General features: G+C 71.2%; 48 protein-coding genes and 2 riboswitches (1 of these 50 running past the window's edge). Of the genes, 32 read left to right on the top strand and 16 right to left on the bottom strand.

Annotated elements, in window-relative coordinates; genetic code table 11:
* Positions 1-238: 238 nt before the first annotated feature.
* On the top strand, positions 239-2,824 hold the full coding sequence (gene glgP / locus ABT342_RS24520; protein WP_351577733.1) for an alpha-glucan family phosphorylase: 2,586 nt from the start codon (positions 239-241) through the stop codon (positions 2,822-2,824).
* A 71-nt stretch (positions 2,825-2,895) separates the two neighbouring features.
* Here the strand turns inward: glgP and ABT342_RS24525 are convergent, their stop codons facing one another.
* On the bottom strand, positions 2,896-3,486 hold the full coding sequence (locus ABT342_RS24525; protein WP_351577736.1) for a TetR/AcrR family transcriptional regulator: 591 nt from the start codon (positions 3,484-3,486) through the stop codon (positions 2,896-2,898).
* A 180-nt stretch (positions 3,487-3,666) separates the two neighbouring features.
* Between ABT342_RS24525 and ABT342_RS24530 the strand changes: the two genes are divergently transcribed.
* Positions 3,667-4,092: a DUF6463 family protein gene (locus tag ABT342_RS24530; RefSeq protein WP_351577739.1), complete on the top strand. Its 426-nt coding sequence runs from the start codon at positions 3,667-3,669 to the stop codon at positions 4,090-4,092.
* 87 nt (positions 4,093-4,179) lie between these two features.
* Here ABT342_RS24530 and ABT342_RS24535 read toward each other — a convergent pair whose 3' ends face one another.
* Complete coding sequence (locus ABT342_RS24535; RefSeq protein ID WP_351577742.1) at positions 4,180-5,724, bottom strand: sensor histidine kinase; 1,545 nt, start codon at positions 5,722-5,724, stop codon at positions 4,180-4,182.
* 109 nt (positions 5,725-5,833) lie between these two features.
* Between ABT342_RS24535 and ABT342_RS24540 the strand changes: the two genes are divergently transcribed.
* Both ABT342_RS24540 and ABT342_RS24545 read left to right on the top strand, forming a co-directional pair.
* Positions 5,834-6,751: an ABC transporter ATP-binding protein gene (locus ABT342_RS24540; protein ID WP_351577745.1), complete on the top strand. Its 918-nt coding sequence runs from the start codon at positions 5,834-5,836 to the stop codon at positions 6,749-6,751.
* Entirely contained in the window at positions 6,748-7,509 is a 762-nt protein-coding gene (locus tag ABT342_RS24545; protein ID WP_351577748.1) for an ABC-2 transporter permease, read from the top strand. Before ABT342_RS24540 ends, ABT342_RS24545 begins: the two co-directional genes overlap by 4 nt.
* 68 nt (positions 7,510-7,577) lie before the next feature.
* On the opposite strand, the gene ABT342_RS24550 is transcribed toward ABT342_RS24545, so the two are convergent.
* The 3 genes from ABT342_RS24550 to ABT342_RS24560 all read right to left on the bottom strand — a co-directional run bounded on the left by ABT342_RS24550 (position 7,578) and on the right by ABT342_RS24560 (position 11,476).
* Positions 7,578-8,255, bottom strand: a complete 678-nt coding sequence (locus tag ABT342_RS24550) for a response regulator (protein WP_351577751.1) — start codon at positions 8,253-8,255, stop codon at positions 7,578-7,580.
* Positions 8,256-8,327: 72 nt separating this feature from the next.
* Complete coding sequence (locus ABT342_RS24555; protein WP_351577753.1) at positions 8,328-10,355, bottom strand: M4 family metallopeptidase; 2,028 nt, start codon at positions 10,353-10,355, stop codon at positions 8,328-8,330.
* Between the two features lie 398 nt (positions 10,356-10,753).
* A complete protein-coding gene (locus ABT342_RS24560) occupies positions 10,754-11,476 on the bottom strand; it encodes a PaaI family thioesterase (RefSeq protein WP_351577754.1) in 723 nt (240 codons plus the stop codon).
* A 67-nt stretch (positions 11,477-11,543) separates the two neighbouring features.
* A riboswitch (cobalamin riboswitch) is annotated at positions 11,544-11,713 on the top strand.
* Between the two features lie 257 nt (positions 11,714-11,970).
* Here ABT342_RS24560 and ABT342_RS24565 point away from each other — a divergent pair.
* From ABT342_RS24565 to ABT342_RS24585, 5 genes are read left to right on the top strand one after another with little or no spacing between them, the layout of a single operon-like run.
* A complete protein-coding gene (locus ABT342_RS24565) occupies positions 11,971-13,212 on the top strand; it encodes an ABC transporter substrate-binding protein (RefSeq protein ID WP_351577758.1) in 1,242 nt (413 codons plus the stop codon).
* Positions 13,209-14,330: a FecCD family ABC transporter permease gene (locus ABT342_RS24570; RefSeq protein WP_351577760.1), complete on the top strand. Its 1,122-nt coding sequence runs from the start codon at positions 13,209-13,211 to the stop codon at positions 14,328-14,330. Before ABT342_RS24565 ends, ABT342_RS24570 begins: the two co-directional genes overlap by 4 nt.
* Entirely contained in the window at positions 14,327-15,397 is a 1,071-nt protein-coding gene (locus ABT342_RS24575; RefSeq protein WP_351577763.1) for an ABC transporter ATP-binding protein, read from the top strand. Before ABT342_RS24570 ends, ABT342_RS24575 begins: the two co-directional genes overlap by 4 nt.
* Entirely contained in the window at positions 15,391-16,113 is a 723-nt protein-coding gene (locus tag ABT342_RS24580; protein ID WP_351577766.1) for a (2Fe-2S)-binding protein, read from the top strand. Before ABT342_RS24575 ends, ABT342_RS24580 begins: the two co-directional genes overlap by 7 nt.
* On the top strand, positions 16,110-16,667 hold the full coding sequence (locus ABT342_RS24585; RefSeq protein WP_351577769.1) for a DUF7676 family protein: 558 nt from the start codon (positions 16,110-16,112) through the stop codon (positions 16,665-16,667). The genes ABT342_RS24580 and ABT342_RS24585 overlap by 4 nt, the downstream gene beginning before the upstream one ends.
* A 53-nt stretch (positions 16,668-16,720) precedes the next feature.
* On the opposite strand, the gene ABT342_RS24590 is transcribed toward ABT342_RS24585, so the two are convergent.
* From ABT342_RS24590 to glgX, 3 genes are all read right to left on the bottom strand, one after another.
* Positions 16,721-18,685 carry an ABC transporter ATP-binding protein gene (locus tag ABT342_RS24590; RefSeq protein ID WP_351577772.1) on the bottom strand — a complete coding sequence of 655 codons (1,965 nt, stop codon included), beginning with the start codon at positions 18,683-18,685 and terminating at the stop codon, positions 16,721-16,723.
* Positions 18,682-20,466: an ABC transporter ATP-binding protein gene (locus ABT342_RS24595; RefSeq protein ID WP_351577775.1), complete on the bottom strand. Its 1,785-nt coding sequence runs from the start codon at positions 20,464-20,466 to the stop codon at positions 18,682-18,684. Before ABT342_RS24595 ends, ABT342_RS24590 begins: the two co-directional genes overlap by 4 nt.
* Before the next feature lie 87 nt (positions 20,467-20,553).
* Complete coding sequence (gene glgX, locus ABT342_RS24600; RefSeq protein ID WP_502965604.1) at positions 20,554-22,860, bottom strand: glycogen debranching protein GlgX; 2,307 nt, start codon at positions 22,858-22,860, stop codon at positions 20,554-20,556.
* Between the two features lie 259 nt (positions 22,861-23,119).
* On the opposite strand from glgX, the gene ABT342_RS24605 reads away from it, so the two are divergent.
* The 4 genes from ABT342_RS24605 to ABT342_RS24620 all read left to right on the top strand — a co-directional run bounded on the left by ABT342_RS24605 (position 23,120) and on the right by ABT342_RS24620 (position 27,473).
* Positions 23,120-24,361, top strand: coding sequence for a L,D-transpeptidase (locus ABT342_RS24605; RefSeq protein WP_351577778.1), 1,242 nt, complete (start codon positions 23,120-23,122; stop codon positions 24,359-24,361).
* 185 nt (positions 24,362-24,546) lie between these two features.
* Positions 24,547-25,803: a L,D-transpeptidase gene (locus tag ABT342_RS24610; protein WP_351577781.1), complete on the top strand. Its 1,257-nt coding sequence runs from the start codon at positions 24,547-24,549 to the stop codon at positions 25,801-25,803.
* A gap of 136 nt (positions 25,804-25,939) precedes the next feature.
* Entirely contained in the window at positions 25,940-26,707 is a 768-nt protein-coding gene (locus tag ABT342_RS24615; protein WP_351577784.1) for an enoyl-CoA hydratase/isomerase family protein, read from the top strand.
* Between the two features lie 262 nt (positions 26,708-26,969).
* Complete coding sequence (locus ABT342_RS24620) at positions 26,970-27,473, top strand: ATP-binding protein (protein WP_502965605.1); 504 nt, start codon at positions 26,970-26,972, stop codon at positions 27,471-27,473.
* A 444-nt stretch (positions 27,474-27,917) separates the two neighbouring features.
* On the opposite strand, the gene ABT342_RS24625 is transcribed toward ABT342_RS24620, so the two are convergent.
* Both ABT342_RS24625 and ABT342_RS24630 read right to left on the bottom strand, forming a co-directional pair.
* Positions 27,918-29,111, bottom strand: coding sequence for a cytochrome P450 (locus ABT342_RS24625; RefSeq protein WP_351577789.1), 1,194 nt, complete (start codon positions 29,109-29,111; stop codon positions 27,918-27,920).
* Positions 29,112-29,340: 229 nt separating this feature from the next.
* Positions 29,341-29,979: a GNAT family N-acetyltransferase gene (locus tag ABT342_RS24630; protein WP_351577933.1), complete on the bottom strand. Its 639-nt coding sequence runs from the start codon at positions 29,977-29,979 to the stop codon at positions 29,341-29,343.
* Between the two features lie 95 nt (positions 29,980-30,074).
* Here ABT342_RS24630 and ABT342_RS24635 point away from each other — a divergent pair, with 95 nt between their 5' ends.
* A complete protein-coding gene (locus ABT342_RS24635) occupies positions 30,075-30,290 on the top strand; it encodes an EF-hand domain-containing protein (RefSeq protein WP_351577792.1) in 216 nt (71 codons plus the stop codon).
* A 150-nt stretch (positions 30,291-30,440) separates the two neighbouring features.
* The gene (locus ABT342_RS24640; RefSeq protein WP_502965606.1) at positions 30,441-31,415 is read left to right on the top strand and encodes a CopD family protein; all 975 of its coding nucleotides are present in this window, start codon (positions 30,441-30,443) and stop codon (positions 31,413-31,415) included.
* A gap of 31 nt (positions 31,416-31,446) precedes the next feature.
* Here the strand turns inward: ABT342_RS24640 and ABT342_RS24645 are convergent, their stop codons facing one another.
* The 4 genes from ABT342_RS24645 to gcvT form a co-directional block, all read right to left on the bottom strand.
* Complete coding sequence (locus ABT342_RS24645) at positions 31,447-32,814, bottom strand: L-serine ammonia-lyase (RefSeq protein ID WP_351577795.1); 1,368 nt, start codon at positions 32,812-32,814, stop codon at positions 31,447-31,449.
* 178 nt (positions 32,815-32,992) lie between these two features.
* Positions 32,993-34,252, bottom strand: coding sequence for a serine hydroxymethyltransferase (gene glyA / locus ABT342_RS24650; protein WP_351577798.1), 1,260 nt, complete (start codon positions 34,250-34,252; stop codon positions 32,993-32,995).
* Positions 34,253-34,265: 13 nt separating this feature from the next.
* Complete coding sequence (gcvH, locus tag ABT342_RS24655; protein ID WP_351577801.1) at positions 34,266-34,643, bottom strand: glycine cleavage system protein GcvH; 378 nt, start codon at positions 34,641-34,643, stop codon at positions 34,266-34,268.
* Between the two features lie 76 nt (positions 34,644-34,719).
* A complete protein-coding gene (gene gcvT, locus ABT342_RS24660) occupies positions 34,720-35,835 on the bottom strand; it encodes a glycine cleavage system aminomethyltransferase GcvT (protein WP_351577804.1) in 1,116 nt (371 codons plus the stop codon).
* 165 nt (positions 35,836-36,000) lie between these two features.
* Positions 36,001-36,123, bottom strand: a riboswitch (glycine riboswitch).
* Between the two features lie 128 nt (positions 36,124-36,251).
* On the opposite strand from gcvT, the gene ABT342_RS24665 reads away from it, so the two are divergent.
* The 11 genes from ABT342_RS24665 to ABT342_RS24715 all read left to right on the top strand — a co-directional run bounded on the left by ABT342_RS24665 (position 36,252) and on the right by ABT342_RS24715 (position 49,007).
* Positions 36,252-36,911, top strand: a complete 660-nt coding sequence (locus ABT342_RS24665; protein ID WP_351577807.1) for an AAA family ATPase — start codon at positions 36,252-36,254, stop codon at positions 36,909-36,911.
* A gap of 444 nt (positions 36,912-37,355) precedes the next feature.
* Complete coding sequence (locus ABT342_RS24670; RefSeq protein WP_351577810.1) at positions 37,356-38,105, top strand: enhanced serine sensitivity protein SseB; 750 nt, start codon at positions 37,356-37,358, stop codon at positions 38,103-38,105.
* A 164-nt stretch (positions 38,106-38,269) separates the two neighbouring features.
* Entirely contained in the window at positions 38,270-39,064 is a 795-nt protein-coding gene (locus ABT342_RS24675) for an enhanced serine sensitivity protein SseB C-terminal domain-containing protein (protein WP_351577813.1), read from the top strand.
* 551 nt (positions 39,065-39,615) lie between these two features.
* Positions 39,616-40,614, top strand: coding sequence for an ABC transporter permease (locus ABT342_RS24680; protein ID WP_351577816.1), 999 nt, complete (start codon positions 39,616-39,618; stop codon positions 40,612-40,614).
* Between the two features lie 68 nt (positions 40,615-40,682).
* Positions 40,683-42,434, top strand: a complete 1,752-nt coding sequence (locus ABT342_RS24685) for an ABC transporter substrate-binding protein (RefSeq protein ID WP_351577819.1) — start codon at positions 40,683-40,685, stop codon at positions 42,432-42,434.
* 69 nt (positions 42,435-42,503) lie between these two features.
* A complete protein-coding gene (locus ABT342_RS24690) occupies positions 42,504-43,511 on the top strand; it encodes an ABC transporter permease (RefSeq protein ID WP_351577822.1) in 1,008 nt (335 codons plus the stop codon).
* On the top strand, positions 43,508-44,623 hold the full coding sequence (locus tag ABT342_RS24695) for an ABC transporter ATP-binding protein (protein ID WP_351577825.1): 1,116 nt from the start codon (positions 43,508-43,510) through the stop codon (positions 44,621-44,623). Before ABT342_RS24690 ends, ABT342_RS24695 begins: the two co-directional genes overlap by 4 nt.
* Entirely contained in the window at positions 44,620-45,918 is a 1,299-nt protein-coding gene (locus ABT342_RS24700) for an ABC transporter ATP-binding protein (RefSeq protein ID WP_351577827.1), read from the top strand. The genes ABT342_RS24695 and ABT342_RS24700 overlap by 4 nt, the downstream gene beginning before the upstream one ends.
* 106 nt (positions 45,919-46,024) lie before the next feature.
* A complete protein-coding gene (locus tag ABT342_RS24705; protein WP_351577832.1) occupies positions 46,025-46,684 on the top strand; it encodes a trimeric intracellular cation channel family protein in 660 nt (219 codons plus the stop codon).
* Positions 46,685-46,743: 59 nt separating this feature from the next.
* Positions 46,744-47,604 (top strand): thioesterase family protein, encoded by an 861-nt coding sequence (locus ABT342_RS24710; RefSeq protein ID WP_351577835.1) that lies wholly within the window; start codon positions 46,744-46,746, stop codon positions 47,602-47,604.
* 239 nt (positions 47,605-47,843) lie between these two features.
* Positions 47,844-49,007 carry a cysteine desulfurase family protein gene (locus ABT342_RS24715; protein WP_351577837.1) on the top strand — a complete coding sequence of 388 codons (1,164 nt, stop codon included), beginning with the start codon at positions 47,844-47,846 and terminating at the stop codon, positions 49,005-49,007.
* Here ABT342_RS24715 and ABT342_RS24720 read toward each other — a convergent pair.
* On the bottom strand, positions 49,000-49,698 hold the full coding sequence (locus ABT342_RS24720; RefSeq protein ID WP_351577841.1) for an N-acetylmuramoyl-L-alanine amidase: 699 nt from the start codon (positions 49,696-49,698) through the stop codon (positions 49,000-49,002). The genes ABT342_RS24715 and ABT342_RS24720 overlap by 8 nt on opposite strands.
* A gap of 61 nt (positions 49,699-49,759) precedes the next feature.
* Between ABT342_RS24720 and mnmA the strand changes: the two genes are divergently transcribed.
* The gene (gene mnmA, locus ABT342_RS24725) at positions 49,760-50,887 is read left to right on the top strand and encodes a tRNA 2-thiouridine(34) synthase MnmA (protein WP_351577843.1); all 1,128 of its coding nucleotides are present in this window, start codon (positions 49,760-49,762) and stop codon (positions 50,885-50,887) included.
* 84 nt (positions 50,888-50,971) lie between these two features.
* On the opposite strand, the gene ABT342_RS24730 is transcribed toward mnmA, so the two are convergent.
* Complete coding sequence (locus tag ABT342_RS24730) at positions 50,972-51,778, bottom strand: alpha/beta fold hydrolase (RefSeq protein WP_351577845.1); 807 nt, start codon at positions 51,776-51,778, stop codon at positions 50,972-50,974.
* A 271-nt stretch (positions 51,779-52,049) separates the two neighbouring features.
* On the opposite strand from ABT342_RS24730, the gene ABT342_RS24735 reads away from it, so the two are divergent.
* The 5 genes from ABT342_RS24735 to ABT342_RS24755 all read left to right on the top strand — a co-directional run.
* Entirely contained in the window at positions 52,050-52,610 is a 561-nt protein-coding gene (locus tag ABT342_RS24735; RefSeq protein ID WP_351577847.1) for an LOG family protein, read from the top strand.
* Positions 52,611-52,626: 16 nt separating this feature from the next.
* On the top strand, positions 52,627-53,316 hold the full coding sequence (locus tag ABT342_RS24740; RefSeq protein WP_351577849.1) for an SDR family oxidoreductase: 690 nt from the start codon (positions 52,627-52,629) through the stop codon (positions 53,314-53,316).
* The gene (locus tag ABT342_RS24745) at positions 53,313-54,308 is read left to right on the top strand and encodes a methionine synthase (RefSeq protein ID WP_351577851.1); all 996 of its coding nucleotides are present in this window, start codon (positions 53,313-53,315) and stop codon (positions 54,306-54,308) included. Before ABT342_RS24740 ends, ABT342_RS24745 begins: the two co-directional genes overlap by 4 nt.
* A gap of 12 nt (positions 54,309-54,320) precedes the next feature.
* Positions 54,321-56,504, top strand: coding sequence for an NAD-dependent DNA ligase LigA (ligA, locus tag ABT342_RS24750; RefSeq protein ID WP_351577853.1), 2,184 nt, complete (start codon positions 54,321-54,323; stop codon positions 56,502-56,504).
* Between the two features lie 240 nt (positions 56,505-56,744).
* A protein-coding gene (locus ABT342_RS24755) for a putative bifunctional diguanylate cyclase/phosphodiesterase (RefSeq protein WP_351577855.1) crosses the window boundary here: on the top strand, positions 56,745-57,671 show its start. It continues 1,197 nt past the right edge of the window; 927 of the gene's 2,124 nt are visible here — the first part of the coding sequence; it begins with the start codon at positions 56,745-56,747; its stop codon lies off the right edge, out of view.

Raw genomic sequence — 57,671 nt, forward strand, 5'->3', positions numbered from 1 at the left:
CGAGCCGACGTCCTCTTCGCCATGCTCCGCGACGGCACCTTCTACGACCCCCAACCCGCCCCCACGGGTTGACCAAACCCATAGGGGCACCCCCCCGGCAGGGGCAGCGTGCCGCCAGTCGGGCGGGGGGATCAGTGCGCCCTCCTCGCGCCGTGGCCGCGACGGCCACCACCCCCTTACGGTCGAACCGTTGCGTCGCGCCCCGGATGACCGAACCTCCGCTGCGAAGGTGGGACCTGTGAAGGCCATTCGTCGTTTCACCGTCCGCCCCGTCCTCCCCGACCCCCTCGCCCCGCTCAACCCGCTCGCCCGCAATCTGCGCTGGTCCTGGCATCACGACACCCGTGAACTGTTCCGTGCCGTCGACCCCCACGGGTGGCGGGCCGCCGGGGGTGACCCGGTGCGGCTGCTCGGGGCCGTACCCGCGCGGCGGCTCCGCGAGCTCGCGCGGGACCAGGACTTCCTGCGCCGGATCGCGGACGCCGACCGCGACCTCGGCGACTATCTGAGCGGCCCCCGCTGGTACCAGGACCAGGACCAGGAGCGGGAGACCGACGGCAGCGAACCGCTGCCCGCCGCCATCGCCTACTTCTCGCCCGAGTTCGGCATCACCGCCGCACTGCCCCAGTACTCCGGCGGTCTCGGCATACTCGCCGGGGACCACCTCAAGGCCGCCAGCGACCTCGGCGTCCCGCTGATCGGCGTCGGACTGCTCTACCGGCACGGCTACTTCCGCCAGTCCCTCTCCCGCGACGGCTGGCAGCAGGAGCACTACCCCGTCCTCGACCCGGACGAGCTGCCGCTCACCCTCCTCCGCGAGGCCGACGGCGCCCCGGCCCTGGTCGCGCTCGACCTGCCCGGCGGCCGTTCGTTGCGCGCCCGCGTCTGGCAGGCCCAGGTGGGCCGCGTACCGCTCCTGCTGCTCGACTCGGACGTAGAGGAGAACGCCCCGCGCGAGCGGGACGTCACCGACCGGCTGTACGGCGGCGGCAGCGAGCACCGGCTGCTCCAGGAGATCCTCCTCGGCATCGGCGGCGTACGCGCGGTGCGTACGTACTGCCGTCTCACCGGCCATCCGGAGCCCGAGGTGTTCCACACCAACGAGGGTCACGCCGGATTCCAGGGCCTGGAGCGCATCCGCGAACTCGACGCGTCCGGGCTGGACTTCGACGCCGCGCTGGAGGCGGTCAGGGCGGGGACCGTGTTCACCACGCACACCCCCGTCCCGGCCGGGATCGACCGCTTCGACCGCGAGCTGGTCGCCCGTCACTTCGATGACGACGGGCGGGTGCTGAGGCTCGGCACGGAGAGCCATCCCGGCGGCGATCCGCGGGTCTTCAACATGGCGGTGATGGGCCTGCGTCTGGCCCAGCGGGCCAACGGCGTGTCGACCCTCCACGGCGCGGTCAGCCGCGAGATGTTCGCCGGGCTGTGGCCGGGTCTCGACACGTCGGAGGTGCCGATCACCTCGGTCACCAACGGTGTGCACGCCCCGACCTGGGTGGCCCCCGAGGTGTCCCGGCTCGGCGAGGTCACCGACCGCGCCGGCGCCGACCTCTGGCAGCTCCGCCGCGATCTGCGGGAACAGCTCGTGCAGGAGGTCCGCGAGCGGCTCTACACCTCCTGGCGCCAGCGTGGCGCGAACACCGCGGAACTCGGCTGGATCGACGGCGTACTGGACCCCGACGTCCTCACCATCGGCTTCGCCCGCCGCGTCCCCGCGTACAAACGCCTCACCCTCATGCTCCGCGACCGCGACCGGCTCACCGAGCTGCTGCTGCACCCCACCCGGCCGGTGCAGATCATCGTCGCGGGCAAGGCGCACCCCGCCGACGACGGTGGAAAGCGGCTGATCCAGGAGCTGGTGCGGTTCGCGGACGATCCACGGGTGCGGCACCGCATCGTCTTCCTCCCCGACTACGGGATGGCGATGGCGCGCACGTTGTACCCGGGCTGCGACGTCTGGCTCAACAACCCGCTGCGCCCGCTGGAGGCCTGCGGCACGTCCGGCATGAAGGCGGCGCTCAACGGCTGTCTCAACCTGTCCGTCCTGGACGGCTGGTGGGACGAGTGGTACGAGCCCGACTTCGGCTGGGCCGTCCCCACCGCCGACGGCTCCGCCGCCCATGACGACGACCGCCGTGACGCGCTGGAGGCCGCCGCCCTGTACGGCCTGATCGAGGAGCGGATCGCGCCCCTCTTCTACGACCGCGATCACGAGGGCCTGCCGGGCCGCTGGATCGAGATGGTCCGCCGCACGCTCACCGGGCTCGGCCCGAAGGTCCTGGCGGACCGGATGGTGCGCGAGTACGTCGACCGGCTGTACGCCCCCGCCGCCCGCGCCCACCGCGCCCTCGCCCTGGACGGGGACGCGGCCCGCGAACTGGCCGTCTGGAAGGCCCGTGTCCGTGCGGCGTGGCCGGGCGTGGCCGTGGAGCACGTCGAGGCGGGGGCGCCCGACGGCACCGCGTCCGTGTCGACGGAACTGGGCGCCACGCTCGTGCTGCGGGTCCGCGTCACGCTGGGCGAACTGACACCGGACGATGTGGAGGTGCAGGCGGTCGCGGGCCGGGTCGACTCCGACGACGCGATCGCCGACGCCCAGGTCTTCCCGCTGAAGCCGGTCGGGCCGGCCGGGCAGGGCGGGCAGGGCGACGGCGGCCGGATCTACGAGGGTCCGCTCGCCCTCGACCGCACCGGCCCCTTCGGCTACACCGTGCGCGTGCTGCCCGCCCATCGGCTGCTGCCCTCCGGGGCGGACCTGGGGCTCGTCGTCCTGCCGACGGAGGCGACGGGCGAGGGAGCGGGGGTGCTGATGCGCTGACGCGTTGATGTGCCGACGCGTCGGCACATCGGCGCCTGGCCGGCCGTCCACAACCGCCGCGGACTGCACACCTAGCCGGCCGGCGGGTCCGTGGGGTCGGCCTTGCCGGGTGAGCGGTCGAGGATGAACTCGGCGGCGCGGGCGCGCACCTGGTCGCTGCTGCGGCCGGGGTGGTCGGCGGCGAGGAAGTGGCTGCCGATGGCCATGCAGAAGGCGAGCAGGCTGCGGGCCTCGACCTCGTCGGGGTCCGTGCAGACAGTGCTGAGTGCGTCGCGTAGCAGCTGCATGCGACGGTTGTCCACGCGGCGCAGGCGGTCGGCGACCGCCTGGTCGCGGCGGGCCCAGCTGCGGATGGCCAGGTCCATGGGCAGCAGGCGGTCGCTGGAGAAGGTGAGTTGCCCGGCCAGCCGGATCTTGTCCAGAGCGTCGCCGCTCTCGTGCTCGATCCGGTCGAGGACGTCGTCGACGCTCTCTCGCTCCCAGGCGTCGAGCATCTCCGTCAGCAGCGCGTCACGGTTGGCGAAGTAGCCGTAGAACCCGCCCCTGGTGACGCCCAGCGTCTTGGCCAGGGCATCGACGCGCACCGCATCCACGCCGCCCGTGGCCAGCGCCCGCAGTCCCTCTTCGACCCACTTCTCGCGCGGTGTGCGCAGCCTGCCCATCGTGTGATCCACCTCGCATGTCCGCTGGTTGTACATGGCTGTATAACCGGTTTAGCCTCGCCTTGTACATAACTGTATAACCGGAGGGGGTCATGGCTGCGGCTGTACATGGCGGGGACCCTCCGTTCCGGTACCTGATCGTCCGCCCGGCCGACTTCGAAGTGGGAACGGAGAAATCAGATGGTCAAGTGGGCAGGTTGGATCATCGCCCTCGCCGGAATGGGGCACACGCTGGGCAGTCTCGTCGAAGCAGCCCCGGACCACGCGGGAACATGGTTCGACGGGACCTGGGACTTGGGGGACTACCCCCAGATGAGCGACGCCACCGTCGCGTGGTGGTATACGGTGCTCAGCTTCGGACCGCCGCTTCTCCTGATCGGCCTGACCGTGCTGTGGCTGGACCGCCGAGGTATGACGCCGCCACTGTTCATCCCGTGGGCCATGGCGGCGTGGGTCGTCGTCGGCTTCGTGGCCGACGGGCCCTCGCCCTTGCTGGTCTTCCTGGTCGCGGCCGGCCTGTTGCTGGCCGGAGCCTGGCGCGCCAGGCGCCGCGAGAACGCGTCGCCACAGGCCGGCACGGCTGCTGGGGCGCGCATCGAGTCGTGATCGATGTGTGGTTTGCGGGACTCGCCCTCGCGGTGAGGTTGGGAGCGGTAGATCTGCTGCCTGCCCTCCCTGGCCCTGGCCCTGGCCCTAGCCCTCGTCCTCGGCCACCACGTCCTTCGACGCCAGGCGCTCCCCGACGAAGCACAGCCGGTAGACCGGCGTCAGCTCGTAGTCCGTCGTCCGGTAGTACACGCACTCGTCCATCCCCGCCGGCTCCGGCGGCGCCGCGTCCGGCGAGCCGTCCAGTTGGTAGCGCGGCAGCCGGGTCGTCACATCGGCCCGGCTGTCGCCCACGTGCAGGAGGTCGTAGTCGGTGCGGTCGAGCGTCGAGTGGGTCTGGCTGTAGAGGGCGAACGCGCCGATCAGCACGGCCAGTACGCCGAGCAGGGCCGCCGGGATCCAGATCGCCTGGGCGAGACCGCGCCGCACCCGGCTGCGGGCGAGGCTCAGTTCCCGGGCGGAGGTGGGGGCCTCGGCCGGCTCGATCCGTACGGCCGTACCGCTGAGGGGAAGCGAGGCGGTCACCGCGAAGCCGCCGTCCGCCGAAGGCCCGTGGCGCAGGGTCCCGCCCGCGAGGCGGACGCGCTCGTCGAGGCCGACCAGGCCGGTGCCGCCGGATGTGGCCGGCGGACCGGCCGGGGACGCGGCCGGGGGGTTGGTGACCTGGACGGTCACGGAGTCGTCGTCGGTTGCCACGGTGATCGTCACCGGGGCCTTCGGGGCGTGCTTGGCGGCGTTGGTCAGCGCCTCCTGGACGACGCGGTGCACGGCGCGGTCCACCATCGGCGGCACGGCGGCGTCCGGCAGCGCGCCCTCGAGGAGGACCGTCATCCCCGACGCCCGCGCCCGTTCCACCACGTGCGCGACCGTCTCGCCCGCCGGGGCCGTCGGCGCGGGCTCGCCGTCCGCGCGCAGCACGCCGATGATGTCGCGCAGCCGGGCCGTGGCGTCGGCCGCCGCACGGCGCAGCTCACCGGCCGCCCGCTGCTGGGCCGGGCCGAGCTCCCGGTCGATTTCCAGGGCGGCGGCGCGCACGGCTATCAGGGCGAGTTCGTGGCCGAGCGAGTCGTGCATGTCCCCGGCGATACGGGACCGCTCCCGCAGCCGCTCCCGGTCCGCGACCGCCCGCTGTTCGCGTTCCATCCGGTCGGCGAGTTCCCAGCCGGTGCGGACGAGTTGCGCGTACTGCCGTACGTACCGGCCGATCAGCCACGGCGCCACGATCGCCAGCGCCACCGTGATGAGTACCGAGAACCACTCCCACAGGCTCGCCCCGGAGAGGAGCACCAGCAGCAGACCGGCCGCCGCGACGGCCGTGAACGACCACAGTGCCGACCGGGTCGACTCGCCGCGCCACCCGGTCAGAAAGCCGAAGGCCACCAGCGCCAGGCTGTACGCCGCCGTGTACAGCTCGACCGACGCCGCCATGCTCGCGCCCACGGTGATGCCGAGCGCCGCCAGCGGCCAGGACCTGCACAGCGCGACACAGACCCCCAGGACCAGCACACCGGCGGCGACCTGCCACCACGAGCCGCCGTCGGCCGGGTCGAGCTTCAGCAGGACGGGTGTGCTGAGCAGCCCCCACAGGGCGAGGTCGTAGAAGTACTCGCGGGTTCTGTCTCTGCGCAGCATCCCCCCACTCTGCCGGACGCCCCGGGGCGAGGCCCCCGACGAAAGTAGGGGGCCGGTGCTGCCGTTCGTGCGATGAGCCGGTACGGCCGCGCTCCGTAGCGTCCCCGGCATGATCTCGTTGCAGTCACTGACCAAGCGGTACGGCGACCGGACCGCCGTCGACCGGCTCACCGTCGACCTCGCCCCCGGCCTGGTCACCGGCTTCCTCGGCCCCAACGGCGCGGGCAAGTCCACCACCATGCGCATGATCCTCGGCCTGGACCGCCCCACCTCCGGGCGCGCCCTGATCGCCGGGAAGCCCTACGCCGCCCACCGTCATCCGCTGCGCCGCATCGGCGCACTGCTCGACGCCAAGGCCGTCCACCCGCGCCGCAGCGCCCGCAACCACCTGCTCGCCATGGCGGCGAGTCACTCGCTCCCGGCCCACCGGGTCGACGAGGTCCTGGAACAGGTCGGTCTCACGGACGTCGCCCACCGGCGGGCCGGCACCTTCTCCCTCGGCATGGGCCAGCGCCTGGGCATCGCGGGAGCGCTGCTCGGCGACCCCGAAGTGCTGATGCTCGACGAGCCGGTGAACGGCCTCGACCCGGACGGCGTGCGCTGGATCCGTACGCTCCTGCGCTCCCTCGCCGACGAGGGCCGGACCGTGTTCGTCTCGTCCCATCTGATGAGCGAGATGGAGCAGACGGCCGACCGGGTCGTCGTCATCGGCAAGGGCCGGCTGATCGAGGACACCGAGATGAGCACCCTGCTCCGGGCCGGTGGCGGCGGACCCGTCCGGGTCCGCGGCCCGCACCTCGGCCCCCTCGCACAGGCGCTGACGGGCCACGCCCTGCACTGGAACGGGCCGCACGAGATGACCGTGCGCGGCATGGACGCGGCACTGATCGGCGATCTCGCGTACGAGCACGGCGTACGGCTGCACGAACTGCACGCCCTCGAAACGTCCCTGGAGGACGTCTACATGCAACTGACCGCGGAAAGCGTCGAGTACGGCGCCGAGGACAAGGAAGGCGCCCGCGCGTGAACACCGCCGCCGCTGAATGGATCAAGCTCCGTACGCTGCGCTCCACCTGGTGGGCGCTGGGCGGCGGGTTCCTCGTGATGGCCACGTTCGCCCCGGTCACCGCCATGACCTCGGCCAACAACTACGAGGCGCAAGGGGCCCCGCTCGCGTCCGTCCCGTACGCCGTGACCGCGATCGACGTCATGGGGTACTTCGTCGTGTTCCTGCTGATCGCCCCCGCCGTGCTCGCCGTCACCGGCGAGTACGCCACCGGCACCATCGTGCCCACGCTCCAGTGCGTGCCCGAGCGCGGCGGACTGCTGCTGGCCAAGGCGGGCGTGGTCGCGGGTCTGGGCTTCGCCGCCGGGGTGCCGGCGGGCATCCTCGGCACGTTCACGGGCGGGCCGATGCTGGGGGAGTACGGGGTCCTCGACGGCGGGCCGACGGCGGGGAAGATCCTGGCCATGGGCGTCTTCGCGGCGCTGGTGAGCGTCTTCGCGATGGCGGTGGGCGTGGTGCTGCGCAGCGCGGCCGGGACGGTCATCGCGCTGTTCACCGTGATGCTGGTCCTGCCGATGGTGCTGCTCGGCTTCGGGGAGGTGCTCAGGTGGGACTGGCTCGCCGAGCTGAGCGAGTACTTCCCGAGCACGGCCGGAGTCGGCTTCATGAGCGGCGACGACCAGCCGTTCGGCCCCGGCGTGGCCCTGCTGATCCTGGCCACATGGGCGGGCGGGGCCCTCGCCGCGGCGCACCGGGTCCTGACGCGACGCGACGCGTAGGCCCGGCCCGGTGGTCCGGGCGCGCGGGCCCGCCCGCCGGGCGCACGACGCCACGTCGAAGCCACTGTCTAGGCGCCGGCCTCGCGCTCGTCGTCGCCCACCACCCCGGCCTCGTACGCCAGAATCGCCAGCTGCACCCGGTTCTTCAGCCCGAGCCGGGCCAGCACCGCGCTGACGTGCGCCTTGACGGTGCCCTCCACGACGTACAGCCGCTCGGCGATCTCCCCGTTGGACAGTCCGGACCCGACGAGCGCGACGACCTCGCGCTCGCGGCCGGTCAGCGGCTCCAGCCGGGCGCGGGCCTCGGCCGCCTTCGACAGCCGGCCGCCCGTCCCGAGCTGCGCGATCACCCGCCGCGCCACCTCGGGCGAGAGGTACGCGGCACCCTCCGAGACCGCCTGGATCCCGGCGAGCAGCTCGCGCGGATCCCCGGACTTGAGCAGGAAGCCGCTCACGCCCGAGCCGAGCGCCCGCGCGATGTACTCGTCCTCCGAGAACGTGGTCAGCATGATCAGCGCGGTCTCCGGGGCCACGCGCCGCAGCTCCTCCGCCGCCCCGAGCCCGTCGAGCCGCGGCATCCGGATGTCGAGCAGCGCCACGTCCGGCCGGTGCTTCAGGGCGAGTTCGACGGCCTCACGTCCGTCACCCGCCTCGGCGACGATCTCGATTCCGGGATCGGAGGAGAGGATCGCCTTCACACCGGCGCGCATCATCGTCTCGTCGTCGGCCAGCAGCACCTTGATCATGTGTTCACGATACGGCGAAGCGCCCTGGGGGAACGGGAGTTCCCCCAGGGCGCTCGCTTCACTTCCTGTCCGCTACGGGAAGGTCAGCTTGAAGCTGTTGATGTAGCCGGTGTCGATCGCGGCCTTGTCCTGGACGCGCAGCTTCCAGACGCCGTTGGCGACCTCGCTGGAGGCGTTCACGGTGTAGGTCTGGTTGATGTTGTCGGCGCTGCCGCCGGAGCGGTTGTGCAGGTTGTAGACCGAGCCGTCGGGGGCGATCAGGTCGACGACGAGGTCACCCTTGTAGGTGTGGACGATGTCCACGCCGACGGCGAGGTTGCTCGGGGCGTTGCCCGTGACGCCGGAGACGGTCACGGAGGAGGTCACCGCGGCGGCGGGGGAGTCCGGGATGGACACGTCGGCGGTGTTCTCGAAGACCTTGCCGCCGGGGTTGCCGCCGCCGGGGCGGGAACCGACGTTGACGCCGGCCCAGGCGTGCTCGACCGCGAGGACCTCGGGGCTGCCCGCCCCGTACAGCTCGGTGGCCACCGCGACGGTGCCCGTGCGGGCCCCGGCGTAGTTGGTGGACGAGTTGAACTTCGTGGTCAGCGCCTTGAACCAGATCAGCGACGCCTTGTCGCGGCCGATGCCGGTGACCGGCAGGCCGTCCGAGGTCGGCGAGTCGTAGTTCACGCCGTTGATGGTCTTGGCGCCGCTGCCCTCGGAGAGCAGGTAGTACCAGTGGTTCGCCGGGCCCGAGGAGTAGTGGACGTCGATGTTGCCGATGCCCGAGTACCAGGCGTCCTTGGACGAGCCGTCCTTGCTGGGCTTGTCCATGTAGCGCAGCGGGGTGCCGTTCCCGCGGATGTCGATCTTCTCGCCGACCAGGTAGTCGCCCTTGTCCGAGGCGTTGTTGGCGTAGAACTCCACGGCCGCCGCGAAGATGTCGGAGGTGGCCTCGTTCAGTCCGCCGGACTCACCGCTGTAGACCAGGCCGGCGGTGTTGGAGGTGACGCCGTGCGTCATCTCGTGCGCGGCCACGTCGATGGAGGTGAGCGGCTTGGCGTTGGCCGCGCCGTCGCCGTACGTCATGCAGAAGCAGGAGTCCTGCCAGAAGGCGTTGACGTACGCGTTGCCGTAGTGGACCCGGGAGTACGCGCCGACGCCGTCACCGCGGATCCCGGAACGGCCGTGCACGTTCTTGTAGTAGTCCCAGGTGACCCCGGCGCCGAAGTGCGCGTCCGCGCCCGCGGTCTCCAGGTTCTGCGGGGTGCCGTCGCCCCAGACGTCGTCGCTGCCGGAGAACAGCGTGCCCGTGCCCGACGTACCGCGGTTGAGGTTGTTCGTCTTGTGGTTGCCGCGGCCGGTGTCGGTCAGCGTGTACGAGGGCGCCGTGCCGAGGGTGACCTGGCCGCTGTACTGGGTGTTGCCGGTGCCGGTGTGGACGGCCTGCCATTCGTACAGCTTCTTGCCGGTCGACGCGTCGGTGACGACGTGCAGCTCGTTCGGCGTGCCGTCGTGCTGGAGGCCGCCGACGACGGTCTCGTACGCGAGCGTCGGCTTGCCCTGGACGAGCCAGACCACCTTGCGCGGCGCGCGGTCGGCCTCGGTCTTCTTCGAGCCCTCGGCCTTCGCGGCGGCAAGGGCCTGCTTCTCGGCGGTGGCCGGGGCGACCTCGGCGCTGGTGTCGACGTTCTTCAGCGTGGCCGCGGACGCCTTGGTGACCGACTCGGTCTTCCCGGCCTTCGTCTCGGCGACCACCAGGTCGCCGCCGAGGACGGGGAGCCCCGCGTAGGTGCGCTCGTAGCGGGTGTGCGTGGTGCCGTCCCGGTCCTGGACGACGTCGCGGACGACGAGCTTCTCCTGGGCGGTGAGGCCCAGTTCCTTCGCGGTGGCCGCCTTCGTGGCGTTGGCCTCGCGTATCAGCTCGGCGCGCTGGGCGGGAGTGAGCGACTTGGGCAGGGCGCCGGGGTCGGCGGCCTTCGCGGCGGGCGCCGCGGTGTCCCGTGCGGTGTTGGCCGCGGTGGCGGAACCGGACTGGACGCCGACGGCGAGCAGGGCCGCGGCTGCGAGCAGAGCACCGGTCGCTGTGGCGCGACGACGGTTGTGCGTGGGTCTCACGCGAACTCCTTCTGCGAGGGGGGTTACGGGCGGCTGGGTGGGCTGCCCGGGCAGAGCTGGCGGAGCGGTACGACTGCGTGGAACGGGGGAAGAGTGGCACCAGAAGTGCCCTGCTGTCAGGGGCGCGTCAACAAGTTGGCCAGAAATCGTCCGTTGGGTGAATGGTCATGTTCGTTAAGCGGACGTTTCGGCGTGCGTCGCCTCGATGCCTTTGAGCACCCTCGATGAACCGCCGTGAACCGGTGTGAACGGGATGTTGAGGGGGGAATGTGCCCCGCTCACCCGGGACTTCGTCGAACTGTGGCTCGTTCCCGCCGGGCAGGCAGAAGGTGGCCGGGACGCAGGTGGGACGCGGACAGGACGCGTCCGGGGCGCGGAAGGGACTTCGTAGCCGCGGCCTACGTGCGCGGGTCCAGCCACAGCGCCTCGGCGTGGGCGCAGAGGGTGCCGTCCGCGGTGGCCAGGGCCACGCCCATCGTGTGCTTGCGGCCCGACTCGCCGAGCAGCCAGGCGTACGAGATGTACGGCTCGCCCGCCCGGACCGGGCGCAGCAGCGTCCCCGTCAGGGACGCCGTGACCGCACCCGGGCGCTGCGTACCCAGCAGGCACCCGGCCCAGTTGCCGGGGCAGTCGAGGGCGCCCCAGACGAGCTCGGGCGGAAACTCCCCGCCGGCGTCCGCGAGGGCCGGGGACGGCACCCACGCGGCGGCGACCACATCGCGTCCCGGGACCACGGTGCAGTGCTGGCGCAGGCCGCGGTCCGGCGTACGGTCCGGGCCGCAGCCGAAGCAGTCCACGACTCCTGGCGGCGGGTCGGCCCGGAACGCCTCGGCCGCGGCCAGGGCCTCTGCCAGGGACGGCGCGTCGGGCACGTCGGCCGACAGCTCCCCCGGGGACGCCGTCGCCAGCGGCCGCCCGCTCTCGCCCAACTGCCAGCCGCCCCCCGGTGTTTCGGCGATCGGCACGGGAACCTCCACCGGCACCGGCCCGCGGAAGTCCACCCGCACGGGCTTCGCGTCGTCGGACCGCCGCGCGAGCACGCCCGCGACGTATCCGCCGAAGGCCACCGTCGGATAGCCGACGTACAGTTCGGGCACCACGATCGCTTCAGTCGTCGTCATGATCCCACCTCATCATGCCGCCCGACGGCTTCAGGGGGGCTGGCGCAATCACGCGCGGGCTGGGATGCTCCCTGCGACAAGCGACGGCGGAACGAGGAAGCCGGTGAGATTCCGGCACGGTACCGCCACTGTGTAGGGGGAGCGACTCCGCCGAAGCCACCGCCCCGTCGGGGGTGGGAAGGCCGGGGAAGCGTCGATCCCGAGTCAGGAGACTCACGCCGTCGCACCTCGACTTACCGGGGCGGATTTCCCCGAGAGAGGACGGTGGCGCCGTGTGCCCACGTACCTGTGCCGACCCTGCTTTTCCGGCAGACCGTGAAGAACGGACCCGACCGCGCCCCGCGGCCCACTGAGTCCGCGGCGGCCGACCCTCCGATCCCCGGCCCCTCCCCGTACCGAGGAACCACCCGCGCGCCCGGATCACGACCGGATCCACAGCGGATCACGACCGGATCCCCGGCGGCGCGCGCTTCACGCATGCCAGGAGCACCCCCATGCCCGTACGACCCGTCCTGTCCCTCCGCTGTCCAGCCGCCGCCGTAGCCCTGCTCGGTGCCCTGGGGCTGACGCTCAGCGCGTGCGGCGACGGTGGCCGGCCGACGGCGGACCCCCGCGCCTCCGGATCCGCCGCCGATGGCTGCATCTCCGGATTCGACCCCGCCAAGGACTACTTCCCCGTCAAATCGACGGTGGAGCACGCGAAGAACTTCACCCTGCGCTACGAGAAGAGCTACCAGGTCCTCACGGTCAAGGAGCCGTACCCCAAGGGCAAGCCCGAGTCGTACGTCCTGGTCAAGTGCGGCGCCCCGAAACCGAAGCTGACGGGCGATCTGGCCGGCGCCCCGACGATCACCACGCCGGTCAAGAGCCTGTACTCCGCCTCGACGACCCATCTGCCGCTGCTGACCGAGACCGGCACCCTCGACGTGCTGACCGGTGTGGCGAACGGGGCGTTCGTCAGCTCGCCCGAGGTCCGTCAGCGGATCGCGTCGGGCAAGGTGACGGAGTACGCCAAGGACAACACGCTCGACGCGGAGAAGGTCATCGGGGCCGGACCGGACGTCCTGATGACCCAGGGCACCGACGACCCGCAGTACCCGAAGCTGCGACAGGCGGGCATCGCCGTCGTCGCCAACGCCGAGTGGCTGGAGCCCAGTCCGCTGGGCCGCGCCGAATGGGTCAAGGCGATGGCCGCGCTCACCGGGGCCGAGAAGCGCGCGGGCGAGGTGTTCGACACCGTCGAGAGCGACTACGCGAAGGTCGCCGCCAAGGCCGCCAAGGCCGCCACGGCGGGCAAGCCGGTCAAGGTGCTGCCGGGCACGATGTACCAGGGCACGTGGAGCATGGCCGCCGGAGGCAGCTACGCCGGAAGGCTGATCAAGGACGCGGGCGGCACCTACCCGTGGGCGGACGACACGGGCAGCGGCAATCTCCAGCTGACCTTCGAGGCCGTGTACGCCAAGGGCGGCGACGCGCCCGTCTGGCTGGTCGACCAGCCGTGGAAGTCGACCGCGGACGCGACCAAGGCGGACCGCCGCTACGGCGAACTGAACGCCATGAAGGCCGGGAAGGTCTGGACGAACACGAAGGCGCAGGGCCCGGGAGGCGGCAACGACTTCTACGAACGGGGCGTGCTGCGGCCCGATCTCGTCCTCGCGGACCTGTTCGCCATCCTCCACCCCGACCGGGCCGAGGGGCACACCTTCACCTTCTACGCCCAGGTCCCCCGGGCGTGAGCACACGGACCGCCGAACCGGCCGCCCCGGCCCCGGCACCGGCCCCGCCACCGGTCGCGACACCACCGGCCGCGGGGCGGCACCGGCGGCTCCTCGTCGTCGGCACGCTGGCGGCCGGGACGGCGGCGCTGTTCGTGCTGACGATCGCCGTCGGCTCGTACCAGGTGCCGGTCGGCGAGGTGGTGCGCGTCCTGTCCGGCGGCGCCGGGGCCGATCCCCGGTGGGCGGTGATCGTCGAGGAGGTACGGCTGCCCCGGGCGCTGACCGCGACCGCCGTGGGCGCGGCGCTCGCCGTGGCCGGGGTGCAGATGCAGACGCTGTTCCGCAACGCGCTGGCCGACCCGTTCTCGCTCGGGGTGAGTTCGGGGGCGAGCATGGGCGTCGCGGCCGTGGTGGTCAGCACGGGAGGCGTGGCCGGGAGCTTCACCGGCGACCTCGCCGGGCTGGGCCGCGTCGGCGTCGTGCTGGCCGCGTCGCTGGGCGCGGGCTGTGTGCTGGCGCTCGTGCTGCTGCTGTCGCGCTGGGTGCGCTCGGCGGTCACCCTGCTGGTCATCGGAGTGATGATCGGCTCCGCCGCGACGGCCGTGGTCAGTGTGATGCTGGTGTACGCCAGGCCCGAACGCGCCCAGCAGTTCGTGATGTGGGGGCTGGGCAGCTTCTCCGCCACCACCTGGCCCGACCTGACGGTGATGCTTCCGGTGATCGGCGCCGGCCTCACGGCCGCCCTGCTGACCACCAAACGCCTGAACGCGCTGCTGCTCGGCGAGGACTACGCCCGCACGATGGGACTGAACGTCCGGCGCAGCCGCGACCTCGCACTGCTCGGCACATCACTCCTGGCGGGCGCCGCGACCGCGTTCTGCGGCCCGGTCGCCTTCCTCGGCCTGGCCGTACCGCATCTGACCCGCGTCGCGCTCGGCACCTCCGACCACCGGGTGCTGGTGCCCGCGTCGATGCTCGCGGGCGCGTTCCTCGCCCTGGCCTGCGCGCTGCTCAGCCAGCCGCCCGGGATGGACGCGGTGCTCCCGCTGAACGCGATCACCTCGCTGTTCGGAGCCCCGGTCGTCATCACGTTCCTGATCCGCAGCCGACGCGGCCTGCAAGGGGTGACCCCATGACCGGGACGACCGTACGCGTGACGCCGACCGCCCCGCCCGAGACCGCGGCACCCCCCGGCGGACTCGCCACCTACGGCCTCACCGTCGGCCACCGGACCCGGACCGCCTGGGGACGCGGCACCCGGCGCGCGGTCCTCGCGGGCCTGGATCTTGAGGCCCGCGCCGGTGAACTGACCGTACTGCTCGGCCCCAACGGCGCCGGCAAGTCCACCCTGCTGCGCACCCTGTGCGGCCTGCTGCCCCCGCTCGCCGGGAGCGTACGCGTCGCCGGCCGGCCCATCGCCGGGGAATCCCCCGCCGCCCTCGCCCGGCGGCTCGCCGTCGTCCTCACCGACCGCGTCGACGCGGGCCTGCTCTCCGCAAGCGAACTGGTCGCCCTCGGCCGCCATCCCCACACCGGCTTCACGGGACGCCTGACCGAGGCCGACCGCAGTGCCGTCCAGTGGGCCCTGGAGGCGGTCGGCGCCGCCCACCTCGCGGACCGCCCGGCCGCCGAACTGTCCGACGGCGAACGCCAGCGGGTGCTCACGGCACGGGCGCTCGCCCAGGAGCCCGACGTCGTCCTGCTCGACGAGCCGACCGCCTTCCTGGACGTGCCCTCGCGCGTGGCCCTCACCGTGCTGCTGCGCGACCTCACCCGGGACAAGGGCCTCACGGTCGTCGTCAGCACCCACGACCTGGAACTGGCGCTGCGCGTCGCCGACGCGGTCTGGCTGGTGGACCGCTGCGCCCGGGTGCACACCGGCGCCCCCGAGGACCTGATCCGCGATGGAGCCGTCGCCGCGGCCTTCGACGCCGACCACCTGGCCTTCGACCCGCTTTCGGGGAGCTTCGGCCTGCGCCGGGCCGCCCGCGCCACCCTCACCGTGGACGCCCCGCCGGCCCTGCGGCCCCTGCTGGAACGCGCCCTGGCCCGGGAGGGCCTGGCCGCCCGGCACCCGACACCGGGTGAGGATGCCCAGGTGAGCGCCGACGAAGAGGGCAAGCTGACACTGCGCGGGGCCGGCGACGCCGTCGCCGCGCCCCGGTCCTTCCACGAGCTGACCCGGACGGTACGCACATGGTGAACCCGACAGCCGGCACCCTGGAGCGGCTCGCGGCCATCGGCCCGTACTTCGCCGTCGAATGCGGCGAGCGTCCCGGCGACGGGCATTCCGACGGGTTCCGGCCTCTCACCGAGCTGTACGGCGACGCCGGAGCCCTGCGGGCGTACGTCCGGGACGTGGGGCGCCGGATCGGCACCGACCAGCTGCGCGTGGCGGCCTCCACGCTGCACCTCGGCACCGCGTCCCGGCTCTGGTCGGTCGCCCTCGCCTCCGCCGCACTCACCGGACACGTACCCGACCTGAGCCCCGCACAGCTGTGGTGGCGCCCGGCGCCCTCCGGCCCCGTCGCCCTGTGGCTGCCCGCACCGCGCGCGCTGACCGCGAGCCCCGCCGACGCGCTCCACGACGCCGTCGTCGTACGGAACCTGCGTCCGTTCGACGAGGCCGTCCACCGCCTCTGCGGGCTGTCCCCACGGATCCTTCGCGGCAACGCGGCCTCCGCCCTCATCGGCACCCTGCGCGTCCTGCTCGCCCGTGCGCCGCAGGCCCCGTATGCCACTGTCCCGCTCGTCCGCGACCTCCTCGGCCGCGAAGCACTCGTCGGCGCCGGCGCCCTCGACGCCGACGGCCACGGAAACATCACCTTCCGACGCCGCAGCTGCTGTCTCTACTACCGCGTCCCCGGCGCGGGCACCTGCGGCGACTGCGTCCTGAACCAGAAGGAGCGATCCGCATGAGCACCTCAGATCCGGCCGTCGTCACGACCGAGAGCGGCGGCATCCAGCATGTCTGGTCCCTGCCAACCGACGAGGACACCCTTCTCGACCTGATCACCACCGTCTTCACCGACCACTGGCGGCACATCAACTTCGGGCCCATCATCGAAGGCGCCGCCTGGGAGGTCGGCGCCCCCTGCGCCCCGACCATCACCATGAACGACGGCTACGCCACTGTCGACTTCGGCACCTGGCACTTCCACCTCTGCATCGGCGAGCACACCGCGTCCGGGCCCGAACTCGGCCGCATCCGCCGCTGCTCCCGCGCCGAGCTGTACCGCAGCATCGGCTTGGACGGCGCCCCCGTCAGCTGGGGCCTGCGTCTGTTCAACGGCCGCGACGAACAGATGATGACCGTCCTGCTGCCCAACCCGTTCCTCACCGACCACCAGGAGATCCGGAACACCCCGGACTTCGCCCGCCTCGCCGCCTGGGACGCGCTGCGGTTCCACTTCCTCTCCCTGCCCCCCGACCCGCTCGACCGCGCCGGCGAAGGCTTCCAGCACAGCGGCTGACCAGCGGCCGGACGGGCGGGCGCAGGGGCGGGCGGGCGGATGGCGGGCGGGCTTCAGACCAGGCTGTCCCGCCACGCCCGGTGCAGCCCGGCGAACCGGCCCGTCCCGCCGACGAGTTCGGCCGGGGTGCCGTCCTCCACGATCCGGCCGTGTTCCATGACCAGCACCCGGTCCGCGATCTCCACGGTCGACAGCCGGTGGGCGATCACCACCGCCGTACGGCCGCGCAGCACCGTGTCCATCGCCTGCTGCACCGCCCGCTCGCCCGGGATGTCCAGCGAGCTGGTCGCCTCGTCGAGTATCAGGACCGCCGGGTCGGCGAGCAGGGCCCGCGCGAACGCGACGAGCTGGCGCTGCCCGGCCGAGATCCGCCCGCCCCGTTTGCGTACGTCCGTGTCGTAGCCCTCCGGCAGACCGGCGATGAAGTCGTGCGCGCCGATCGCCTTCGCCGCCTGCTCGATCTCCGCACGGGTGGCGTCGGGACGGCCGATCGCGATGTTCTCCGCGACGGTCCCGGAGAACAGGAACGCCTCCTGGGTCACCATCACCACCCCGCGCCGCAGTTCGGGCGTGGCCAGCTCGCGCAGATCGACACCGTCGAGGAGGACCCGGCCGTCGGTGGGGTCGTAGAAGCGGGCCAGCAGCTTGGCGAGCGTGGACTTGCCCGCGCCGGTCGAGCCGACGACCGCGACGGTCTGGCCGGCGGGGATCGTCAGCGCGAAGCGCGGCAGCACCTCGCCACCGGTGCGGTAGCCGAACCGTACGTCCTCGAAGACGACTTCCCGGCCGGGCCGGGACCCGCGGCGCGCGGGCAGCACCCGCGGCTCGCCGGGCTCCGGTACGGACGGCGTCTGCGCCAGCAGACCGGCGATCTTCTCCAGGGACGCGGCCGCCGACTGGTAGGAGTTGAGGAACATCCCGAGCCGGTCGATCGGGTCGTAGAGCCGTCGCAGATACAGCACGGCCGCTGCCAGCACCCCGAGGGCGAGGGACCCCTCCGTCACCCGGTACGCGCCCCACAGCACCATCCCGGCGACCGCGGTGTTGGCGACCAGCCGGGAGCCGACGACGTAGCGGGCCATCTCCAGCAGCGCGTCGCCGTTGCTGCGCGCGTGCCGTTCGTTGAGCGTACGGAAGCGCTCGTCGTTCGCGTGCTCGCGGCGGAAGGCGCGTACCGGCCTGATGCCGTTCATCGTCTCGGCGAACTTCACGATGACGGACGCGATCGCGGTGGACCGCTCGGCGAACACGACGGCGGCGCGCCGCTGGTAGAGCCGTACCAGCAGATACAGCGGTACGAAGCTGAGCACGGCCACGGTGCCCAGGCCCAGGTCCAGCCAGAGCAGCATCGCCGATATGTACGCGAACGCGAGCACGACACCGAGCAGCTCCTGGAGCCCCTCGCTGAGCAGCTCGCGCAGCGACTCGACGTCGGTGGTGGAGCGGGATATCAGCCGTCCGGAGGTGTACCGCTCGTGGAAGTCCACGCTCAGGGCCTGGCCGTGCCGGAAGATCCGCCCGCGCAGATCGAGCAGCACGTCCTGGTTGACGCGGGCGGCGGCCCGGACGAAGCCGTACTGGAACAGTCCGGTGCCGAGGGCACACAGCGCGTACGCGACCCCGAGCGCGACGAGCGGCCCATGGTCGCCGCGCCGCAGTGCGGGCACGCCGCTGTCGATGGCGTACGCCACGAGCAACGGCCCGGCCTGCGCGGCGCCCTGCTGCAACAACAGCAGCACCGCGGCGAACACGACCCGGGCCCGCCGGGGCGCGAGCAACGACCGGAGCAACGCCCCGGTGGCCCCCTCGGCCACCTCCAGCTCGTCCCGCTCGACGGCGTCCCGCTCGTCGCGCTCGACCGCGTCGCCGGCCTTGTCGGGGCCGACCGTCTCCTCCGGGTTCTGGCCCTGGCCTTGGCTCCGGTCCTGGCCCCGGTCCTGGCCCCGGTCCTGGCCCCGGTCCCGGGCGTCGTCGTCCTCGTCGTCGGCGTACGGCGGCCTGGCCGTCGATGAGGTCATCGGGATCCTCCGCGGTCCGCGCCCGACATCAGGCGGGCGTACTCGGCGTGGTCACGCAGCAGTTCGTGATGGGTGCCGACGGCGGTGATACGGCCGTCGGACAGCAGGGCCACCCGGTCGGCGAGCAGCACCGTGGACGGGCGGTGGGCCACGACGAGGGCCGTGGTGTCGCGCAGGACCCGGCGCAGGGCGGCCTCCACCAGCGCCTCCGTGTGCACGTCGAGCGCGGACAGCGGATCGTCGAGCACGAGGAACCGCGGCCGCCCCACGACGGCGCGGGCGAGCGCGAGCCGCTGGCGCTGGCCGCCGGAGAGGCTCAGGCCCTGCTCGCCGACCTGGGTGTGGACGCCTTGCGGCAGCGCGTGGACGAATCCGGCCTGCGCCACGCCGAGCGCCCGCCGCAACTCCTCCTCCCCGGCGCCCGCGTCCCCCATCAGGACGTTCTCGCCGACGCTCGCCGAGAAGAGCGTCGGCTCCTCGAAGGCCATGGAGACGAGCTCCCGCAGCCGCGCGCGCGGCAGTGCGGTGATGTCCTGTCCGTCCAGCGTGATGCGCCCGCCGGTCACCTCGTACAGCCGTGGCACCAGCGCGGTGAGCGTGGTCTTCCCGGATCCGGTCGCGCCGACGAGGGCCATCGTCTCGCCCGGCCGCACGTGCAGATCGATGTGCCGCAGGACGGGTACGGACCCCTCGTCCGCGTCGGGATACCGGAACTCGACCGCTTCGAAGCGCAGCCCGCCGCCCCCGCCCGCGGTGGCACGGGAGGAGGGCGCGCCCTCCTCCCCGGTCTCCGCCGCCGCGTCCATCACCTCGAAGTACCGGTCCGTCGCCGTCGCCGCCTCCTGGCTCAGCGCCAGCAGGAAGCCGATCGACTCCACCGGCCACCGCAGCGCCAGGGCCGTCGACAGAAAGGCGACGAGCGTGCCCGCCGACAGGTCCCCGTCCGCGACCTGAACCGTGCCGAGCACCAGTGCCGCGCCGATCGCCAGCTCGGGGACGATCATGATGACGGCCCAGATACCCGCCAGCAGCCGCGCCTTGACCAGCTCCGTGCCGCGCAGCCGCCGGGCCAGCTCACGGAAGGCGGCCTGCTGACTGCGGTGCCGGCCGAAGCCCTTGGTGATCCGGATGCCGAGGACGCTCTCCTCGACCACCGTCGTCAGATCCCCGACCTGGTCCTGAGCGCTGCGCGCGACAGCTGCGTACCGCGCCTCGAAGACCGAGCAGACGAACATCAGCGGGACGGCGGGCGCCAGCAGAAGCAACCCCAGAGTCCAGTCCTGCACCAGCAATATCGCCGAACCGATCACTATCGTCACCCCGTTGACCAGCAGGAACGTCAACGGGAACGCCAGGAACAACCGCACCAGCATCAGATCCGTCGTGCCGCGCGACAGCAACTGCCCCGACGCCCACCGGTCGTGGAACGCCACCGGCAGCCGCTGCAGATGCCGGAACAGATCCGCCCGCATCGCCGCCTCCACCCCGGCCAGCGGCCGCGCCACCAGCCAGCGGCGGAACCCGAACAGCACCGCCTCCGCGACCCCGAGCAGCAGCAGATACAGCGCCCCCAGCCACACCCCGCCGGTGTCCCCCGCCGCGACCGGGCCGTCCACCATCCACTTGAGGACGAGCGGGATCACCAGACTCAGACAGGACGCGACGATCGCGACGACCGCCGCGGCGAACAGGCGGGCGCGCACGGGCCGTACGTAGGGCCACAGCCGTAGCAGCGAACGCACGGCGGACCGGTGCTCGGTGGTTGCGTCGGTGGTAGACATCAGGACCGAGCGTACGGTTCACCACTGACACCGCCCACCGGGTTTCGGCCGGGGCGGCCACCAGCCCGATGGAGGCCGAGGCCTCCGTCAGCCGCTGACCCGCAGCAACAGCACCGACCGCGCCGGCACCGTCACCGTCCCGCCTCCCCGGTGGACGGTGCCCGGCGCGGCGGACTGGTCCTCCTCGGAGGTGTCCACGACCAGTTCGTACGCCTCCGCCCACGGCGGACCGGGCAGCCGGAACTCCAGCGGACGGTCCCCCGCGTGCAGCACGGTCAGGAAGCTGTCGTCCGTCACCTGCGCCCCGCGCGCGTCCCGGCCCGGGATGTCCCGGCCGGAGAGGTACAGCGCGAGCGTCGCCGCCGGCGCGTACCAGTCCTCGTCGGTCATCTCCGTGCCGCGCGGGGTGAACCAGGCCAGGTCCCGCAGCCCGTCCGCGGCCTGCGGGCGGCCGGAGAAGAACGCGCGGCGGCGCAGCACCGGGTGGCTGCCGCGCAGCGCGAGCAGCCGGGAGGTCAGCGCCAGCAGCCCGTCGGCGCCGGGCTGGTCACGCAGCGACCAGTCGAGCCAGCCGATCTCGTTGTCCTGGCAGTACGCGTTGTTGTTGCCGTGCTGCGTACGGCCCATCTCGTCCCCCGCGACCAGCATCGGCACCCCGGTGGACAGCAGGAGCGTGGTGAGCAGATTGCGGATCTGCCGACGGCGCAGCGCGTTGATCCCCGGATCGTCCGTCTCCCCCTCGGCGCCGCAGTTCCACGCCCGGTTGTCGTTCGTCCCGTCCCGGTTGCCCTCGCCGTTCGCCTCGTTGTGCTTGCGCTCGTAACTGACCAGGTCGCGCAGGGTGAAGCCGTCGTGCGCGGTGATGAAGTTGACCGAGGCGTACGGCCGCCGCCCGCCCCACGCGTACAGATCGCTGGAGCCGGACAGCCGGTAGCCGAGGTCGCGTACGTCGGGCAGCGCGCCCCGCCAGAAGTCCCGTACGGCGTCCCGGTACCGGTCGTTCCACTCGGTCCACAGCGGCGGGAAGGCCCCGACCTGGTAGCCGCCGCTGCCCACGTCCCACGGTTCGGCGATCAGCTTCACCCGGCGCAGCACCGGGTCCTGGGCGATCACCGCGAGGAACGGGGACAGCATGTCGACGTCGTGCATCGACCGGGCGAGCGCGGCGGCGAGGTCGAAGCGGAAGCCGTCGACGCCCATCTCGGTGACCCAGTACCGCAGCGAGTCGGTGATCAGCCGGAGCACATGGGGCTGGACGACGTGCAGGGTGTTGCCGCAGCCGGTGTAGTCGGCGTACCGGCGGGCGTCGGCCTGGAGGCGGTAGTAGCCGCGGTTGTCGATGCCCTTGAGACTGAGGGTCGGGCCCAGCTCGCCCGCCTCGGCGGTGTGGTTGTAGACCACGTCGAGGATGACCTCGATGCCCGCCGCGTGCAGCGCCCGCACCATCCGCTTGAACTCGCCGACCTGCTGCCCTCCCGTGCCCGAGGCGCTGTAGGCGGCGTGCGGCGCGAAATAGCCGATCGAGTTGTAGCCCCAGTAGTTCTTCAGCCCGCGCCGCAGCAGATGGTCCTCGTGCGCGAACTGGTGCACGGGCAGCAACTCGACCGCCGTCACCCCGAGGCGTACGAGATGGCCGATCGCGGCCGGATGCGCGAGGCCCGCGTACGTCCCGCGCAGCTCCTCGGGGATGTCCGGGTGCAGCCTGGTGAAGCCGCGCACGTGCAGTTCGTAGATGACCGAGTCGGCCCAGGGAGTCTTGGGCCGGCGGTCGTCCTCCCACTCGTCGTCCGGCGCGTCGTCGTGCACGACGACGCCCTTGGGGACGTAAGGAGCCGAGTCACGGTCGTCGCGCACGGTGTCGGCGACATGCTGCTGCGGCCAGTCGCGGACGTGCCCGTACACCTCCGCGGGCAGCCGGAAGTCCCCGTCGACCGCGCGCGCGTACGGGTCGAGGAGGAGCTTCGCCGGATTCCAGCGGGCCCCCGTCCACGGGTCCCAGCGGCCGTGCACCCGGAATCCGTAGCGCTGCCCCGGCCCCACGCCCGGCACGAAGCCGTGCCAGATCTCGTGGGTCAGCTCGGTCAGCGGAAGCCGCGTCTCCGCCCCGCTCCCGTCGAACAGGCACAGCTCGACGCCCTCGGCACCGCCCGCCCACAGCGCGAAGTTGGTGCCCGCCACCCCGTCGGGGCCGACCCGGAACCGGGCGCCCAGCGGTGTCGGCGCGCCCGGCCACACGATCGGCGTACGCGCACGGGTCCGCGCCCGGGTCTCCACGAGGGCATGTCCGTTCGCCCCGGCCGGGGGAGAGCCGGCCGGCCGGGTGTCCGCCCTTTCGTCCGGTGGCGCGGCCGGGCGGCCGCCTGGCACTGCCTCCTGCTCCGCTGCGCTCGACACGTTCTCGCCTCCGCGGCTCTCGGGCGTCACACAGCCACACCGTCACCGTCACGTAGACGCCGTCACGCGCGGGCGCGGACGGGCGGGCCCGCGGCGTCCCGGCCGCGGACCCCGACGCGTGGTCCTCCCACCTGTTCTGCCCGCGCTGTGCTACTCCCAACATGACCCGCACTCACGTTTCCCCGGATGGTTTCCCCAGGAGGGTGCCGTTCGTTGGGCGGGACGTGCTGTGTCTCTGCGATCCCACGAGGTGGACCCTGTGAGCAACGTGGTGAGGCGGACGAGGGCCGCTGTGGCCGTCGCCCTGGTATGGGCAGGACTGATGGCCGGGCTGACCGGCTGCAGCGGCGGCGGACCGGGTGAGGGCGGCAAGCCGCCCTCGCCCTCGCCGTCGCCCGCGGAGACGATCCGCATCACCCCCGAGGACGGGGCGAAGGGCGTCGCGGCGGACGGCATGGTGGAGGTGAAGGTGCCGAACGGGCGCCTGGAGCGGGTCAAAGTGGCCCGGATCGAGGACGCGCAGGCGACCGTCGTACCGGGCACGCTCTCCGCGGACGGGCTGAGCTGGCGTCCCGAGCGCGGCAGCCGTCTCGCGCTCGCCGCGAAGTACCGCGTCGACGCGGTGGCCCTCGACGCCCACGGGCGCCGCTCCGCCCGGCACACCACGTTCACCACCCTCGTCCCCGAGCGCCGTTTCATCGGCTACTTCAATCCGGAGAACCGCGCCACCGTCGGTACCGGCATGATCGTGTCCTTCACCTTCAGCCGGCCGGTCGAGCACCGCGAGGCGGTGCAGCGCGGCATCAGCGTCACCGCCGACCCTCCGGTGGACGTCGTCGGACACTGGTTCGACGCCCAGCGGCTCGACTTCCGGCCGCGCGAGTACTGGAAGCCGGGCACCGAGGTCACCGTCGATCTGCGGCTGCGTGATGTGGAGGGCGCGCCCGGGGTGTTCGGGATCCAGGACAAGACCATCGGCTTCACCGTGGGCCGCGAGCAGATCTCCACGGTCGACGCGGAGAGGAAGACGATGGAGGTACGCCGCGACGGCAAGCTGCTGGTGACCCTGCCGATCACGGCGGGGGCGAAGAAGACGACGACGTACAACGGCAGGATGGTCGTCAGCGAGATGCTCGAAGTGACCCGGATGAACGGCGCGACGGTCGGCTTCACGAACAAGAAGACGGGGAAGAGCGAGTACGACATCAAGGACGTGCCGCACGCGATCCGGCTCACCACGTCGGGCACCTTCCTGCACGGGAACTACTGGGCGCCGTTGAAGACCTTCGGCAGGACGAACGTCAGCCACGGCTGCATCGGGCTCCGGGACGAGCAGGGCGGCAGCGGGGAGTCCCCGGCGGGCTGGTTCTTCGACCGGACCCTGGTCGGAGATGTGGTGGAAGTGGTCAATTCCCCCGACCGCGTGGTCGATCCCTGGAACGGTCTGAGCGGCTGGAACATGACCTGGGACGAGTGGAGGGCCGGGTCCGCACTGGGCTGACTCCCCGTCCACCCCTCGTTGAGCTGCATGGCCGCCGCCGGTCCTGGACATGTTGGAACTAAACGGTGACATCTGCGGGAACTTTCCACAGCTCGCGGTGTGATTATCTATCGCCATGCGCGCGGAGGAGCGCGTGGGGGTGCGGGCCGTGGCGTAGCCAGGCCGTGCGAGGGGAGAAACACATCTTGAACGGGCAGCCGATATCGGGGGCATCGGTCCGGACGTGCCGCGGACGCGGTCGTCGTACCGCTCTGCCGGCCCTGGCCATGGGGGCTTTGCTGCTGCTGGCCACGGCGTGCGGCGGCGGAGGAGGGGAATCCGCCGGCCAGGGCGCCGGGGGCAAGGGCAAGCAGGGCGGTGGCACCGCCGCGAACGCCGCGTCGCAGGCGGTCGTGACCATCGCGCCCAAGGACGGCGCGGACTCGGTCGCGACCAGCGGCGTGCTCAAGGTGACGGCGGCCAAGGGCAAGCTGACCACCGTCACGGTCAAGGACGACAAGGGCAACGCGATCGAGGGCAAGATCGCCGCGGACGGCACCGGCTGGGAGCCGGCGCAGCACCTCGCCGCCTCCACCAAGTACAAGGTGCACGCGATCGCGAAGGACGCCGAAGGCCGTGAGTCGGCGAAGGCGTCCAGCTTCACCACACTGGTCCCGAAGAACACCTTCATCGGCCACTACACGCCCGAGGACGGTTCCACCGTCGGTGTCGGCATGCCGGTGTCCATCAACTTCACCCGGGGCATCACCGACCCCGACGCCGTCGAGAAGGCCATCAAGGTGACCGCCGAGCCGTCGGTCCCGATCGAGGGCCACTGGTTCGGCAACGACCGTCTCGACTTCCGCCCGGAGAAGTACTGGGCCGCGGGCACCAAGGTGACGGTGAAGCTCAACCTCGACGGTGTCGAGGGCCGGCCCGGTGTGTACGGCAAGCAGGTCAAGACGGTGAAGTTCACCATCGGCCGCAGCCAGGTCTCCACCGTGGACGCCGGTGAGCACACGATGAAGGTCGTGCGCGACGGCAAGCAGATCAAGAGCATCCCGATCACCGCGGGCGCGCCGTCGACGACGACGTACAACGGCCAGATGGTCATCAGCGAGAAGTACAAGGTGACCCGGATGAACGGCGCCACCGTCGGCTTCGGCGGAGAGTACGACATCAAGGACGTGCCCCACGCGATGCGCCTGTCCACGTCGGGCACCTTCATCCACGGCAACTACTGGGCCTCGTCCGGGACGTTCGGCTCGTCGAACGTCAGCCACGGCTGCGTGGGCCTGCGGGATGTGCGCGGCGCGTACGACAGCGGTACGCCGGCGGCGTGGCTGTACAACAACTCGATCATCGGCGACGTCGTGATCGTGAAGAACTCGAAGGACAAGCAGATCGCCCCGGAGAACGGGCTGAACGGCTGGAACATGTCCTGGGCGGAGTGGACGAAGTAACTCGTCCCCCGTACGGGCCCGGTGCTGTGCTGGACATTTTGGGGGATACCCCCAAACCCCCAACAGCACCGGGCCCGTTCCCGTGCTGCGCTTTCCCGGGGGACACCCCCGGACCCCCGCCGACTAACCTTCCCCCATGACCGTTTCTCTCGAAGTCTCCGAAGGCGTCGGCACCATCCGACTCGACCGTCCCCCGATGAACGCCCTCGACATCGCCGTCCAGGACCGGCTGCGTGAGCTCGCCGAGGAGGCGGCCCGCCGGGACGACGTGCGGGCGGTGATCCTGTACGGCGGAGAGAAGGTGTTCGCGGCGGGCGCGGACATCAAGGAAATGCAGACCATGGACCACGCGGCGATGGTCGTACGGTCCCGGGCCCTGCAGGACTCGTTCACCGCCGTCGCCCGTATCCCCAAGCCCGTCGTCGCGGCCGTCACCGGCTACGCGCTCGGCGGCGGCTGCGAGCTGGCGCTCTGCGCCGACTTCCGGATCGCGGCCGACAACGCCAAGCTGGGCCAGCCCGAGATCCTGCTCGGCCTGATCCCCGGCGCGGGCGGCACCCAGCGGCTGTCCCGGCTGGTCGGGCCGTCCAAGGCCAAGGACCTCATCTTCACCGGCCGCATGGTGAAGGCCGACGAGGCGCTGGCGCTCGGTCTGGTCGACCGTGTCGTACCGGCCGCCGAGGTGTACGAGCAGGCGCACGCCTGGGCGGCGAAGCTGGCCCAGGGCCCGGCGCTGGCGCTGCGCGCGGCCAAGGAGTCCATCGACGCGGGTCTGGAGACGGACATCGAGACCGGGCTCGCCATCGAGCGGAACTGGTTCGCGGGCCTGTTCGCCACGGAGGACCGCGAGCGCGGTATGCGCAGTTTTGTCGAGGAGGGCCCGGGTAAGGCGAAGTTCCTCTGAATTCGCCTCAACAGGGAGCAAATTGCTGTGGCGTCAACTCGGCAGGCGTCTTAAACGTGCCTTAAGAGAACCATAAGGCGACGGAACTCGCCGCTCTTGGTCATCACCCGTAAGCGCTGTGTCGGCGCAGGTCGGGTGGGGTATGAGAGCCTCCATGCTGCCACAGTCATATGCCAAGCCGGTGTCCCGGAATAACCCATTCCGGGACACCGATTGTTCCGGAACGGCCACACGAGATGCTCCGGGCGGCCATGATGGGGGCATGGCGGGGCTGGAAGGTATGGAACAACCGCGGCAGCGCGGCAGCGCGACCGCCGCTCGGTGGATGCCGGCCGTCGAGGACGAACAGGCGCTCAAGGCGATCGAGTTGTTCGGGAATCCGACGGAGGACGAGGTCCGGCTGCCCTCCCGTCCCGAATCCGCCGCCACCGCCCGCAGACTGACCCAGTGCGTGGTGCTGCGCCAGTGGTCCCTCTCCCCGCAGGTCGCCGAGCACGCGATCCTGCTCGTCTCCGAGCTCGTCGGCAACGCGGTGCGCCACACCGGAGCGCGGGTCTTCGGGCTGCGGATGCTGCGCCGGCGCGGCTGGATCCGTATCGAGGTGCGTGACCCCTCGCGCGGACTGCCGTGTCTCATGCCCGTCCATGAGATGGACACGAGTGGCCGCGGCCTCTTTCTGGTGGACAAGCTCTCCGACCGCTGGGGGGTCGATCTGCTGCCGCGCGGCAAGACCACGTGGTTCGAGATGCGGGTCTCCGACCGCTGACCCCGGAACGCACCGAAGCCCCCTGCGGCCGTGGTACGGCACCAAGGGGGCTTCCTGTGTGCGGCCATGGACAAGGGGGTGTGATCCATGGCCGCGCTGGACGACCTGGCCCGGGTCAATGGGGGTCGTGACCCCGACTATGACATACGGGGGGCGCATGGCAAAACAGGCATTACCGTCGTAACCTCCCCTATCGCCCCAGGGGGAAGGTGAATCAAAGGTGAAGTGAGCCACCTACCTGGCAAACCGTGAATAAATATGGGTCAGAGTGATTGATTCATCGACTATTGGCGGTGACTCGTTCCGGTCGTGAAAGGTGCGCCGCGAGGACGCGACCGCCAACGAGTGAAGATCCACGGCAGGCCGCCGCGTCGAGGTCGGGAGGATCACCCCGACCCCGTCGTGGCGCTCCGACTGCTGACCGACAACACCCGAGGATCCGGCTCACCAGAGGACCGGGAGCCGTTCCGGCAGGCGTTTCATGAAGCCCGTACGCCATACGAGCTGCTCCGCCGGGACGGCGAGCCGGAGTTCCGGCAGCCTGCGCACCAGCGTGTCCAGGGCGATCTCCGCGTGTGCCCGCCCCAGCGCCGAGGCCGGGCAGCCGTGGCGGCCGCCGCCGAAGGACAGATGCGGGTTGTGCTCGCGCTCCAGATCGAGCTGCTGGGGGTCGTCGAAGACCTCCGGATCGAAGTTGGCGGCCTCCACCAGCACCAGCACCAACTCGCCCTTGCGGACCAGCACATCGCCGAGCTGGACGTCCTCCATGGCGAGCCGGGGCAGACCGTCGCCGATCGACAGGTTCCAGCGGAGCAGCTCGTCCACGGCCGGGCCCATCCGTTCCGGATGGTCGCGCAGATAGCCGATCAACTCCGGCCGCTGGAGCAGCGCGAGGACCGCGTGCGCCAGGAACGCCGATGTGGAGACCGCTCCGGAGCCGAACAGCGAGACAGCGACCGAGGCCAGTGTGTCGTCGCTCAGATGGGCCGACTCGGGATCCTCGCGCAGCGCGGCGAGTTCGGCCAGCAGCCCGGAGCGCTGCGCCTCGGGAGCGTTGAGCTGCTCCACCATGTAGGCGAGGTCCTTGTACCAGTTGAGGCTCGCGCCGTCGAAGGAGTCGGCGCTGGTCATGAACGCGATGTCCAGCCCCGCCATCAGTCGGCGCCAGTCGTCGAACGGCACGCCGATGACCTTGCACTGCAGCGCCGCCGAGAACGGGTCGGTGAAGGCGTCGCGCAGATTCATCGGCGGGCCCTCGCTGAGCATCGCGTCGACGAGCTCGTCGGCCTTGGCGTGCAGGAAGTCCCGCAGAGCGGTCCCGCCGGCCAGCGGGTTGAGCGCCTTGCGCACGGCGTCGCCCAGCGCGGGGCTGTTGACGTGGCCCATGCTGGTGACGACCTCGGGCGGGATCGTCAGGGCGTACTGGCGGGGCGCACCAGGGGTGGCGGTGTCCTTGAGGCTGAAACGGTCGTCCTCCAGGACCTGTCTGGCCAGCGCGTGACTGCTCACCAGCCAGGCGTCGTCACCGGTGAGGGTGCGGATCCGCGCCACCGGCTGCTTCTCGCGCAGCCAGGAGCATTCGGCGGGCAGCACATCACCGCGCCGGGAGAGCGGGAAGTCGAGCTGCTCGGCGGTCATCGGCCGGGGTCCTTTGTGATCGTCACTGGTGCCATCGCCCTTGCGCCGCTTGTCCCTGGGAGCCCTGTGCTCCTGGTGTGGCGGCGACGCCATGAAGTTATCGCCCGACATCGGAGAGTGACGAACCGGGGGGTAGGGTTTGGCGAAATTACGGCGTTGCGCGGCGCAGAATCGACGCTTTGGGGGGCTAAAGTAGTTGAACGCTTTTCCTTTTGAGCGCTGATCTAATTCAGCCCGCAAGCAGCAGGGCCTCGGAGCCGACCGGACGGAACCCCGCCTGCTGGAACGTCCGCACGCTGCGGGCGTTCCCCGGCGACTGCTGCGCCCAGACGAACGCGTCCGGCACCAGATGACGTGCGGCGATCGCGAGCTCCACCCCGAGGCCCGCGCCGCGTGCCGCCAGGTCCACCTCTATCGCCGCCTCCCAGCGGCCCGCGACCCCGCGGCCCAGGATCAGGACGCCGCCGTCGGCGGCCCAGACCCGTACGTCCTCCCGGAACGCGAGCGCACGGGCCACCCGTGGGTGGTCCGGGTCCTCCATCTCGCGCAGCGGCAGCTCGGTCCGACCCGGCCGGGCGTCCGCGACGGTCAGCAGGTCGATGGTGTTCATGGACCGTCCGGTTCTGGCCATCAGCGCGCTGAGGAAGCCGGGGTTCATGCTGGCGGCGAGCGGATCGCTCGACGTGGCCGCCAGCGTGGCCCGTATCCACTCGGGGTCCTCGTCGGTGAAGACCACCGAATGCGCGGTGAAGGCCAGCACGCCGGCGTCCCGGGGGCCCGGCTGCGGCACGATCGTGGTCGTACCGTCCGGTGGCGGGAACCGTCCGTGGGCCGCCTCCGCCAGGATCCGTGCCAGCTCCTCGCTCATCAGTCCATGGTCGCGCACGGCCCCGGGCGGCGTGTCGCCGAGCGCCGCCGATAATCTGGCCTCCATCAGTAACGCACCATGAAGGGGTGGGTCCAGTGGCGGACATCGAGTCGGCGCGCAAGGCTTTTGAGAAGTACGACGTGAACGGCGACGGGCTGATTTCGGCCGCCGAGCTCAAGAGCGTCATGGCGCAGCTGGGCGACTTCAACGTGACCGAGACGGTCGCCGAGGCCGTCATCAAGTCCAAGGACGGCAACGGCGACGGCCTGCTGACTTTCGACGAGTTCTGGGCGTCGCTCAACAAGGCGTGACGCTTCGAGACATACGGTCCGCGACACGCGTCTGTGGCCCCCGGCTGCCGTGCCGGGGGTCTCGTGCATCCTGCGCCGCACCCGTGTGGGTGAAGTCTCGCGAAATACCTTGACTTGCCGTCTCATTGGACGGCTGGAGACGATTGTTCGGTGACGCCCGGACCCACTGACAGGGAGGTGCGCGACCGGACCGGCTCCCGCCCGGCGCGCGGTCTCGTGCCGCGCCCGCTCACCGCCGCCGCGATCGCGGGCGGCACGCTCGCCGCGCTCGTCGTCGCCCTGCTCGGCGTGGCCATCGCCACCCACGGCACCGGTGAGCTCCGCATCCCCGCTCCCGGCACCACCACCGCCCTGCGCGCCGTCGTCTTCGTCGCGCTCGCCGTGCACATCGGCGAGCTTGCCGGGCGCCGGCTCGCGGGACCGGGCCCGCGGCCCCGCGACTGGGGGCTGTGGGCGGCGCTCGCGGGGGCCGGTGCGTCGGCCGGGCAGATCCTCGTCCTGGCCGCTGTCAGTCACCTCGACGTCACCGCCGCCTACGCCACCCGTGACGGCGTCCTGCTGCTGCTCATGGCCAACGGCTTCACGTTCGCGGCCCTCTGCGCCGGGCTCGGCCGCCCGGCCCGTGCCCTCGCCCCGCTGGCCCTGGTGGTCCTCGCCGAGGCGCTGCGCGCGCATCCGGAGCCGGTCAGCCCGGAGGTGGGCACCGCGTTGACGGTGGTGCACCTGACCGCCGCCTCGCTCTGGTCGGGCGGGCTGCTGTACGTCCTGCGGACCATGTGGCTGCGGCGCGCGGAGCCGGAAGCCGGACGGGCCGTGCTCGCCCGCTACGCCCGCCTCGCGCCCTACCCCTTCGCCGCGGTCGCCCTCACGGGCACGGTCACCTCACTGCGCAGGCTGCCGGCGGACGTCGTGTTCACGACGGCGTACGGGCGGGTGCTGATCGCCAAGCTGGTGCTGGTCGCCGTGGTGAGCGTGCTGGCGCTGACGGCCCGGCACCGGCTGATACGCGGCCGGGACGACAGCCAGGTCCCGGCCCGCGTGGAGGTGGCGCTGCTCGCGCTGGCCCTGCTGGTCTCGGCGGTCCTGACGGTGGTCCCGGACCCGCACTGGCTCAGTACCCGGTGACGAGCACGCGGCGATCGGCGGCCGAGGACGATCAGCACTCGATGATGTTCACCGCGAGGCCGCCGCGCGCGGTCTCCTTGTACTTGACCGACATGTCCGCGCCCGTCTCCTTCATGGTCTTGATGACCTTGTCCAGGGAGACCTTGTGGCTGCCGTCGCCGCGCATCGCCATCCGCGCGGCCGTGACGGCCTTCACCGCCGCCATTCCGTTGCGCTCGATGCACGGAATCTGGACGAGACCGCCGACCGGGTCGCAGGTCAGGCCCAGGTTGTGCTCCATGCCGATCTCCGCGGCGTTCTCCACCTGCTCGGGCGAGCCGCCCAGCACCTCGGCGAGCGCGCCGGCCGCCATGGAGCACGCGGAGCCGACCTCGCCCTGGCAGCCGACCTCGGCGCCGGAGATCGAGGCGTTCTCCTTGAAGAGCATGCCGATCGCGCCCGCGGCGAGCAGGAAGCGGACCACGCCCTCCTCGTCGGCGCCGGGGACGAAGTTCATGTAGTAGTGCAGAACGGCGGGGATGATGCCGGCGGCGCCGTTCGTCGGGGCGGTGACGACCCGGCCACCGGCCGCGTTCTCCTCGTTCACGGCCATCGCGTAGAGCGTGATCCACTCCATCGCGAGCGCCTGCGGGTCGCCCTCGGAGCGCAGCTTGCGCGCGGTGGTGGCGGCGCGGCGGCGCACCTTGAGGCCGCCCGGCAGGATGCCCTCGCGGGACATTCCGCGCGAGACGCAGGCCTGCATGACCCGCCAGATCTCCAGCAGCCCCGCGCGGATCTCGTCCTCGGTCCGCCAGGCCTTCTCGTTCTCCAGCATCATGGCGGAGATCGACAGACCCGTCTCGCGGGAGAGCCGCAGCAGCTCGTCACCGGTGCGGAAGGGGTACTTCAGTACGGTGTCGTCGAGCTTGATCCGGTCCTCGCCGACCGCCGCCTCGTCGACGACGAACCCGCCGCCGACCGAGTAGTACGTCTTCTCCAGCAGCGTCGCGCCCTCGGCGTCGTACGCCCAGAGGGTCATGCCGTTCGCGTGGTACGGCAGCGCCTTGCGGCGGTGCAGGACGAGGTCCTCGTCGAAGTCGAAGCCGATCTCGTGCACCCCGAGGAGGCTGATCTTCTTCGTGGCCTTGATCCGCTCGACCTGGTCGTCGGCCGTCTCGACGTCGACCGTACGGGGGGAGTCGCCCTCCAGGCCCAGCAGGACGGCCTTCGGGGTGCCGTGGCCGTGGCCGGTAGCACCCAGTGAACCGTAGAGCTCGGCGCGTACCGCCGTGGTGTGGGCCAGCAGGCCCTCGTTCTTGAGGCGGCGGGCGAACATCCGCGCCGCGCGCATCGGGCCGACCGTGTGGGAGCTGGACGGGCCTATGCCGATCGAGAACAGGTCGAAGACCGAGATGGCCACGGGGAACTCCTTGTGGGGTGGTAGACGCCGTTGTCTGCCAGGGTCGTGCAGAAGAACGAACGCGCGGTACGTGCTGCGGGGCACCGCATTCACCGGTAAGTGTGTGCGGTGCCCCGTTTGTTTTGCTTCGGGCTGCTAACGGCAGACCGTTACGGCCCGGTGGTCACAGACCAGGCTGTTACAGACCAGGGTAAAGCGGGAACTTCGCGGCGAGCGCCGTCACGCGCGCCTTGAGGGCCTCGGCGTCGTACGACGGCTTGAGCACCTCGGCGATGATGTCGGCGACCTCACGGAAGTCCTCGCCCTGGAAGCCACGGGTGGCGAGGGCGGGCGTGCCGATGCGCAGACCCGAGGTGACCATCGGCGGGCGCGGGTCGTTCGGGACCGCGTTGCGGTTGACCGTGATGCCGACCTCGTGGAGGCGGTCCTCGGCCTGCTGGCCGTCCAGCTCGGAGTGGCGCAGGTCGACGAGGACCAGGTGCACGTCCGTCCCGCCGGAGAGGACGGAGACGCCCACCTCCTTCACGTCGTCCTGGACCAGCCGCTCGGCGATGATCTTCGCGCCTTCCAGCGTGCGCTGCTGGCGCTCCTTGAACTCCTCGGAGGCCGCGACCTTGAAGGAGACGGCCTTGGCCGCGATCACGTGCTCCAGCGGACCGCCCTGCTGACCGGGGAAGACCGCGGAGTTGATCTTCTTGGCCAGCTCGGCCGTGGAGAGGATCACACCGCCGCGCGGGCCGCCCAGCGTCTTGTGGGTGGTCGTGGTCACGACATGGGCGTGCGGCACCGGGTTCGGGTGCAGACCGGCCGCGACCAGGCCCGCGAAGTGGGCCATGTCGACCATGAGGTACGCGCCGACCTCGTCCGCGATCCGGCGGAAGGCCGCGAAGTCCAGCTGGCGGGGGTACGCGGACCAGCCGGCCACGATCAGCTTCGGCTTGGACTCCTTGGCGAGGCGCTCGACCTCGGCCATGTCGACCTGGCCGGTGGCGTCGTCCACGTGGTACGCGACCACGTTGTAGAGCTTGCCGGAGAAGTTGATCTTCATGCCGTGGGTCAGGTGCCCGCCGTGGGCGAGGTTCAGACCCATGATCGTGTCGCCCGGCTTCAGCAGCGCGAACATCGCGGCGGCGTTGGCCTGGGCGCCGGAGTGCGGCTGGACGTTGGCGTGCTCGGCGCCGAACAGGTCCTTGATGCGGTCGATGGCGATCTGCTCGACGACATCGACGTGCTCGCAGCCGCCGTAGTAGCGGCGGCCCGGGTAGCCCTCGGCGTACTTGTTGGTGAGGACGGAGCCCTGCGCCTCCATGACCGCGACCGGAGCGAAGTTCTCCGAGGCGATCATTTCCAGGGTGGACTGCTGGCGGTGGAGCTCGGCGTCGACGGCGGCGGCGACGTCCGGGTCGAGCTCATGGAGAGGGGTATTCAGAAGCGACATGGTGGTCTGGTCCCTAGTTGCCGGTGAACGCGGTGTACTCGTCGGCGGAGAGCAGATCATCCGGCTCGCCCGTGACGCGTACCTTGAACAGCCACCCGCCCTCGAAGGGGGCGGAGTTCACCAGCGACGGGTCGTCGACGACATCGGCGTTGATCTCGGTGACCTCACCGGTCACCGGGGAGTACAGATCACTGACCGACTTGGTGGACTCCAGCTCGCCGCAGGACTCGCCCGCGGTCACCGTGTCACCGACTGCCGGAAGCTGGACGTACACGACATCGCCGAGGGCGTTCGCCGCGTGCTCCGTGATGCCGACCGTCGACGCGCCGTCCTCGGCGGCCGACAGCCACTCGTGCTCCTTGCTGTAACGCAGCTGCTGGGGGTTGCTCATGAGCAGAATTCTCCTGTACGCGGGGGAGTGCTGTGGGACGTGGTCTTGGAGGGTGAGACGGCGAAGACCGCGGTCGTCACTTCTGGCGCTTGTAGAAGGGCAGGGCGACGACCTCGTACGGCTCATGCGTACCGCGGATGTCCACGCCGACGCCCTCGGTGCCGGGCGCGGAGTGCGCGGCGTCCACGTACGCGATGGCGAGAGGCTTGCCGAGGGTCGGCGACGGGGCGCCGGAGGTGACCTCGCCGATCACCTGGCCGCCGGAGACGACGGGCATTCCGGCGCGCGGGACCCGGCGGCCCTCGGCGATCAGTCCGACGAGCTTGCGCGGGGGATTCGTCTCCGCACGCTCGGCCGCGGCCCGAAGGGCCTCGCGCCCGACGAAGTCGCCCGCCTTGTCGAACTTCACGACCCGGCCGAGGCCCGCGTCGAAGGGGGTGAGCGCGGTGGTCAGCTCGTGCCCGTACAGCGGCATGCCCGCCTCCAGGCGGAGCGTGTCGCGGCAGGACAGGCCGCAGGGGATCAGACCGGCGTCCTTGCCCGCGTCCGTCAGGGCCTGCCACAGCTTCTCGGCGTCGGCAGGGGCCACGAACAGCTCGAAGCCGTCCTCACCCGTGTAGCCGGTACGGGCGATCAGCGCCGGGACCCCGGCGACGGTGCCCGGCAGGCCCGCGTAGTACTTCAGCCCGTCCAGGTCGGCGTCGGTGAGCGACTTCAGGATGCCGGGGGACTCGGGGCCCTGTACGGCGATGAGCGCGTACGCGTCGCGGTCGTCGCGCACGGCGGCGTCGAAGCCGCCGGCGCGCTCGGTGAGGGCGTCGAGGACGATCTGCGCGTTCGAGGCGTTGGCGACGACCATGTACTCCGCCTCGCCGAGGCGGTAGACGATCAGGTCGTCGAGGATCCCGCCGTCCTCACGGCAGATCATGGTGTAGCGGGCGCGGCCGACGGCGACCCCGCCGATGTTCCCGACCAGCGCGTAGTCCAGCAGAGCGGCGGCCTGCGGCCCGGTGACGGTGATCTCGCCCATGTGGGAGAGGTCGAAGAGGCCGGCCTTGGTCCGTACGGCGTTGTGCTCGTCGCGCTCACTGGCGTAGCGCAGCGGCATGTCCCAGCCGGCGAAGTCGGTCATCGTGGCGCCCAGCGAGCGATGCAGGGCATCGAGGGCGGTGAGACGGGGGGCGGTGCTCATGGATGGGGCTCCCAGGGCATGACTGGCGAGGACGATCCTCCCCATCTGTCATCGAAACCTGAGAGGTTCATCACGACCACACGTACGGAACGTACGTGATGACCACGACTTGCACCTTGGGTGGAGCCACCAGCCACAGGGCGGCGGCCCGCTTTTCAGATCTGCCTCACCCGCGCGGTACGGGGCCTGAGAGATTCAAGGGAGGGACTTGCTCCTTCGGCGCCCGGCACACTCGTAGGTACCGAAAGTCGGTACCAGAGGTGCCCGGGACTCTCCCGCGCGGATTCGAACGGCCGGTATGCAGTTGGCGGGCACATCATTGCACGGGCGCTCCGATCGGCAAATCACTTGTTGGTCATTACCTTTTCTTTAAGCTTCCTGGGCAGGGTCCCGAAGACCCGACAAGGGGGAGAGCGATGACGTTGCAGCGATCCGGAGTGTCCGGCGCGTATCCGGTCCCGGCGGGGGTGCCCGCGCCGGTGCCGCTGCGAGACCTGCCCGTGGTGCGCGATCTGCGCGACCGGTCGCGGCGCGCCCCGCGCCGGCTGATCTTCGGCCAGGGGGACGTGGTCGTCGTCTCCGGGCTGCCCGGCAGTGGCAAGTCCACCCTGATCCGGCGGGCCGCGGAGGGTGGCGGGATCGACTCCCAGGACACCCGGGACCGCTGGGACCGCCGGATGCCCCGCGCCCTGCCGTACGCCGTCTACCGGCCGCTGGTCCGCCTCGCGCACTACGCGGGGCTGCGGCGCGCCCTGCGCTCCGGTGCGAGCGTGGTCGTGCACGACTGCGGTACGCAGTCCTGGGTGCGGCGCTGGCTGGCCCGCGAGGCGCGGCGGCGCGGGCGTGCCCTGCACCTGGTCCTGCTGGACGTGACCCCCGACCTCGCCCGCGAGGGCCAGCGCGAGCGCGGCCGCGGTGTCTCCGGCTACGCCTTCGCCCGCCACCGCCGCGCGGTCTCCCGCCTCGTCCACGACGCCGAGCGCGGCCGCCTCCCGTCCGGCTGCGCCTCCGCGACCCTCCTGGACCGGACGGCGGCGACGGCCCTGACCCGGATCGGCTTCGACGGGGTGGTGTGAGGACGGCGGCGCGGCCCCGCTGGGGCTCCGCCCCCGAACCCCCGCGCCTCAAACGCCGGCGGGGCTGGGAAACCCAGCCCGGCCGGGGGTCCCCCCACGCCCGCAGGGCGTAGGGGGAGTTTGAGGACACGGCCGGAGGCCGTACGGGGGTCTGGGGGCTTGCCCCCAGTTCGGGGAGGGGCGGGGAGGGGAGCGGCATCGATGTGCGGCTCCGCCGCGTGGCCCGCCGCAGGCGCCCCCGGCGCTCCCCCGGGCGGGCGCGGTCGGCCCGGGGCGGCCGGCAGGCGAAGAGCCTGGCCGGGCGCTGCGGGTGTAGGGGCGGGCGGGGAGCAGCATCGATGTGCGGCTCCGCCGCGTGGCCGCCGCAGGCGCCCCCACCCCCGGTACCCTGCTGGCGCAGGACATCGTGGCCCGGCAGGGGCGGACGGGGAAGCAGGGATCGACGTGGACACGACATGGCCGGCCAATGAGCTCGAAGAGGTGCTGGCCGCTTCCGTCGGCAACCCCGCCGCCGGCGGCCGGCTGGTCGAAGTACTGGGCCGCAGCCACATCTGGGTGCCGCTGCCCAACGGCGGCGGACCGGACAGCCCCAGCCTCGACCTACCCACCATGGAGATCGACGGCGCCGCCTACGTCCCCGTCTTCAGCTCGCAGCAGCAGTTCCTCCAGTGCGTCGGCGACGCCGTCTCCGGCACCGTCGCCCCCGCGATCGACTTCGCCCGCGGCCTGCCCCCTCAGCTGGGCATCGCCGTGAACCCGGGCGGCGCCGTCGGCGTACCGCTGCCGCCGATCGCCGTCGCCGAGCTGTGCCGGGTGGGGCGCACGCCCCTGGACGGTCCCGCGACCGGGGGCCGGGTGCGGCTCTACGAGCCGGACTGGCAGGAGGAGCCGGTCGATTTCCTGGCCGCCGCGGCGGGCGAGTTCGAGTCGACCGGGATCGTCCAGACCGCCCGCCGGGTGCTCGCGAGCGTCGAGGGCGAGGCGCCCTCCCTGTTCATCGGCGTCCAGCTCTCCGACTGGGAGGGCCACCACCGCACGGCCCCGATGGACGCCCTGGGCCGGGCGCTCGGCCGGGTCCCCGTGAGCTGGCCCGTCAACCTGGTCCTGCTGGACGTCACACAGGACCCGGTCGGCGACTGGATGCTGAACCGGGTGCGCCCCTTCTACACCCGTCAGCACCCCGAGCACCCCTAGCACCACCTGCACCCCTGGCGCTCCCGGGCGGCACGCCTGGGTCGTCAAGGCAGTGTCAGTGAGGCCGCCTAAGCTGGTTTGATGACGTGGCCGCCGCGCTCGTCGTGTGTCAGGGCGCGGCGCAGGCGTATGGATCGGCGGATCGAAGAGGGGCGGGACCCACAGTGAGCGCGTCAGGCACCGCGGCGGCCGGGCAGGTCGAGCACATGCTGCGCCAGGTGACGCCCGGACGCTACGACGCGTACGAGGCGTTGCTCCACGCGCTCTGCGACCCGTCGGCAGGCCGGCTCTGGATGCTGCTCTGGCACGGCCAGGCCGGCTCCCCCGACGCCCAGTACGGAAACATGGAGGTGGACGGCCAGGTCTACGCCCCCTGTGTCACCTCCGCCCAGGAGCTCGCCGCCTCCGGCTGGACCCGGGCCCATGAAGTGGCCACCGGTGTGGACATCGCCCGCGCCCTCTTCCCCGACCGCTACGGAATCTGGCTCAACCCGCACGCCCCGGGCGGCGGCGTCGGCATCCCGTGGCTCGATCTGCGCCGTATCGCCACCGGCCTCGAGCGGATGCCCGCCGGACCGCTGCGGCTGACCGAACCGGCCGTCGAGATCCCGCAGTTCTACGCCCTCCTGACGCAGAACGCGCACCGCACCCCGGCCGTCCGTTCGCTGCGCAGAGCCTGGGTGCAGCCGGCGCTCGGTGCTCCCTATCTCGCCATCGGCCTCGATCTCTACGACACGGGTGCGCAGTCCGTCGACGCCGTGCGGGCGATGATGCGTCAGTCGATCGCGGCGGTCCCGGACGGACTCCCGGTCTCCACCGTCGCCATGTCCGACGAGTACGACCCGGTGACCATGTGGCTGCGGGCCAACGCCCGCCCCTTCTACGACCGCGAGGCACACGCCGCGCCGTCCCCGCAGCCGGGTTACGGCTACCCTCCCGCGGCTCCTCGCGCGTACTGACCGCGCCTCCCGCGTGTACTGAGCGCGCCCCCCCCCACACGTACTGACCGCGCCCCCACACGTACTGACCGCGCCCCCGCGCGTACTGACCGCGGCCCCTCGCGCGTGTACTGACCACGCCCTCCCCGCGTGTACCGACCGCAGCGCTGACCGGCTCCGATATGCGCCGATCAGCGCCGATGGTGAGTCCCCATCAGCGCCGATGGTCAGCCCCGATCGGAGCTGACCGGCCACTGAGACACGCTCCACACGTACCGGTCCGAAACGGACCAGTACCGACCGGTAAATGGCCGAATCTCTCCGCTCAGACTCCTGGCCCGTCCGGATAGCGGTAGCTGTCCGGTCGCATCACGGTTGAGCAAACATTCCCCGTCAGGTCTGGCGGGTGATCGCGAACCCGATGTTGACTCCCCGCTAACAAAGGTCCGTTTGCCCTTTGTTCGCGCATGAGTCTCGAGCATCCGCTTCGAGCACCAGCCAAGTGAGTCAGGCCGTTACCACGGCGGGTATGGGGGGCCGGCCACCGTCGGCCGAGAGGGGTCAGTGGCACTGTGACCGCACCGATCGAGACCACCGGAGCGGCAGCCGACGCGCAGCCGGAGGCAGTCCTCGCGGGGGCCAAACAGGGTCAGATCGAAGGCCGTTCACTCGGCCAGATCGCCTGGATGCGGTTCAAACGCGACAAACTCGCCGTCGCCGGAGGCGTCGTCGTCATCCTGCTCATCCTGGTCGCGGTGCTCTCCCGGCCGCTCCAGTCGCTCCTGGGCCTGGATCCGAACGCCTTCCAGCAGGACCTCATCGACCCCAACACCTCCCTCCCCAAGGGCGATTTCGGCGGAATGAGCTGGGACCACCTCCTCGGAGTGGACCCGAAGTTCGGCCGCGACATGCTCGCCCGCATCCTCGAGGGATCCTGGGTCTCGCTCGTGGTGGCCTTCGGCGCCACCGTCCTGTCGAACGTCATCGGAACCATCCTCGGGCTGGTCGCCGGCTACTACGGCGGCCGCGTGGACAGCGTCATCAGCCGGCTCATGGACACCTTCCTGGCGTTCCCGCTGCTCCTCTTCGCCATCGCCATCTCGGCGACACTGCAGGGCGGTGCCTTCGGACTTGAGGGCCTGCCGCTCCACATCAGCGTGCTGATCTTCGTCATCGGCTTCTTCAACTGGCCCTACATGGCCCGGATCGTGCGCGGCCAGACCCTTGCGCTGCGCGAGCGTGAGTTCATCGACGCCTCGCGCGGGATGGGGGCCCGCGGCCCGTACATCCTCTTCAAGGAGCTGCTGCCGAACCTGGTCGGGCCGATCATCGTGTACGCGACGCTGCTCATCCCCACCAACATCATCTTCGAGGCGTCGCTCAGCTTCCTCGGCGTCGGTATCCAGCCCCCGCAGGCTTCCTGGGGCGGAATGCTCAGGGAGGCGGTCACCTACTTCGAGGTCGACCCGCAGTTCATGATCGTCCCCGGCCTCGCGATCTTCATCACCGTACTGGCCTTCAACCTGCTCGGTGATGGCCTCCGGGACGCGCTCGACCCGCGCAGCCGCTGACGGCTGCGGGGACCTCCCGAGCCCGAGTCCCGATCAAGTTTCCGACAACGAAGGGGAACCAGACCATCATGCGAAGGTCAGCAGTGGCCGCACTCGCGGTCGTCAGCAGTGCGAGCCTGGTGCTCGCCGGCTGCAGCAAGGCGGAGGACAAGAACGGCGGCTCCGGCAAGGCCGCCGGCGCCAACGCCGCGACCAAGGACGTCGTCAACGTCTCGGACGCGAAGGGCGGCACGGTCACCTACGCGATGGCCGACGCCCCCGAGTCGTTCGACCCGGGCAACACGTACTACGCCTTCATCTACAACTTCAGCCGCCTCTACGCGCGTCCGCTGACGACCTTCAAGCCGGCCGCCGGCGAGAAGGGCAACGAGCTCGTCCCGGACCTCGCCGAGTCGATGGGTGTCCAGAGCAACGGCGGCAAGACCTGGACGTACAAGATCCGCAAGGGCGTCAAGTTCAGCGACGGCACCCCGGTCACCGCCAAGGACGTCAAGTACGCCGTCGAGCGCTCGAACTTCGCGCGCGAGGTGCACTCCAACGGCCCGAGCTACTTCCAGCAGCTCCTCCTGGACCCGGCCAAGTACAAGGGCCCGTACAAGGACAAGAGCGGCAAGGGCCTGGACTCCATCCAGACCCCGGACGACCACACCATCGTCTTCAACCTCAACAAGCCCTTCGCGGACTTCGACTACCTGGTCAGCGCCCCGCAGACCGCCCCGGTGCCGAAGGCCAAGGACACGGGCGCGACGTACACCAAGTCCGTCGTCTCCTCGGGCTCGTACAAGTTCGCGAGCTACGAGGAGGGCAAGCAGGTCACCCTCGTCCGCAACGAGCACTGGGACGCGAAGACCGACCCGCTGCGCAAGCAGTACCCGGACAAGATCGTCCTGAACCTGAAGGTCGCGCAGGCGACCATCGACAAGGACCTGATGGCCGGTGACATCATCGCCGACCTCGCCGGCCGCGGTGTCGACACCCAGACCCAGGCGCAGATCCTGGCCAAGGACGACCTGAAGGCCGCCACCGACAACGCGCTCGGCGGCCGCCTCGTCTACACGGCGATCGACACCAAGGTGAAGCCGTTCGACAACGTCGAGTGCCGCAAGGCCGTCCAGTACGCCATCGACAAGGTCTCGGTGCAGACCGCGATGGGCGGTCCGATCCGTGGTGAGATCGCCTCCACCGTGCTGCCGACGGACGTCAAGGGCTACGAGAAGTTCGACACCTACGCCACCCCGGGCAACAAGGGTGACGTCGCCAAGGCCAAGGCGGCCCTGAAGGCCTGCGGCAAGGAGAAGATCTCCACCTTCATCTCCGCCCGCAGCGACCGCCAGAGCGAGGTCGACGCCGCCACCGCGGTCATCGAGTCGCTGAAGAAGGTCGGCATCGAGGCCAAGATCAAGCAGTACCCGTCGAGCAAGTACTTCACGGACTACGCGGGCGTGCCGACGTTCACCCAGAAGGAGAATATCGGCCTGATCATGATGCAGTGGGGCTCCGACTGGCCGACCGGCTACGGCTACCTGCAGCAGATCGTGCACGGCAAGGCCATCGGCCAGTCCGGCAACACCAACCTCTCGCAGCTGAACGACCCGGTGGTCAACAAGCTCCTCGACGACGCCATCGCCAACCCCGACGAGGCGGCCCGCAACAAGGCCTACGCCGAGGTCGACAAGAAGGTCATGGACCAGGCGGCCATCGTCCCGCTGACGTACTTCAAGGTCCTGCTGTACCGCTCGCCGAACGGCACCAACATGGTGTCCACGGCCGCCTTCAGCGGTCAGTACGACTACCTCAACATCGGTACGACGAAGAAGTAGCCCCGGAAGGCAGGTGAAGGCATTGGTGCCCGCGGGCTTCCCGGCCCGCGGGCACCGGCGCCGGTCCTCGTGATCTCGTACATCATCCGGCGGACGATCGCAGCGGTGATCCTGCTGCTGGTCGTCTCCGCGGTCACCTTCGGCATCTTCTTCATCCTGCCGAAGCTGGCCGGCCAGACCGCCGATCAGCTGGCCCAGCAGTACATCGGCAAGAACCCCACGCCCGCCGACATCGCGGCGGTCAAGGAGAACCTGGGACTCGACCAGCCGGTCTACCTCCAGTACTGGGACTTCATCAAGGGGATCGTCACCGGCGCCACCTATGACATGGGCCCCACCAGCGAGCGCTGCGACGCGCCCTGCTTCGGCTACTCCTTCAAGACCCACGAAGAGGTCTGGCCGCACCTGATGAACCGGCTGCCGGTCACCCTCTCCCTCGCGGTCGGCGCCGCCGTGCTCTGGCTGGTCTCCGGCATCATCGTCGGCGTGATCTCCGCGCTGCGGCCGGGATCCTTCTTCGACCGGGCCACCATGGGCGGCGCGCTCGCCGGTGTCTCGCTGCCGATCTTCTTCACCGGCCAGCTCTTCCTGCTGCTCTTCAGCTACAAGCTGGAGATCTTCGGCCGGACGTATGTGCCGTTCGCCGAGAACCCCTCGCAGTGGGCCAACACGCTCTTCCTGCCGTGGTGTTCGCTCGCCCTGCTCTACGCGGCGATCTACGCCAGGCTCACCCGCTCCGGGATGCTGGAGACGATGAACGAGGACTTCATCCGCACCGCGCGGGCCAAGGGGCTGCGCGAGCGCAAGGTCGTCACCAAGCACGGCCTGCGGGCCGCGCTCACGCCGATCGTCACCGTCTTCGGCATGGACATCGGCCTGCTGCTCGGCGGTGCGGTGATCACCGAGCAGGTGTACTCGCTGCACGGCATCGGCGAGTACGCGGTGAAGGCGATCACGGACAACGACCTGCCGCCGATCCTCGGAGTCACCCTCCTCGCGGCGTTCTTCGTCGTCTTCCTCAACCTCGTGGTTGACCTTCTGTACGCCGTCGTCGACCCGCGGGTGAGGCTGTCATGAGCGAACTGTCCAAGACCGGCGCGGCGGTCGGTGAGCCGACCGCCTCTTCCGGGGACTCCGCCTCGCAGCGGGCGTTCCTCGAGGTGCGCGACCTCAAGGTCCACTTCCCGACCGACGACGGCCTGGTCAAGTCCGTCGACGGGCTCAGCTTCGAGCTGGAGAAGGGCAAGACCCTGGGCGTGGTCGGTGAGTCCGGCTCCGGCAAGTCGGTGACCTCGCTCGCGATCATGGGCCTGCACCGGCTCGGCGCCCGCGGCAAGAACGTGCGGATGTCGGGCGAGATCTGGCTCGACGGCAAGGAGCTCGTGGGCGCGGACCCCGACGAGGTGCGCCGGCTGCGCGGCCGCGACATGGCGATGATCTTCCAGGATCCGCTCTCCGCGATGCACCCGTACTACACCGTGGGCAGCCAGATCGTGGAGGCGTACCGCGTCCACAACGACGTGACCAAGAAGGTGGCGCGCAAGCGCGCGGTCGAGCTGCTCGACCGGGTCGGCATCCCCGAGCCCGCCAAGCGCGTGGACGCGTACCCGCACGAGTTCTCCGGCGGTATGCGCCAGCGCGCGATGATCGCGATGTCGCTGGTCAACAACCCGGAACTGCTCATCGCCGACGAGCCGACGACCGCGCTGGACGTGACCGTCCAGGCGCAGATCCTCGACCTGATGCGGGATCTGCAGAAGGAGTTCGGCTCGGCGGTCATCATCATCACCCACGACCTGGGCGTCGTCGCGGAGATCGCCGACGACATCCTGGTGATGTACGGCGGGCGGTGCGTGGAGCGCGGCCCGGTCGACAAGATCTTCTACGAGCCCCAGCACCCGTACACCTGGGGTCTGCTGGGCTCGATGCCGCGCATCGACCGGGACCAGACCGACCGGCTCATCCCGGTCAAGGGACAGCCGCCGTCCCTGATCAACGTGCCGAGCGGCTGCGCCTTCAACCCGCGCTGCCCGTACGCGGACGTGCCCAAGGGCGGGGTCACCCGCACCGAACGACCGGAGCTGCGCGCGGTGGGCGGCGGCGGGGGCTCCGGCCACTTCTCCGCCTGCCACATGTCGCAGGAGGAGCGGGCCCGGATCTGGACCGAAGAGATTGCGCCGAAGCTGTGAGCGAAACGAAGAATTCGAATTCACATTCAGAATCGTCGGACTCGTCGGAGTCGCCGCTGCTCAAGGTCGAAGGTCTGGTCAAGCACTTCCCCATCAAGAAGGGGCTGTTGCAGCGCCAGACCGGCGCCGTGAAGGCGGTCGACGGCATCGACTTCGATGTACGCCGCGGTGAGACGCTGGGCGTCGTCGGCGAGTCGGGCTGCGGCAAGTCGACCATGGGCCGGCTGATCACACGGCTGCTCGAACCGACCGGCGGCAAGGTCGAGTTCGAGGGCAAGGACATCACGCACCTGAGCACCGGCGGAATGCGGCCGATGCGCAGGGACATCCAGATGATCTTCCAGGACCCGTACGGCTCGCTGAACCCGAGGCACACGATCGGCTCGATCGTGGCCGCTCCCTTCCGGCTGCAGGGCGTCGAGCCGGAGGGCGGGGTCAAGGGCGAGGTGCAGCGGCTGCTGGAGCTGGTGGGCCTGAGCCCCGAGCACTACAACCGCTACCCGCACGAGTTCTCCGGCGGCCAGCGCCAGCGCATCGGCATCGCCCGCGCGCTCGCCCTGAAGCCGAAGCTGGTCGTCGCCGACGAGCCGGTGTCGGCGCTCGACGTGTCGATCCAGGCGCAGGTCGTGAACCTGCTGGACGACCTCCAGGACGAGCTCGGACTGACGTACGTGATCATCGCGCACGACCTGTCCGTGATCCGGCACGTCTCGGACCGGATCGCCGTGATGTACCTCGGCAAGATCGTGGAGCTGGCGGACCGCACGTCGCTGTACGAGTCGCCGATGCACCCGTACACGAAGGCCCTGCTCTCGGCGGTGCCGGTGCCGGACCCGAGGCGACGGGGCGCGGAGAGCGAACGCATCCTGCTGAAGGGTGACGTGCCGTCGCCGATCTCCCCGCCGAGCGGGTGCCGCTTCCACACGCGGTGCTGGAAGGCGACCGAGATCTGCGGCACCCAGGAGCCGCCGCTGCTGTCCCTGCGCCCCGGCCACCAGGTCGCCTGCCACCACCCGGAGTCCGCGGCCGACCAGGCGCCGGACGACATCTCGCTGCCGTCGGCGCGCCAGGCGATCGAGATCGTGGACGTGACGAAGGCGGAGACGGCGTCGGCGTCGGGTTCGGAGTCGGAAACGGCGTCGGATGCGGAGTCGGCGTCGGAGGTGGCTGCGGATTCGGGTTCGGGTCCGGATTCGGGTTCGGGTCCGGTCGCTCCGGAGCCCCGGGAGCCGGGCTCCTCGGAGCCGGCTGAGGCGTCGGTCGCTTCGGAGCCCCAGGAGCCGGAGAAGCACTGAGCGCTGAGCACGGACACACCCCGACGGGCCCGACCGGTATCCACCGGCCGGGCCCGTGGCGGCTGGGCGGGCGGGACCCGGTGCGTCGAGGCGGCACAATTGTGCGGTGCTCCACGAATTGTTCACGCCCTCCGTCCAGCATGCGCTCGACCTCGTCGGGATCTTCGTCTTCGCCATCTCCGGCGCGCTCCTCGCCGTACGCAAGAACTTCGACGTGTTCGGCATCGCCGTCCTCGCCGAGGTCACGGCGCTGGGCGGTGGGCTGTTCCGGGACCTGATCATCGGAGCCGTACCGCCGGCCGCGTTCACGGATCTCGGGTACTTCCTGATGCCGCTGGTCGCGGCCACTCTGGTCTTCTTCCTGCACCCCGAAGTCGAGCGCATTCAGGGCTCGGTCAACACCTTCGACGCGGCGGGCCTGGGCCTCTTCTGCGTGACCGGGACGACCAAGGCGTACGAGTACGGCCTCGGCCTGACCGCCTCCGCCGCGCTCGGCCTCGCCACCGCCGTGGGTGGCGGTGTGCTCCGTGACGTACTCGCCAACGAGGTGCCGTCGCTGCTGCGCTGGGACCGTGACCTGTACGCCGTGCCCGCGATGGTCGGCGCGACCATGGTCGTCCTCTGCATCCGCTTCGACGCGCTGAACGCGTTCACCAGCGGGCTCGCCGTCGTGACGGCGTTCGTGCTGCGCCTGCTCGCGATGCGCTTCCACTGGCGGGCGCCACGCGCCTGGAACCGCCGCTCGGCCGCCGCCGAGGAAGCGTGATCCACAGCCGACGAAGGGAAAAGCTACCGCTTAGTAGTTGCCTGCTGTACGGTTCAGCTATGTCACAGGTGGCACAGGCCCTCATCGGCGACAGCGAATTCGACCGCGACACCGCAGTCGCCCTCCGCGCCCCCGGCGTACCCGGCGTCTACGACACGGAGCTCTCGGCCGGCTGGACGATCATCAGCGCCGTCAACGGCGGATACCTGCTGGCGCTGCTCGGCCGCGCCCTCGGGGACGCGCTTCCGCACCCCGACCCCTTCACCATCTCGGGGCACTACCTCAGCCCGTCCACGCCCGGCCCCGCGGTGATCCGTACCGAGATCATCCGCACCGGACGCACCCTCTCGACCGGACAGGCCTCCCTCTTCCAGTACGCCGACGACGGCACCGAGGTCGAGCGCATCCGGGTCCTCGCCACCTACGGCGACCTGGGCGCACTGCCCGACGACGTCCGTACGAGCGTCCGCCCGCCCGCCATTCCGGCGTACGAGCACTGCCTGGGCCCGAACGACGGCCCCGCGCCCATCCCGGGCGACTCCTCGCTGCTGGAGCGGCTGGAGATCAGGCTCGACCCGGCAACCGTCGGCTGGGCGGTCGGCGCGCCGTCCGGCAAGGGCGAGATGCGCGGCTGGTTCGGCCTCGCCGACGGCCGTGACGCCGACGCGCTCTCCCTGCTGCTCACGGTGGACGCGATGCCGCCGACCGCGTTCGAGCTGGGCCTCAAGGGCTGGACCCCGACCGTCGAACTCACCACCCACATCCGCTGCCGCCCCGCCCCGGGCCCGCTGCGCGTCTCCATCACCACCCGCAACCTCGCGGGCGGCTTCCTGGAGGAGGACGCCGAGGTCTGGGACAGCGCGGACCGCCTGGTCGCCCAGTCCCGCCAACTGGCGAAGGTGCCGCTGGGCCACGGCTAGGGCCTGCGCTCCAGTCTCGCTGGGCCCCCATGCCCGCTGGGCATAGGGGGAGTAGGGGGGAGTTTGCGGCGCGGGGTCCGGGGCGGAGCCCCGGAATCCAGCCCCGCCGGCGTTTGAGGCGCGGGGGTTCGGGGGCGGAGCCCCCGTGAACGAGAGAAGGGGCGGGGCGGGGAGAGAAGCCCGCCACCCGCCCCGGCGGCCAGAGCCCCCACCCCCCGGCTCGTAGAATCGTGGGCACCATGGCTTACCTCGACCACGCCGCGACCACTCCGATGCTGCCGGAGGCGATCGAGGCGATGACCGCCCAGCTCGCCGTCACCGGCAACGCCTCCTCGTTGCACGCCGCGGGCCGCCGGGCCCGCCGTACCGTCGAGGAGGCCCGCGAGACCCTCGCCGAGGCGCTCGGCGCGCGTCCCAGCGAGGTCGTGCTCACCTCCGGTGGCACCGAGGCCGACAACCTCGCCGTGAAGGGCCTCTATTGGGCGCGCCGGGACGCCGACCCGCGCCGCACGCGCGTTCTCGCCAGCCCCGTCGAACACCACGCCGTCCTCGACGCCGTGCACTGGCTCGGTGAGCACGAGGGCGCGAACGTCGAGTACCTGCCGGTCGACGCGTACGGGCGCGTGGACCCCGAGACCCTGCGCGAGGCGATCGCGCGCGACCCCGACGACGTGGCGTTCGCCACCGTGATGTGGGCCAACAACGAGATCGGCACCGTCATGCCGGTCCGGGAACTGGCCGAGACCGCCGCCGAGTTCGGCGTCCCGCTGCACTCCGACGCGGTCCAGGCCTTCGGGCAGCTCGATGTCGGCTTCGCCGCCTCCGGCCTCGCCGCGATGACGGTGAGCAGCCACAAGATCGGCGGCCCCTACGGCATCGGCGCGCTGCTCCTAGGCCGCGAGTACAGCCCGGTGCCCGTCCTGCACGGCGGCGGCCAGGAGCGGCACGTACGCTCCGGAACCCTCGACGTGCCCGCCGTCGCGTCCTTCGCCGTGGCCGGTCGGCTCGCCACCGAGCGGCGGACCGACTTCGCCCGCGAGATCGGCGGCCTGCGGGACCGCCTGGTCGATGCGGTACGTACGGCCGTACCCGACGCGATCCTCGGAGGCGACCCCAAGGACCGGCTCCCGGCCAACGCCCACTTCAGCTTCCCCGGCTGCGAAGGCGACTCCCTCCTGCTGCTGCTCGACGCCCAGGGCATCGCGTGCTCCACCGGTTCGGCGTGCACGGCAGGCATCGCTCAGCCCAGCCATGTGCTGCTGGCGACCGGAGCCGACCCGGACCTGGCGCGCGGCACGCTCCGCTTCAGCCTCGGCCACACCTCCACCGAGGCGGACGTCGAGGCCGTCGCGAAGGCCATCGGCCCGGCGGTCGAGCGGGCCCGTACCGCAGGACTCAGCTAGCCCGCGTCGTCTTCGGCGCGGGGGCGGCCGCGGCCTCGCGCACCAGCGGTATGTACCGGTCCCAGTCCCAGTGCGGGCCGGGGTCGGTGTGGTCGGTCCCCGGCACCTCGACGTGGCCGATGATGTGCTCCCGGTCCACCGGGAGCCCGTACCGCTCGCATATCCCGGCCGTCAGCCGGGCCGACGCCGCGTACATCGCGTCGGTGAAGCCCTCGGGCCGGTCCACGAACCCCTCGTGCTCGATGCCGATGCTCCGCTCGTTCATGTCCCGGCTGCCGGCGTGGAAGGCGACGTCGAGCTCACGGATCATCTGGGCGACGTGCCCGTCCTTGCGTACGACGTAGTGCGTGGCCGCGCCGTGCCCCGGGTCTTTGAAGACCTTCAGGGCCGTCGGGTAGCTGCCCTGGACGACATGGATCACGACCCGGTCGATGGTGAAGTCGTCGGGCCGGTCCGCACGCCGCCAGTTCGCGCGGGAGGCCGCCGTCCACTCCGCGCCCACGTGGTCCAGCTCACCCTCCACGCGCTTCTTCTCTGTACCCGGCAGCCGCCACCAGGCACGCCGAAGCTCGTCGCGGGCCGCCACGCCACCGCCGACGATCAACGCCCCGGCCCCGATCAGCACACCCCGCCGGCCGAGGCCGCTCCGCCCTTGTCTGCCGCCACCATGTTTACCGCCCTCACGCCCCATGCCCCTCAGAACGTTTACTCACGAGCCTTCGGTTCCCGCCGCCCCGTACCCTGGTAGAGCTATGACTCAGACTCCCCAGCGCCCTCTCCGTGTCCTCGCCGCCATGTCCGGCGGTGTCGACTCCGCCGTCGCCGCCGCCCGCGCCGCCGAAGCCGGGCACGATGTCACCGGGGTGCACCTGGCGCTCTCGGCGAACCCGCAGTCCTTCCGCACCGGCGCGCGCGGCTGCTGCACCATCGAGGACTCGCGCGACGCCCGCCGCGCCGCCGACGTCATCGGCATCCCCTTCTACGTCTGGGACCTCGCCGAGCGCTTCCGTGAGGACGTCGTCGAGGACTTCATCGCGGAGTACGAGGCCGGGCGTACCCCGAACCCGTGCCTGCGCTGCAACGAGAAGATCAAATTCGCGGCGCTGCTGGACAAGGCGCTGGCGCTGGGCTTCGACGCGGTGTGCACGGGCCACTACGCGACGGTGGTCGTCGGCGAGGACGGCACCCGCGAGCTGCACCGCGCCTCGGACATGGCCAAGGACCAGTCGTACGTCCTCGGGGTCCTGGACGAGAAGCAGCTCGCCCACGCGATGTTCCCGCTCGGCGACACCCTCACCACCAAGGACGAGATCCGCGCGGAGGCGGAGCGGCGCGGTCTCGCCGTCGCGAAGAAGCCCGACAGCCACGACATCTGCTTCATCGCCGACGGGGACACCCAGGGCTTCCTGGCCTCCCGGCTGGGCAAGGCGGAGGGCGACATCGTCGACGAGTCCGGCGCGAAGCTGGGCAGCCACGACGGCGCGTTCGGCTTCACCATCGGCCAGCGCAAGGGCTTGCGCATCGGTCACCCCGCCCCGGACGGCAAGCCGCGCTACGTCCTGGACATCTCGCCCGTCAACAACACGGTGACGGTGGGCCCGGTCGAGGCCCTCGACGTCACCGCCCTCACCGCCATCAAGCCCCGCTGGTGCGGAACGGCACCCTCCGGTCCGGGTACGTACACGGCCCAGCTGCGCGCCCACGGCGGCGAGACGACCGTCTCGGCCGAACTGATCGACGGCTCGGAGCTGCGCGTGACCTTCACGGAGCCGGTGCGCGGTGTGGCTCCCGGGCAGGCGATCGTGCTGTACGACGGCACGCGCGTGGTCGGCTCGGCGACGATCGCGACCACGACGCGGCGCGTGACCGCGGACGTCTGACACGTTGCCCCGGCTTCCCTGGCCTCCCCGGCTTTTCCGGCTTTTCTGGCCTCTCTGGCCGTGGTTCGTGGGGCAGCGGGGCGCTCACGCCGCGAAGTAGTCCTCCAGGACCGGCGCCAGCACATGCGGGGCCACGTCGTGGGTCTGGCCCGTCAGGGTGCGGTGGCGGCCCCGTGGCAGGGCCTCGGAGATCGCGCGGACCGTGTCCCGCTGCCAACGGGGGCTGGCCCCGCCGTCGACGACCATCACCCGCGCGCTGATCCGACGAAGGCGCTTCGTCGGTACCCGGGCGTCGCCCAGCACGGCATGGTCGTACGCCAGTGTGTGGGCGAGGGACTCCAGCTCGCCCCAGAGGGGGGAGTGCCGCAGCTGGGCGAGTGTCGCGGGCGGCATGGCGTCGGCCAGGAACAGCTCCAGGGCCTCCGCGCGGCGGTCATCGGCGATGAGACCGTCCAGGCGCGCCCGGTGGGCGGCGTTCGCGCTCCGGCCGGCCCGGTCGGTCAGGAACGGCGGCTCGTACACGGACAGTTGAGGTATCGGAAGCCCGTCCGCCGCCGCCTTCAGGACGAGCGCCCCGCCCGAGGACATGCCGTGGACGGACGCGCTGCCGCCCGCTGCCTCGATGAGGGCGGCGAGGTCCTCGATCTCCCGTTCCACGGCGTAGGGCGCGGTGTCACCGCTGGCGCCGCGACCCCGGCGGTCGTAGGTCAGCACCGCGAACCGGTGCGCGAGCAGCGTGGCGAGCGGGGCCTCGTTCGCGGCCGTACAGAGCGCGCCGCCCACCAGGATGACGGGCGGCCCGTCCCCCTGGCGCTCGTACGCGATGACGGTGCCGTCCGCCGAAACCGCCGTTCCCCGGGTCCTGCTCAGCGTGCCGCTCAGGTTGTCCATGTACGGGAGACCGGGGGTGCGTCGTGAACTCATCGGTGGTGGACGGGATTTCGGGAGAAATCTTGGGCGGGGCGGCTGCGGGGCGCCCGGCCAGGACCTGGGGCCCGCCGGGAACCCCGGTCGGCGGCGGGGCGGTCGGCCGGGGGGCCGGTCGTCGACGGTGGTCCGTACCGTGGGCCGGTTGTCAGTGGTGGCCGTACCGTGGGGCCGGTCGTCGATGGTGGCCCGTACCGCGGGGCCGGTTGTCAGTGGCGGCCCGTAGCGTGGGCGCATGAACATCTGTGTCTTCCTCTCCGCCGCCGACCTCGACGAGCGCTACACCCGCCCGGCCCGTGAATTCGCCGAGCTGCTGGGCAAGGGCGGCCACGCCCTGGTGTGGGGCGGGTCGGACGTCGGTCTGATGAAGGTCGTCGCCGACGGCGCGCAGGAGGCGGGTGGACGTCTGATAGGTGTCTCGGTGGAGTTCCTGGCGCACAAGGCCAGGCCCGGCGCCGACGAGCTGGTGATCGCGCGCGACCTCGCCGAGCGCAAGGCGCTGCTGCTGGAGAAGTCGGACGCGATCGTGATCATGGTCGGGGGCATGGGCACGCTCGACGAGGCCGCCGAGATCCTGGAGCTGAAGAAGCACGGCCACCACACCAAGCCGGTGGTGCTGCTCAACACGGCGGGGTTCTACGACGGGCTGAAGCAGCAGTTCCGGCGCATGGAGGACGAGGGCTTCCTGCCGATACCCCTGACCGACCTGGTGTTCTTCGCCGAGGACGGCGTCGCCGCGCTCGCCTACCTGGAAGCCGCGACATCGGCTGCCGCCTCGGGTCCCGGCACGCCGTAGTGCGAATATTGCAGGCATGGCTACCCACCTGATCACCGGAGCGGGCTCCGGCATCGGCGCGGCCGTCGCGCGCCGGCTGCACGAGCGGGGCGACGAGCTCGTGCTGCTCGCCCGCGACGCCGGCCGCGCCAAGGAGCTCGCCGCGGCCTATCCGGGCTCCCGCACGCTCGTCGGCGACCTCGCCGTGCCCGATCGGCTCTCCTGGGCCTTCGCCCATCAGGCGATGCCCGAGCGGCTCGACTCGCTGCTGCACATCGCGGGCATCGTCGACCTGGGCCCGATCGGCGAGCTGACGCCGAAGACCTGGCACGCCCAGCTCAATGTGAACCTGGTGGCGCCGGCCGAGCTGACCCGGCTGATGCTGCCCCAATTGCGGGTCTCCCAGGGCACGGTGATCTTCGTGAACTCGGGGGCTGGTCTCAACGCCCATGCCGAGTGGGGTGCGTACGCCGCCTCCAAGCACGGGCTCAAGGCCCTCGCCGACTCGCTGCGCCACGAGGAGAAGCCGAACGGCGTCCGGGTCACCTCCGTCTACCCGGGGCGCACGGCAAGCCCCATGCAGGCGAAGGTGCACCAGCAGGAGGGCAAGGAGTACGACGCGTCGAGGTGGATCGACCCGGAGTCGGTCGCGACGACGATCCTCACCGCGCTCGATCTGCCGCGTGACGCCGAGATCAATGATCTGACGGTGCGGCCGGGGCGATGAGCGACATCCTGTGGGGCCCCGCGACCGGGGTCGGATCCATGCCCGGCGGCGACGCGCGCGAGGCCGCCAAGACCGTCACGGGATCCTTCGAGGACTTCCCGTATCTGCCGGAGCTGCCGGCCCGGGGCCCCGGCGCCGACATGATCGGGCGGACCATCGGGCTGCTGGTCGAGATGTACGCGCACGTGGAGCCCAGCGGCTGGCGCGTCAGCGACCGGCCGGGGCGCGACACCCGGCGGGCCAGGTCCTGGCTGGGGGAGGACCTCGACGCGCTGGAGGAGTTCACCCAGGGGTACGAGGGGCCGCTGAAGATCCAGGCCGTCGGGCCCTGGACCCTCGCCGCCGCCCTGGAGCTCAGGAACGGCGAGGCGGCCCTGGGCGACCCCGGCGCCTGCCGGGACCTCGCGGGCTCGCTCGCCGAGGGGCTGCGCACGCATCTCGCGGACGTACGCCGCCGGGTGCCGGGCGCCCAGGTGCTGGTGCAGCTCGACGAGCCCTCCCTCACGGCGGTCCTGCGCGGCCAGGTCCACACGGCCAGCGGGTACCGGACGCACCGGGCGGTGGACCGGCAGGTCGTCGAGAGCGCGCTGCGGGACGTGATGGCCGCCGCCGACGGGCCGGTGACCGTCCACTCCTGCGCGCCGGACGTGCCGTTCGCGCTGCTGCGCCGGGCCGGGGCCGAAGGCGTCTCGTTCGATTTCGGTCTGCTCACCGAGCGTGATGAAGAGGCGATCGGCGAGGCGGTGGAAGGCGGCACGAAGCTGTTCGCGGGAGTCGTGGCCTCCACCGACGGCCCATTGTCGGACCCTGCCGGTAGCGTCATGGGTGTCAGGACGCTGTGGCGCAGGCTGGGGCTGAATCCGGGGACTCTCGCCGAGTCCGTGGTGATCACCCCGACGTGCGGTCTGGCGGGTGCTTCGCCCGCGTATGCCCGCGCGGCGCTCGCGCACTGCGTCAGAGCGGCGAGATCGCTCGCGGACAACCCTGAGTAACGGAGGACGAAGGTGGCTGTCGAACAGCACGCGGCGGTGCCCGCGGAGGCACGGGAGGCCCACGCCCAGCTGGCCGAGCAGATCGAGGAGCACCGCTTCCGGTACTACGTGAAGGACCAGCCGGTCATCAGCGACGTGGAGTTCGACAAGCTGCTGCGGTCGCTGGAGGCGCTGGAGGAGGAGTATCCGGAGCTGCGCACGCCCGACTCGCCGACCCAGAAGGTCGCGGGGGCGTACGCGACGGAGTTCACGGCGGTCGAGCACCGCGAGCGCATGCTCTCGCTGGACAACGCCTTCGATGACACGGAGCTGGCGGCCTGGGCGGAGCGCGTCGCCAAGGAGGTCGGCACCTCCTCGTACCACTTCCTGTGCGAGCTGAAGGTCGACGGCCTCGCGGTCAGTCTGACGTACGAGAAGGGCCGGCTCACCCGCGCCGCGACCCGTGGAGACGGCCGTACCGGCGAGGACATCACGCCGAACGTACGGACGATCAAGGACATCCCCGAGCGGCTCGAGGGCGACCGCGTCCCGGACCTCGTGGAGATCCGCGGTGAGGTCTACTTCCCGATGGAGGCGTTCGAGGGGCTCAACGCCCGGCGGGTGGCCGCGGGCGAGCAGCCGTACGCCAACCCGCGCAACTCCGCGTCGGGTTCGCTGCGGCAGAAGGACCCCAAGGTCACCGCGACCCTCCCGCTGCACATGGTGGTGCACGGCATCGGAGCGCGGGACGGACTGGAGATCAGCCGTCTCTCGGAGGCGTACGAGCTGCTGCGCGAATGGGGTCTGCCCACCGCCCGGCACAACAAGGTGGTGAGCACCCTCGACGGCGTCCGGGAGTTCATCGCCCACTTCGGCGAGAACCGCCACTCCGTGGAGCACGAGATCGACGGAGTCGTCGTCAAGCTCGACGAGATCCCGCTCCAGGGCCGGCTCGGCTCGACCTCGCGCGCGCCTCGCTGGGCGATCGCCTGGAAGTACGCGCCGGAGGAGGTCAACACCAAGCTGGTCAACATCCGGGTGGGCGTGGGCCGTACGGGCCGGGTCACGCCGTACGCCCAGGTGGAGCCGGTCAAGGTGGCCGGTTCCGAGGTCGAGTTCGCCACGCTCCACAACCAGGAGGTGGTGAAGGCCAAGGGAGTGCTCATCGGTGACACGGTCGTGCTGCGCAAGGCGGGCGACGTGATCCCGGAGATTCTCGGACCGGTCGTCGACCTGCGGGACGGCACCGAGCAGGAGTTCGTGATGCCGGCCGAGTGCCCCGAGTGCGGGACCGCGCTGCGGCCGATGAAGGAGGGTGACATCGACCTCCGCTGCCCCAACAGCCGCAGCTGCCCGGCCCAGTTGCGTGAACGTCTCTTCTACCTCGCAGGGCGCAAGAGCCTGGACATCGAGGCGTTCGGCTACGTGGCGGCGGCGGCGCTGACCAAGCCGCTGGAGCCGACCGATCCGCCGCTGGCGGACGAGGGCGATCTGTTCGACCTCACCGTCGAACAGCTGTTGCCCATCAAGGCGTACGTCCTGGACCAGGACAGCGGACTGCCCAAGCGGGACCCGAAGACCGGCGAGGAGAAGATCGTCACCGTCTTCGCCAACCAGCAGGGCGAGCCCAAGAAGAACACTCTCGCCATGCTGGAGAACATCGCGGCGGCGAAGGACCGCCCGCTCGCGCGCGTCATCACCGGCCTGTCCATCCGTCATGTCGGCCCGGTCGCCGCGGAGGCCCTGGCCCGCGAGTTCCGTTCCCTCGACCGGATCGAGCAGGCCACGGAGGCCGAGCTGGCGGCCGTCGAGGGCGTCGGGCCGACCATCGCAGCCTCCCTCAAGCAGTGGTTCGAGGAGGAGTGGCACCGCGAGATCCTGCGCAAGTGGCGGGCCGCCGGCGTCCGGACGGAGGAAGAGGGCGCGGGCGAGGACGAGGGTCCGCGTCCCCTGGAGGGCCTCACCGTCGTCGTCACCGGAACTCTGGAGAACCACACGAGGGATGGCGCAAAAGCAGCTCTCCAGGCCCTCGGCGCGAAAGTGACCGGTTCCGTTTCGAAGAAGACCGCTTTCGTCGTGGTGGGCGACAACCCCGGTTCGAAGTACGACAAGGCGATGCAATTGAAGGTGCCGGTGCTCGATGAGGACGGCTTCGCCGTGCTGCTCGAAGAGGGGCCGGAGGCTGCTCGTGAGGCCGCGGTGCCGACCGACGGATGACACACGCGCTCGGGTGGAACTTCTGGCGAAGCTCACCCGTTCGGCGCATATCAGATGGATCAGGGTGGCTGGGCCGCAATCGGGCAAGAGCAGTAGAGCGCTGCCCGTCAGAGCCTTCCGCGGCCTACTGTTGAGGTGTGCGCCTGTCGTGCATGGCTGCGTGGTGAGGTTCCAGCCGTGGTGGCATGACAAGGGAACCATCGCGTGGCATCGGCACCGCCGGCTGTGAGAGGGACGGGTATGGAACCGACCGAGAGTGCCGCCCCGGTCTCACGGCCGCGTGGTTTCACCGGTTTTGCGGGGATCACGATCAAGATGCCCTTCGTGCTGGTCGGACTCGCCGCCGTAGTGCTGACGACCGGCTTCGTCAGTGCCCTGCGGGAGGGACACGCGCTGTTCCCCGACGGCACCGTGGGCTGGTCGCTCGCCGTGCTCACCGGAACCATCGTGGGCCATCTGGTCGCGCTCGGCCGCGACCGATGGTGGGGCGGCACCGGATCCGGTGCCGCCCTGACGATCGCCGTGCTGCTGCTGTTCGGGTGGGTGCCCGCCGGACTGGTCAGCCTGGCCGTGGTCATGCTCGTCGGCGCCGCCCGACGCCACCGCTGGCGCCAGGGAGTTCTGCACGGCTCGGCCGACGTCCTGGGCATCGGCGTGGCCGCGCTGGTGCTCGCCGCGTTCGGTGACACACCGACGGTCGAGGAGCCCTGGCAGCCCCTGGAGTGGGGCCTGGGCGCCGCACCCGAGGTGGTGCTCGCGGCGGCGTCGTATCTCGCCGTCACCCGGGTGCTGCTCTGGTACGTGGTGGCGCCGCAGGGCGGCGGACTGCCCACCGTCGCCCGTACGGCGCTGCTGCGGCAGGGCCTCGTCGCGGTCGCCCTGCTCGGGATCGCCCCGCTGATCTGCGTCGTCGCGACCGCCATGCCGGTCCTGCTGCCGCTCTTCGCCGTGCCGCTGATCGCCCTCGACTCCACCCTGTGGATCGCCCGCGCCCGGGCGGAGGAGCAGCTGCGTGACCCGCTCACCGGTCTGCCGAACCGTCAGTGGCTCCTGGAGCGCACCTGGGCGGCGCTGGAGGAGGCCGAAGCCGCCGGGTCCAGGTCCGCGCTGGTGCTGATCGACCTCGACCGTTTCCGTTCGGTCAACGACACCCTCGGCCACCTTGCG

The organism is Streptomyces sp. NPDC000410 (genome assembly GCF_040300305.1).
Lineage (GTDB): Bacteria > Actinomycetota > Actinomycetes > Streptomycetales > Streptomycetaceae > Streptomyces.

What these genes read in the sequence shown, in the direction of transcription:
- ABT342_RS24525 (WP_351577736.1), bottom strand. Translation starts at nt 3,486, where the DNA reads ATGGGCAGGCTGCGCACACCGCGCGAGAAGTGGGTCGAAGAGGGACTG.
- ABT342_RS24530 (WP_351577739.1), top strand. Translation starts at nt 3,667, where the DNA reads ATGGTCAAGTGGGCAGGTTGGATCATCGCCCTCGCCGGAATGGGGCAC.
- ABT342_RS24535 (WP_351577742.1), bottom strand. Translation starts at nt 5,724, where the DNA reads ATGCTGCGCAGAGACAGAACCCGCGAGTACTTCTACGACCTCGCCCTG.
- ABT342_RS24540 (WP_351577745.1), top strand. Translation starts at nt 5,834, where the DNA reads ATGATCTCGTTGCAGTCACTGACCAAGCGGTACGGCGACCGGACCGCC.
- ABT342_RS24550 (WP_351577751.1), bottom strand. Translation starts at nt 8,255, where the DNA reads ATGATCAAGGTGCTGCTGGCCGACGACGAGACGATGATGCGCGCCGGT.
- ABT342_RS24560 (WP_351577754.1), bottom strand. Translation starts at nt 11,476, where the DNA reads ATGACGACGACTGAAGCGATCGTGGTGCCCGAACTGTACGTCGGCTAT.
- ABT342_RS24565 (WP_351577758.1), top strand. Translation starts at nt 11,971, where the DNA reads ATGCCCGTACGACCCGTCCTGTCCCTCCGCTGTCCAGCCGCCGCCGTA.
- ABT342_RS24575 (WP_351577763.1), top strand. Translation starts at nt 14,327, where the DNA reads ATGACCGGGACGACCGTACGCGTGACGCCGACCGCCCCGCCCGAGACC.
- ABT342_RS24580 (WP_351577766.1), top strand. Translation starts at nt 15,391, where the DNA reads ATGGTGAACCCGACAGCCGGCACCCTGGAGCGGCTCGCGGCCATCGGC.
- ABT342_RS24585 (WP_351577769.1), top strand. Translation starts at nt 16,110, where the DNA reads ATGAGCACCTCAGATCCGGCCGTCGTCACGACCGAGAGCGGCGGCATC.
- ABT342_RS24590 (WP_351577772.1), bottom strand. Translation starts at nt 18,685, where the DNA reads ATGACCTCATCGACGGCCAGGCCGCCGTACGCCGACGACGAGGACGAC.
- ABT342_RS24595 (WP_351577775.1), bottom strand. Translation starts at nt 20,466, where the DNA reads ATGTCTACCACCGACGCAACCACCGAGCACCGGTCCGCCGTGCGTTCG.
- ABT342_RS24615 (WP_351577784.1), top strand. Translation starts at nt 25,940, where the DNA reads ATGACCGTTTCTCTCGAAGTCTCCGAAGGCGTCGGCACCATCCGACTC.
- ABT342_RS24620 (WP_502965605.1), top strand. Translation starts at nt 26,970, where the DNA reads ATGGCGGGGCTGGAAGGTATGGAACAACCGCGGCAGCGCGGCAGCGCG.
- ABT342_RS24625 (WP_351577789.1), bottom strand. Translation starts at nt 29,111, where the DNA reads ATGACCGCCGAGCAGCTCGACTTCCCGCTCTCCCGGCGCGGTGATGTG.
- ABT342_RS24630 (WP_351577933.1), bottom strand. Translation starts at nt 29,979, where the DNA reads ATGAGCGAGGAGCTGGCACGGATCCTGGCGGAGGCGGCCCACGGACGG.
- glyA (WP_351577798.1), bottom strand. Translation starts at nt 34,252, where the DNA reads ATGTCGCTTCTGAATACCCCTCTCCATGAGCTCGACCCGGACGTCGCC.
- gcvH (WP_351577801.1), bottom strand. Translation starts at nt 34,643, where the DNA reads ATGAGCAACCCCCAGCAGCTGCGTTACAGCAAGGAGCACGAGTGGCTG.
- gcvT (WP_351577804.1), bottom strand. Translation starts at nt 35,835, where the DNA reads ATGAGCACCGCCCCCCGTCTCACCGCCCTCGATGCCCTGCATCGCTCG.
- ABT342_RS24665 (WP_351577807.1), top strand. Translation starts at nt 36,252, where the DNA reads ATGACGTTGCAGCGATCCGGAGTGTCCGGCGCGTATCCGGTCCCGGCG.
- ABT342_RS24685 (WP_351577819.1), top strand. Translation starts at nt 40,683, where the DNA reads ATGCGAAGGTCAGCAGTGGCCGCACTCGCGGTCGTCAGCAGTGCGAGC.
- ABT342_RS24695 (WP_351577825.1), top strand. Translation starts at nt 43,508, where the DNA reads ATGAGCGAACTGTCCAAGACCGGCGCGGCGGTCGGTGAGCCGACCGCC.
- ABT342_RS24710 (WP_351577835.1), top strand. Translation starts at nt 46,744, where the DNA reads ATGTCACAGGTGGCACAGGCCCTCATCGGCGACAGCGAATTCGACCGC.
- ABT342_RS24715 (WP_351577837.1), top strand. Translation starts at nt 47,844, where the DNA reads ATGGCTTACCTCGACCACGCCGCGACCACTCCGATGCTGCCGGAGGCG.
- ABT342_RS24720 (WP_351577841.1), bottom strand. Translation starts at nt 49,698, where the DNA reads ATGGGGCGTGAGGGCGGTAAACATGGTGGCGGCAGACAAGGGCGGAGC.
- mnmA (WP_351577843.1), top strand. Translation starts at nt 49,760, where the DNA reads ATGACTCAGACTCCCCAGCGCCCTCTCCGTGTCCTCGCCGCCATGTCC.
- ABT342_RS24730 (WP_351577845.1), bottom strand. Translation starts at nt 51,778, where the DNA reads ATGGACAACCTGAGCGGCACGCTGAGCAGGACCCGGGGAACGGCGGTT.
- ABT342_RS24735 (WP_351577847.1), top strand. Translation starts at nt 52,050, where the DNA reads ATGAACATCTGTGTCTTCCTCTCCGCCGCCGACCTCGACGAGCGCTAC.
- ABT342_RS24740 (WP_351577849.1), top strand. Translation starts at nt 52,627, where the DNA reads ATGGCTACCCACCTGATCACCGGAGCGGGCTCCGGCATCGGCGCGGCC.
- ABT342_RS24745 (WP_351577851.1), top strand. Translation starts at nt 53,313, where the DNA reads ATGAGCGACATCCTGTGGGGCCCCGCGACCGGGGTCGGATCCATGCCC.